This window comes from Enterococcus sp. DIV0240d, from assembly GCF_051711245.1.
Taxonomy (GTDB): domain Bacteria; phylum Bacillota; class Bacilli; order Lactobacillales; family Enterococcaceae; genus Enterococcus_D; species Enterococcus_D casseliflavus.
The window spans coordinates 408,015-465,685 of sequence record NZ_JBIOMG010000001.1 but is presented as its reverse complement, the minus strand read 5'-3'; the positions used below and the strand labels follow the sequence as shown (position 1 = coordinate 465,685).

At 43.8% G+C, this 57,671-nt stretch carries 53 protein-coding genes and 1 pseudogene (2 of these 54 cut by a window edge); 13 read left to right on the top strand and 41 right to left on the bottom strand.

The window, feature by feature from the left end; translation table 11 throughout:
* From IGJ25_RS02175 to IGJ25_RS02085, 19 genes are all read right to left on the bottom strand, one after another.
* Window positions 1–377 carry the 5' end (the start) of a DUF7402 domain-containing protein gene (locus IGJ25_RS02175; protein ID WP_010748599.1) on the bottom strand. It extends 451 nt beyond the left edge of the window, so 377 of the gene's 828 nt are visible here — the first part of the coding sequence; the start codon lies at window positions 375–377; its stop codon lies beyond the left edge, outside the window.
* The gene (locus tag IGJ25_RS02170; RefSeq protein WP_225000644.1) at window positions 352–2,118 is read right to left on the bottom strand and encodes a DUF2264 domain-containing protein; all 1,767 of its coding nucleotides are present in this window, start codon (window positions 2,116–2,118) and stop codon (window positions 352–354) included. The genes IGJ25_RS02175 and IGJ25_RS02170 overlap by 26 nt, the downstream gene beginning before the upstream one ends.
* Window positions 2,119–2,535: 417 nt before the next feature.
* A complete protein-coding gene (gene lacD / locus IGJ25_RS02165; RefSeq protein ID WP_318248576.1) occupies window positions 2,536–3,531 on the bottom strand; it encodes a tagatose-bisphosphate aldolase in 996 nt (331 codons plus the stop codon).
* 180 nt (window positions 3,532–3,711) lie between these two features.
* Window positions 3,712–4,881 (bottom strand): SIS domain-containing protein, encoded by a 1,170-nt coding sequence (locus IGJ25_RS02160; RefSeq protein ID WP_081116121.1) that lies wholly within the window; start codon window positions 4,879–4,881, stop codon window positions 3,712–3,714.
* Window positions 4,882–5,059: 178 nt separating this feature from the next.
* On the bottom strand, window positions 5,060–5,794 hold the full coding sequence (locus IGJ25_RS02155; RefSeq protein WP_081116122.1) for a GntR family transcriptional regulator: 735 nt from the start codon (window positions 5,792–5,794) through the stop codon (window positions 5,060–5,062).
* A gap of 214 nt (window positions 5,795–6,008) precedes the next feature.
* Complete coding sequence (locus tag IGJ25_RS02150) at window positions 6,009–7,037, bottom strand: PTS system mannose/fructose/sorbose family transporter subunit IID (RefSeq protein ID WP_008376454.1); 1,029 nt, start codon at window positions 7,035–7,037, stop codon at window positions 6,009–6,011.
* Window positions 7,027–7,833 (bottom strand): PTS mannose/fructose/sorbose/N-acetylgalactosamine transporter subunit IIC, encoded by an 807-nt coding sequence (locus tag IGJ25_RS02145; RefSeq protein WP_438779084.1) that lies wholly within the window; start codon window positions 7,831–7,833, stop codon window positions 7,027–7,029. The genes IGJ25_RS02150 and IGJ25_RS02145 overlap by 11 nt, the downstream gene beginning before the upstream one ends.
* Window positions 7,834–7,859: 26 nt before the next feature.
* Entirely contained in the window at window positions 7,860–8,342 is a 483-nt protein-coding gene (agaV, locus tag IGJ25_RS02140) for a PTS N-acetylgalactosamine transporter subunit IIB (protein ID WP_081116124.1), read from the bottom strand.
* A 19-nt stretch (window positions 8,343–8,361) separates the two neighbouring features.
* Entirely contained in the window at window positions 8,362–8,637 is a 276-nt protein-coding gene (yajC, locus tag IGJ25_RS02135) for a preprotein translocase subunit YajC (RefSeq protein WP_081116125.1), read from the bottom strand.
* A gap of 2 nt (window positions 8,638–8,639) precedes the next feature.
* On the bottom strand, window positions 8,640–9,071 hold the full coding sequence (locus tag IGJ25_RS02130) for a PTS sugar transporter subunit IIA (RefSeq protein ID WP_081116126.1): 432 nt from the start codon (window positions 9,069–9,071) through the stop codon (window positions 8,640–8,642).
* 647 nt (window positions 9,072–9,718) lie between these two features.
* The gene (locus IGJ25_RS02125; protein ID WP_010748596.1) at window positions 9,719–10,315 is read right to left on the bottom strand and encodes an alpha/beta hydrolase; all 597 of its coding nucleotides are present in this window, start codon (window positions 10,313–10,315) and stop codon (window positions 9,719–9,721) included.
* Between the two features lie 13 nt (window positions 10,316–10,328).
* On the bottom strand, window positions 10,329–10,937 hold the full coding sequence (locus IGJ25_RS02120; RefSeq protein ID WP_008376465.1) for a flavin reductase family protein: 609 nt from the start codon (window positions 10,935–10,937) through the stop codon (window positions 10,329–10,331).
* A 17-nt stretch (window positions 10,938–10,954) separates the two neighbouring features.
* Window positions 10,955–11,848, bottom strand: a complete 894-nt coding sequence (locus IGJ25_RS02115) for a VOC family protein (RefSeq protein WP_010748595.1) — start codon at window positions 11,846–11,848, stop codon at window positions 10,955–10,957.
* Between the two features lie 13 nt (window positions 11,849–11,861).
* Complete coding sequence (locus IGJ25_RS02110; protein WP_010748594.1) at window positions 11,862–12,824, bottom strand: ring-cleaving dioxygenase; 963 nt, start codon at window positions 12,822–12,824, stop codon at window positions 11,862–11,864.
* A 10-nt stretch (window positions 12,825–12,834) separates the two neighbouring features.
* Complete coding sequence (locus IGJ25_RS02105) at window positions 12,835–13,263, bottom strand: MarR family winged helix-turn-helix transcriptional regulator (RefSeq protein WP_010748593.1); 429 nt, start codon at window positions 13,261–13,263, stop codon at window positions 12,835–12,837.
* Window positions 13,264–13,563: 300 nt separating this feature from the next.
* Window positions 13,564–14,628 carry a bifunctional transcriptional activator/DNA repair enzyme AdaA gene (locus IGJ25_RS02100; RefSeq protein ID WP_010748592.1) on the bottom strand — a complete coding sequence of 355 codons (1,065 nt, stop codon included), beginning with the start codon at window positions 14,626–14,628 and terminating at the stop codon, window positions 13,564–13,566.
* A 295-nt stretch (window positions 14,629–14,923) separates the two neighbouring features.
* Window positions 14,924–15,436, bottom strand: coding sequence for a hypothetical protein (locus IGJ25_RS02095; RefSeq protein ID WP_010748591.1), 513 nt, complete (start codon window positions 15,434–15,436; stop codon window positions 14,924–14,926).
* A 12-nt stretch (window positions 15,437–15,448) separates the two neighbouring features.
* A complete protein-coding gene (locus tag IGJ25_RS02090) occupies window positions 15,449–16,555 on the bottom strand; it encodes a glycosyltransferase (protein WP_034695274.1) in 1,107 nt (368 codons plus the stop codon).
* A gap of 11 nt (window positions 16,556–16,566) precedes the next feature.
* On the bottom strand, window positions 16,567–18,054 hold the full coding sequence (locus IGJ25_RS02085; protein WP_010748589.1) for a phytoene desaturase family protein: 1,488 nt from the start codon (window positions 18,052–18,054) through the stop codon (window positions 16,567–16,569).
* Between the two features lie 746 nt (window positions 18,055–18,800).
* Here IGJ25_RS02085 and IGJ25_RS02080 point away from each other — a divergent pair.
* Entirely contained in the window at window positions 18,801–19,178 is a 378-nt protein-coding gene (locus IGJ25_RS02080) for a DUF7006 family protein (protein WP_010748588.1), read from the top strand.
* A gap of 201 nt (window positions 19,179–19,379) precedes the next feature.
* Here IGJ25_RS02080 and IGJ25_RS02075 read toward each other — a convergent pair whose 3' ends face one another.
* Complete coding sequence (locus IGJ25_RS02075) at window positions 19,380–20,879, bottom strand: helix-turn-helix domain-containing protein (protein ID WP_231472480.1); 1,500 nt, start codon at window positions 20,877–20,879, stop codon at window positions 19,380–19,382.
* A 748-nt stretch (window positions 20,880–21,627) separates the two neighbouring features.
* Between IGJ25_RS02075 and IGJ25_RS02070 the strand changes: the two are divergent.
* A pseudogene (locus IGJ25_RS02070) lies at window positions 21,628–23,114 on the top strand (helix-turn-helix domain-containing protein).
* 160 nt (window positions 23,115–23,274) lie between these two features.
* Here the strand turns inward: IGJ25_RS02070 and budA are convergent.
* The 3 genes from budA to IGJ25_RS02055 all read right to left on the bottom strand — a co-directional run bounded on the left by budA (window position 23,275) and on the right by IGJ25_RS02055 (window position 26,876).
* A complete protein-coding gene (budA, locus tag IGJ25_RS02065) occupies window positions 23,275–23,991 on the bottom strand; it encodes an acetolactate decarboxylase (RefSeq protein WP_438779083.1) in 717 nt (238 codons plus the stop codon).
* 18 nt (window positions 23,992–24,009) lie between these two features.
* Window positions 24,010–25,662, bottom strand: a complete 1,653-nt coding sequence (gene alsS, locus IGJ25_RS02060; protein ID WP_081116132.1) for an acetolactate synthase AlsS — start codon at window positions 25,660–25,662, stop codon at window positions 24,010–24,012.
* Window positions 25,663–25,916: 254 nt separating this feature from the next.
* Complete coding sequence (locus IGJ25_RS02055) at window positions 25,917–26,876, bottom strand: alpha/beta hydrolase (protein ID WP_015508776.1); 960 nt, start codon at window positions 26,874–26,876, stop codon at window positions 25,917–25,919.
* Window positions 26,877–27,094: 218 nt separating this feature from the next.
* Between IGJ25_RS02055 and IGJ25_RS02050 the strand changes: the two genes are divergently transcribed.
* Entirely contained in the window at window positions 27,095–28,021 is a 927-nt protein-coding gene (locus IGJ25_RS02050; RefSeq protein WP_081116133.1) for a methyl-accepting chemotaxis protein, read from the top strand.
* A 100-nt stretch (window positions 28,022–28,121) separates the two neighbouring features.
* Here IGJ25_RS02050 and IGJ25_RS02045 read toward each other — a convergent pair whose 3' ends face one another.
* From IGJ25_RS02045 to IGJ25_RS02035, 3 genes are read right to left on the bottom strand one after another with little or no spacing between them, the layout of a single operon-like run.
* Complete coding sequence (locus IGJ25_RS02045; protein WP_010748580.1) at window positions 28,122–28,895, bottom strand: hypothetical protein; 774 nt, start codon at window positions 28,893–28,895, stop codon at window positions 28,122–28,124.
* 4 nt (window positions 28,896–28,899) lie between these two features.
* Window positions 28,900–30,285: a hypothetical protein gene (locus IGJ25_RS02040; protein ID WP_225000649.1), complete on the bottom strand. Its 1,386-nt coding sequence runs from the start codon at window positions 30,283–30,285 to the stop codon at window positions 28,900–28,902.
* 45 nt (window positions 30,286–30,330) lie between these two features.
* Window positions 30,331–31,647 carry a hypothetical protein gene (locus tag IGJ25_RS02035; protein ID WP_010748578.1) on the bottom strand — a complete coding sequence of 439 codons (1,317 nt, stop codon included), beginning with the start codon at window positions 31,645–31,647 and terminating at the stop codon, window positions 30,331–30,333.
* Between the two features lie 426 nt (window positions 31,648–32,073).
* On the opposite strand from IGJ25_RS02035, the gene IGJ25_RS02030 reads away from it, so the two are divergent.
* Window positions 32,074–33,210 (top strand): serine protease, encoded by a 1,137-nt coding sequence (locus IGJ25_RS02030; RefSeq protein ID WP_081116135.1) that lies wholly within the window; start codon window positions 32,074–32,076, stop codon window positions 33,208–33,210.
* A 109-nt stretch (window positions 33,211–33,319) separates the two neighbouring features.
* Here IGJ25_RS02030 and IGJ25_RS02025 read toward each other — a convergent pair whose 3' ends face one another.
* The 4 genes from IGJ25_RS02025 to IGJ25_RS02010 form a co-directional block, all read right to left on the bottom strand.
* The gene (locus IGJ25_RS02025) at window positions 33,320–33,820 is read right to left on the bottom strand and encodes a hypothetical protein (RefSeq protein ID WP_010748576.1); all 501 of its coding nucleotides are present in this window, start codon (window positions 33,818–33,820) and stop codon (window positions 33,320–33,322) included.
* A gap of 241 nt (window positions 33,821–34,061) precedes the next feature.
* On the bottom strand, window positions 34,062–34,490 hold the full coding sequence (locus IGJ25_RS02020; protein ID WP_010748575.1) for a DUF1761 domain-containing protein: 429 nt from the start codon (window positions 34,488–34,490) through the stop codon (window positions 34,062–34,064).
* A 107-nt stretch (window positions 34,491–34,597) separates the two neighbouring features.
* Complete coding sequence (locus IGJ25_RS02015; RefSeq protein ID WP_081116136.1) at window positions 34,598–35,944, bottom strand: amino acid permease; 1,347 nt, start codon at window positions 35,942–35,944, stop codon at window positions 34,598–34,600.
* A 295-nt stretch (window positions 35,945–36,239) separates the two neighbouring features.
* Window positions 36,240–36,608, bottom strand: a complete 369-nt coding sequence (locus IGJ25_RS02010; protein WP_318248578.1) for a YxeA family protein — start codon at window positions 36,606–36,608, stop codon at window positions 36,240–36,242.
* Between the two features lie 320 nt (window positions 36,609–36,928).
* On the opposite strand from IGJ25_RS02010, the gene IGJ25_RS02005 reads away from it, so the two are divergent.
* The 6 genes from IGJ25_RS02005 to IGJ25_RS01980 all read left to right on the top strand — a co-directional run bounded on the left by IGJ25_RS02005 (window position 36,929) and on the right by IGJ25_RS01980 (window position 42,949).
* Entirely contained in the window at window positions 36,929–37,480 is a 552-nt protein-coding gene (locus IGJ25_RS02005) for a GNAT family N-acetyltransferase (protein WP_010748572.1), read from the top strand.
* A gap of 75 nt (window positions 37,481–37,555) precedes the next feature.
* Window positions 37,556–38,482, top strand: coding sequence for an ROK family protein (locus tag IGJ25_RS02000; RefSeq protein WP_010748571.1), 927 nt, complete (start codon window positions 37,556–37,558; stop codon window positions 38,480–38,482).
* Between the two features lie 57 nt (window positions 38,483–38,539).
* On the top strand, window positions 38,540–39,298 hold the full coding sequence (locus tag IGJ25_RS01995) for a MurR/RpiR family transcriptional regulator (protein ID WP_010748570.1): 759 nt from the start codon (window positions 38,540–38,542) through the stop codon (window positions 39,296–39,298).
* 159 nt (window positions 39,299–39,457) lie between these two features.
* Window positions 39,458–40,768 (top strand): PTS sugar transporter subunit IIC, encoded by a 1,311-nt coding sequence (locus tag IGJ25_RS01990; protein ID WP_010748569.1) that lies wholly within the window; start codon window positions 39,458–39,460, stop codon window positions 40,766–40,768.
* 32 nt (window positions 40,769–40,800) lie between these two features.
* Complete coding sequence (locus IGJ25_RS01985) at window positions 40,801–42,240, top strand: 6-phospho-beta-glucosidase (RefSeq protein WP_010748568.1); 1,440 nt, start codon at window positions 40,801–40,803, stop codon at window positions 42,238–42,240.
* Window positions 42,241–42,445: 205 nt separating this feature from the next.
* Window positions 42,446–42,949, top strand: a complete 504-nt coding sequence (locus IGJ25_RS01980; protein WP_010748567.1) for a GNAT family N-acetyltransferase — start codon at window positions 42,446–42,448, stop codon at window positions 42,947–42,949.
* Between the two features lie 43 nt (window positions 42,950–42,992).
* On the opposite strand, the gene araD is transcribed toward IGJ25_RS01980, so the two are convergent.
* The 7 genes from araD to ulaG are packed head-to-tail and all read right to left on the bottom strand — an operon-like array spanning window position 42,993 to window position 48,621.
* Window positions 42,993–43,679, bottom strand: coding sequence for an L-ribulose-5-phosphate 4-epimerase AraD (araD, locus tag IGJ25_RS01975; RefSeq protein ID WP_016609058.1), 687 nt, complete (start codon window positions 43,677–43,679; stop codon window positions 42,993–42,995).
* Window positions 43,651–44,550 carry an L-ribulose-5-phosphate 3-epimerase gene (locus IGJ25_RS01970; RefSeq protein WP_010748565.1) on the bottom strand — a complete coding sequence of 300 codons (900 nt, stop codon included), beginning with the start codon at window positions 44,548–44,550 and terminating at the stop codon, window positions 43,651–43,653. The genes araD and IGJ25_RS01970 overlap by 29 nt, the downstream gene beginning before the upstream one ends.
* A 6-nt stretch (window positions 44,551–44,556) precedes the next feature.
* Window positions 44,557–45,195 carry a 3-keto-L-gulonate-6-phosphate decarboxylase UlaD gene (locus IGJ25_RS01965; protein WP_225000652.1) on the bottom strand — a complete coding sequence of 213 codons (639 nt, stop codon included), beginning with the start codon at window positions 45,193–45,195 and terminating at the stop codon, window positions 44,557–44,559.
* Window positions 45,196–45,251: 56 nt separating this feature from the next.
* Window positions 45,252–45,545 (bottom strand): PTS sugar transporter subunit IIB, encoded by a 294-nt coding sequence (locus IGJ25_RS01960; protein ID WP_438779082.1) that lies wholly within the window; start codon window positions 45,543–45,545, stop codon window positions 45,252–45,254.
* Window positions 45,546–45,568: 23 nt separating this feature from the next.
* On the bottom strand, window positions 45,569–47,035 hold the full coding sequence (locus IGJ25_RS01955; protein WP_438779081.1) for a PTS ascorbate transporter subunit IIC: 1,467 nt from the start codon (window positions 47,033–47,035) through the stop codon (window positions 45,569–45,571).
* Entirely contained in the window at window positions 47,036–47,509 is a 474-nt protein-coding gene (locus IGJ25_RS01950) for a PTS sugar transporter subunit IIA (protein ID WP_010748562.1), read from the bottom strand.
* Between the two features lie 47 nt (window positions 47,510–47,556).
* Window positions 47,557–48,621, bottom strand: coding sequence for an L-ascorbate 6-phosphate lactonase (gene ulaG, locus IGJ25_RS01945; RefSeq protein WP_010748561.1), 1,065 nt, complete (start codon window positions 48,619–48,621; stop codon window positions 47,557–47,559).
* 329 nt (window positions 48,622–48,950) lie between these two features.
* Here ulaG and IGJ25_RS01940 point away from each other — a divergent pair, with 329 nt between their 5' ends.
* Window positions 48,951–49,718, top strand: a complete 768-nt coding sequence (locus IGJ25_RS01940; RefSeq protein ID WP_010748560.1) for a DeoR/GlpR family DNA-binding transcription regulator — start codon at window positions 48,951–48,953, stop codon at window positions 49,716–49,718.
* A gap of 165 nt (window positions 49,719–49,883) precedes the next feature.
* Here IGJ25_RS01940 and IGJ25_RS01935 read toward each other — a convergent pair whose 3' ends face one another.
* A complete protein-coding gene (locus IGJ25_RS01935) occupies window positions 49,884–50,906 on the bottom strand; it encodes a YeiH family protein (protein WP_081116141.1) in 1,023 nt (340 codons plus the stop codon).
* A gap of 65 nt (window positions 50,907–50,971) precedes the next feature.
* On the opposite strand from IGJ25_RS01935, the gene IGJ25_RS01930 reads away from it, so the two are divergent.
* Window positions 50,972–51,823, top strand: coding sequence for a LysR family transcriptional regulator (locus tag IGJ25_RS01930; RefSeq protein ID WP_081116142.1), 852 nt, complete (start codon window positions 50,972–50,974; stop codon window positions 51,821–51,823).
* Window positions 51,824–52,054: 231 nt separating this feature from the next.
* Window positions 52,055–53,845 (top strand): excinuclease ABC subunit UvrC, encoded by a 1,791-nt coding sequence (gene uvrC / locus IGJ25_RS01925; RefSeq protein WP_010748557.1) that lies wholly within the window; start codon window positions 52,055–52,057, stop codon window positions 53,843–53,845.
* Window positions 53,846–53,919: 74 nt separating this feature from the next.
* On the opposite strand, the gene IGJ25_RS01920 is transcribed toward uvrC, so the two are convergent.
* The 3 genes from IGJ25_RS01920 to IGJ25_RS01910 all read right to left on the bottom strand — a co-directional run.
* On the bottom strand, window positions 53,920–54,660 hold the full coding sequence (locus IGJ25_RS01920) for a GntR family transcriptional regulator (RefSeq protein ID WP_008376546.1): 741 nt from the start codon (window positions 54,658–54,660) through the stop codon (window positions 53,920–53,922).
* 191 nt (window positions 54,661–54,851) lie between these two features.
* Window positions 54,852–56,132 (bottom strand): PTS sugar transporter subunit IIC, encoded by a 1,281-nt coding sequence (locus tag IGJ25_RS01915; RefSeq protein WP_005232725.1) that lies wholly within the window; start codon window positions 56,130–56,132, stop codon window positions 54,852–54,854.
* 247 nt (window positions 56,133–56,379) lie between these two features.
* Window positions 56,380–57,671 carry the 3' portion of a glycoside hydrolase family 1 protein gene (locus IGJ25_RS01910; protein WP_010748556.1) on the bottom strand. 97 nt of this gene lie beyond the right edge of the window, so 1,292 of the gene's 1,389 nt are visible here — the last part of the coding sequence; its start codon lies beyond the right edge, outside the window; its stop codon occupies window positions 56,380–56,382.

Below are 57,671 nucleotides of genomic sequence, written 5' to 3'. Positions count from 1 at the left end.
TTGAAAGATAAATTTTGATAATTCGTGATCTCAAACGCCTGGGCTTTGCGCACCATCAGGTGATGGCGCTGCGAGGCAAAGGCCGTTTCCACCGAGGACTTTCGATGAGATTCCGTCCAAGGGATCTGATATTCCCAAGTGGATTGGGAAAGATAGATCAGTGATGGTGCTAAGGTTTCATCAAGCTGAAGGACATAATACGGATTTTCCCCCGTCACCTCAACGACGATCTTATCCCCTTCCTCATAGGGATAGTTTTTAATGGCTAATACGGCCAAATCATCACCAGAAACTTGAAACGGCGCGGGTTCTTTTTCATGGTCGATGCGACCGACGATCACCTGATCCTGCTTATTTTTTATTGCTAGCGTAATCATTTGGATCGCTCCTTTCTTTTTCTACGATACCACCGACTAAACAAATCAAACGGTGCTTCCCTGGTGGAATATGTTGTGCTAAGTATGGAAAACTAGTTCTTGGAAAAAAGACGGAGGTATTGGCTTCTGGCTGAACAATACTGGCTTGTTGATAGCCTTCGATGTTGATGATTTGAGAACAAAAGCCTCCTTCACTGACTCGACTCCAGGTCGGTCCTATTTGGGCCTGAGGCAACCGTCCAGTCAGCGGTACACTAAACCCGCCCTCACGAAGGTCCAACGAAATCGTCGTCGTCAACTCGTGCACGCGCACATGCCACTGACCAAATGGATAAATCTCAGTTTCAATCACTACCTCCTCAAAGAGCGCCCATTGGTAAAAGACGCCTTTTTCCGTCACTCGATAATCCCTGACTGCGCCCTTCGTGCGAAAATAGCTGCCATCTCGAGCAATAGCTAATGTGCTATCGAAGGCGCCTTCGGCATACGTGACGCCGGCTTTCGGCACACTGAAACCAAGTTTGCTCGAATAGACAAATTTGCTGTATTTTGCTTGAGCATGGGCTTGCTGTTCAAGCATCAAGCCTGCAGGATACCCCAACAGATGATGGCTTTTTTCATTGTGCACCAGCAACATATTGCCTTTTTCAATCCGTTTTTGCGGCTCTCTTTTGATTGGCTCAGGTTCAGCCCGCCAAAAAGGATGCGTTTCTGCGACCGCTAAAAGCAAAAAGGTCTTCAGCCCCCAATAAGGCGAGCCTGGTGCATTATACCCTTCTGCCATCACATGATTTTCATAGTGGTACCCGATGGACAAGCGACCATCGAAAGTGAAAATCTCCTGTGCCATCCAATTGCGCAAGTGCTTCGCTAGTAGTCCTCGCACCTGTCCCCATGGGATCGCTTCGACATCTGCAAAAACCAGTGCCGAGAAAAACGCCCCTTGTGCAAACCGATAAGTCAAGCTGCGGCCATAGGGCAAGGCTTCGCCGTCTTCATCAAAATAATAGACGAAGTCTTGCGCAAATAGCGTGGCTCGCTCTTTAAAACGCTGCGCCCATTCTGGATCTTCGTCTTGCATAAATGTAGCGGAAATCAAGCCGTAATAATGAAACGCAAAAGGAATGTAGTAATCTCGCTGCGTCGTTTTCCCGTCTACGTACCAACCATCGCCAACGTACATGGAATCGATCAATGCCAACTCTTGGGACAATTCTTCTTTTGCCAACGGTTCCCCACAGTGAAACAAGGCAACGCGTATCAACACTTTGAAGAATGTCCAGTTGTTCTTAGGAATCTTGCACTCAAGTGCTTGGGAAAGCCAAGCCACTAGCTTTCGCTGGTTCTTCTGCGGCAACGCTGTCCAAAAAGCATCCTTTTGCAACAATAGGGTCAATGACAATGCGGCTGTTTCCACGATGTATTGATCATAATCCGTGATCCTTCCCCAGTAAAATGCGTGTTCAGGATCTGTCCCCGCTATCACTTTTTCCACATAAGCTGCTCGTAACGGATCATCTGGGCAACCCCCCCAATAAGGCGCCAGCCCCCACAAAGGACGCACAAGCGCTTCCATCTCAGCCCGTGTTCGGTCATACACGGCCCCACTGCTACCTAGATTCAATCCTGAATAGTCATCTGCCAAGATCGCTGCTTGCAAAGGAGCGATCATGTCTTCCAATGCCCGCTGATAATCCAGACGCGTCAAAAACGGATTCTCTTTGATTGCCATTTGCTTCATACGCCATCTCCTTCTGTCAATTTACAGAACAGAATAGCAAGCCACGGCTTTTTTATCAAGCGATCTTCTACTGGCAATACTGCTGAAAAATGAGAAAAGATTTCGAGGGATTTTTGACTTAACCTGTTAACAAATCTTTTAGGATTGATTTTCTTCCCTTCTTTTTCTTTTAACTAGCAAAGTTAACTTAGTCTATATGAAAAAATTATGATAAATCATCCATAGTGCTCTGACTTTTTTTCATAATTTTTTGCTAACCCTTTTTTGTCTAGATGAGGGCAGCGTCCGTTATACTATCAACCTTTTTTCACTAGAAAAAGACACCCTAAAGCCTTAAGTCAGAAGCCTACCACTTCTTCTCAAAAGCCCTTAAGATGTCTGATTACTGGCCATTTCTCTTGTCAAACAGCGAAAAAACTATTCTTCGACCGTGACTTTGTCCCACCAAGAAGTGGCGGTCTTTTGGATCACTTCATTCAAGTCTTCGATGTGCTGTTTTCCAGTACTTGCTAGCCATTCTTTGGCTGCTTCTGTTCCTTGTTTTACAAAGGGTTCAACACCATCTTTCCACGTTGCCCGGCCGCACAAGACGCCATTGAAGGTGGAGCCAGCTTCTTTGGCAAAAACCAGCGTTTCTTGGAATAAGCTGGCCGATACCCCTGCACTGAGAAAAATAAACGGCAGATGCGTCGCGTCGCTTTGCGCTTTGAAATACGCGGCAGCTTCTTCCTTGGTATACACGGCTTCTTCCTTAGCAAAACCTGCCACATAATTCATGTTGACTGGTACTTCCACTTTTAACACATCGACTTTGTACTGCGGTTTTGAAAATTCCTTCATCAATCCGATGACTTTTTCTGGTTTGCGTTGCGCATATGCTTTTGAGTCGACTTCAGGCAGCTTAGCATCATAGGAAAGGACTTCTAAAAAGAAGGGCAGATCAGCCGCTTGGCATTCACTGCCGAGTCGTTCCACAAAGACATGTTTCAACTGATTGATCTGGGCATCTTCATCTACATCATAGTAAAGCAAAAATTTGATAGCATCTGCGCCAGCTGCTTTTAATCGCTCAACCGACCATTCCCCTAATAAATCAGGCAAACGTCCCGGCGTAGTCGCATCATAGCCGGTTTTTTCATACGCCAGCAAAAGCCCCGCCTCTGGATCACGGCTTTGCGCAGCTGCCAACCCATATTCTGGATCTAATAAAATAGAAGACGCGTAAGGGGTCAATTCTTGTGAGACTAGCGTTTTAAACTGGCTGATTTTTTCTGCGTCAGCCTCCACGCCAAGTGCTGCCATCATTTTTTTCAAGGCACCTCGTTGGTCGATTGCTAAAGCTGCGATCACTCCTTCTTTCGTTGACAGGCGATCCATCGCTGCTTTTTTGGCTTTCGTTACGGTTGCTTTCATTAAAATTCCTCCTTTTTTGTCCATGCCAAAGAATCAACCGCTTTCACTTTTTCAGCGTTGGCGAAACGGTTGTCAGCACGTATAAAAATGTCTATTGATGAAGCCGTTCGACTGATTGACCACCGCACGTATCGACTTCGTACAAGAAAAGATACGTGCGGTGGGTTTTCTCAGTCATCGTTAGTCGTTATACGGATGAATCGTCACGCCTTTGACCACCCGATTGACGGTACGTGTTGGCGAAGGGGTATCCGGTGTATTGCCGACTTTGATCGATGCCAGCAGTGCGATCGTTTGTGCAAAGACAATGTCTGCTAAGGCTAGATAACCGTCTGGCAATGATGTGTCATCTGGAAAGAAAAAGTTTGTTCCTGAAAAATTCACAGCGGTTGGCTGTCCGATAGCAGTCACTGCGGCGGCGATGCCGTCACTCTTTAATTCCTCCAACATATCAAGATCATACTTCCGCGTGTAGGACGTATCGCTGACAAAGACAAAGACGAGGGTTTGATCATCTACGAATGATTTCGGTCCATGACGGAAGCCCATCGAAGAATCGAACACGGTGGCGATTTTTCCCGCAGTCAGTTCCAATACTTTTAGCTGTGCTTCCCTGGTCAACCCCGACAACGTGCCTGAGCCCAGGTAAACGATCCGCTTAAAGGAACGGTCCGTCAGTACTTGGAGTTCTGTTTCTCTGTCGATCACTTCTTGCCCCAATCGGCTAAGGGTTTCAACATAATGCCCCTTTTCTGTCAGAGGCGTCTGGTCAAAAATCAGCAGTGCGGAAAGAGCCATGCAAGAAAAACTTCCCGTCATTGCAAAGCCAGCATCATTTGACCTCTTAGGCATCAATAACAGATAGCTCGTTTCATCAGCGGCAGCTTGTTGTGCCAAAGATCCGTCGGCTGCACAAGTGATCGCCAAATGATAGCTGTCGGCAACGAATTGATCGACGATTTTGACCGCCGCCAAACTTTCTGGTGAATTGCCGCTTCTAGCAAAAGAAACGAGCAGTGTTGGTTCATCCGCAAATAAAACTTGTTCTGGAGCAGCGACGATATCCGTCGTAGCAATACTTTCAAAAAGATAATCCGCAGTTGCGCCCGTCTTATTCAAGTAAGGAACGATCGTATCTCCAACATATTGCGACGTCCCCGCTCCCGTGAAGACCACCCGGATTCGTTTGTCCGTCTTTTGCTTGATGGTACGTAAGAAAGTCGCGATCGCCTCTTGCTTTTCTTGATAGATCGTCAAGGTTTCTTGCCACAGTTCTGGCTGTTGTTTGATTTCTCTTGTTGTAATCTCCGCACCTAATTCTGCTAATTCCTTTGTTGACAGTTGAAACATCTTTCTTCCTCCTAGCTACTGTTTTTCCAGTATGTATTCCCAGTGACGGTACGAGGAGCGTTGTCTTGGATGAATACTTAGCGATCACCCAAAGGGCAAACTTCCTCGACCTCACTGGTGTTGAATACACACCTTTTCTTTGCTCGAGTGGATCATTTCAGACTGTCTAGGAAATGCGCTACTCGTCGTTACGCAAGTGGCGGACTTTGTATCTAAATTGGTCTGCTCGAGCAACACTCAAGGTGTATTCGATCACTTCATTTTCAATATTGAACGTGCTGCGTACCAGGTTCAACACTGGCGCACCTTCGTGGATTTTTAGCAATGCCGCATCTTTTGCACTGGCAATGCTGGCAAAAAATTCTTCGTCCGCGAGGCGGATCACTTGATGAAAGTCTTCATGGAAGATGTCGTACAATGGTTTTTGCTCGATCATCTCACTCGTTAAATGCATGAAGCGTTTGACGGGCAGATAAGAACGCTCGATCATCATCGGTTGGCCATCTGCAAGACGCAATCGTTTTAACTTGTAGATCGGCTCGCCGATGGAAACTTGCAACTGAGTGGCAAAATATTTTGTCGCTTCCATTTTTTTGAATGCCAATACTCTAGTTTCTGGTTGTTTCCCTAGTGCTTTCATCTGTTCGGTAAAACTATACGAACCTGATAAATTGGTTGCCTGCTTGCGGATCTCCGAGACAAAGGTGCCTTTGCCATGTTGGCGATAAATATAGCCTAATTTTTCTAACTCCTGTAGAGCCAAGCGAACGGTGGTCCGACTTAATCCGTAGCGCTTTGACAGCTCTCTTTCTGAGGGAAGCATTGTGTCTGCTTCCATTTCATTTTCGATTTTTTCAATCAGTAAATTTAACAATTGATCGTATAATGGTTGTCGATTTTTATTGATATTCATAAGCCCCTCCAAACTGGTTACTACCACATAACGAGTGTACTATTTCCCGATAGGCGTGTCAAACAATCGTCTCCAGGGGCTCTGTTTCCTGAATTTGCGTCTCTTCACGCAGCAAAATGAACCAATTGCCAGCACGAACTAAGCTGAAAAGTCAGCTGTTGCTTGCTTAGCAAAACTCCTCCTACGTGTTGCGCCGTTTCTTCTGCTAGCTTGCTTATTGCGGCCAAATGGATGGATACAGGCCAAAGCCAGAACCGATCAAGCCGATCACTAGCAGCAAAGCGATACATTTCAACGGCGTCCAGCCGCGTTTTGATAAGAAGAAATACAGCATCAGTGTGATGGTCAATGGAATCACTTGCGGCAAGATCCCATCGAGGATTTTTTGAATATCGATCGTCACGGGCACTTCGTTGACTTTGTTAAACGTCAATTCATATTTGCCGTTAGCCAATTCGTTGACCGCCGCATTTTCTTGCAGTGTGTCGGTCAATTGTCCATTCTCATCCGTGGTATACAGCATGTCTTCGTAAGCGGCAATGGCTGCTTGATCATCCACGATCGTCGTCGCTTGTGTCACTTCATTGGTAGTACCGTTAGGGATCTGAATATCCAAAGACGTCGCCCCATACACGCAGGTCAAGGAACCGACAACAAAAATCCCTAAAATACTCGCTGCTCGGGTGAACTCTTTGGCATTTTCCGTTAAGATCCCAATCGCATCTGTCCCTAAACGATAGGACCAATGCATCAAGAAGAACCGTAAACCAAATTGGGCCGCATTGAATACCAGTAAGAAAATAAACGGTGCAGCGATGTTGCCGTTGATCGCCATATTGGCTGTGATACCAGCTGTTATCGGTACCAGAGTGAACCAGAATAACGCGTCACCGATCCCGCCTAGCGGTCCCATCGCGGCGACTCGCACTGCCCGAATCATGGGAATATCGGCTTTGTTTTGTTCCATCGATAAAATGATCCCCATCACAAAGTTCACCAAAAATGGATGGGTATTGAAAAACTCTAAGTTATGGCTCATTGAAGCAGCCAAGTCCTTTTCATTTTTATGGATCTTTTTCAATCCCGGTAAAATACTGAATAACCAGCCTCCTGCCTGCATTCGCTCATAGTTGAAAGAGGCTTGTAGAAATAAGGAACGCCAGACCATATTGTTCAAGGTCTTTTTATCCAGTTGTTCTGCGGGCGCTTGTTCGCTATAAGAATCGGGAATATTATATGCCATCTTCATCGCCTCCGAAATCATAGGTATTGGCTGCTGCTACTTTAAACTTGGACTGGATTTGATAATCCCAAAAGGCTAATGCAAAACCGATAAAGGCTAGAATGATCAAGGCTGGTCCTTGCAAGGAAGGTGCCGCCATTACGATCGTGGCTAAACCAAACCCCATAAAGAAGAAGCCCCACATTTCTTTGGAAACCATCACTTTTAGTAAAATCGCAAAACCGACATACCGCATCATGCCCCCAGCTGCGCCGAGCCCACCCATCAACCATTGAGGGATCGCTGCGACCGCCTGATTCCCGAAGGCAGCACCGCCGATAAAGAATAAGACCACGATCAAGCCGAAGATCGTTCCAAGACCCGCCATCGCTAAATAATTGATTCGATCAATACCCTTCGTATTGGCATCATGGGCGTAGCTGTCAGCTTTTGACATCACTGGCGACATTAGTGAGAAGATAGTCGTCACCCCATATTGCCCCAGCAAAGAAAACGGAATCGCCGTAGCAACCGCTACTGTTGGTTCTAGTTGCAGCGTGATTGCTAAGATTGCTGCCATAATTCTGCCAATCACCGCATTTGGCGGTTGCGCGCCGCCCACCGGCATATTGCCGATCGTCATTAACTGATACGTTCCGCCAACGATCAAGCCGGTTTGAAGATCTCCAAGAATAAGTCCGATAACCATCCCAGTAACAATGGGTTGGTACAATGATTCTAAAAAACTAAATTGATCGATCGCGGCAATGAATGTGACTATGAAGACTAAAATGATTTGAAAAATCGTGTAATCCATTTTCTTTCTCCTTCCTTACCTCTGCATTACTGAAACAATTTCTTTTCATCTTCAACAGGTGTCGTTGGAACCCGCTGAATCACTAATTGCACCCCCATTTCCTTCAGTTTTTTAAAGGCATCGACATCTGCTTCATCGACGGCAACTGTCGTAGCAACCTGTCTTTTCCCTTCTGACATATGCATATTCCCAATGTTGAGTTTCTTGATTGGCACCCCACCTTCAGCTAATTTAAACGCATCTTGAGGATTTTCAACCACCATGAAAATCTTTTGTTTTGGCGATGCTTTATGAATGATCTCGATGGTTTTTTGAATCGAGAAATACCTCGTTTGGACGCCAGCTGGCGCCGCCATATCCATCAACCCTTGTCTGACTTTGTCTTTGGCGACCTTATCATTTGCCACTAAAATTAGATTTGCCCCCAACGTACCGTTCCATTGGGTGGCAACTTGCCCATGAATCAACCGATTGTCGATTCGCGTCAACAAAATATTTGGTTCTCCCATAAATATGTCCTCCTTCTATTTACTGCATGATTTCTGTAACCGCACTACGTTCTACTTCAATCACCGTTCCCGATTTCACCCTTAGATCGACTGTCTCTTTCCCAAGTGCTTGAATCTCCCCAATAATGCCGCCGTATAATTTGATTTTCTGCCCCTTTTTCAAGGACTGCTGCAATTCAGCGAAATAGCCTTTTTGCTTTTTCAGATGTTTCCCATTCAAGAAAGACGAGACCGCCAAAAAGAGAAAGAGAAAAACAAGCACCACGATTGAGGCTGCTAAGATCATTTCCCACATCGTTAAATCCCTTCTTCCTCATTGATTTCCTCATGGCCTTTGATCTTTCCGTGAAAAATACCGCTCTTGCCAATCTCTGCCAGTTCTTGGCAAAAACCCTCTGGATCAGTTGCCGTATATCTAGTCAACGAACCTTCCACTAGCATCAGTAGATTGCTGCCGCCGATGACCTCGACTTGCGGGTCCTCATTGGCAGCGGTCATCGCAACATTAAAAGGGGTTCCGCCCACAAGGTCTGCACAAATCACGACCCCATCACAGGTTTCCTTTAATTGATCGATAGCTCCTTGCAACTCTTTTTCAAAGCCAACTAACGGATTTTCCTCTAAAAACGGCACTGCTAGAAACTGTTCTTGCGGCCCTGCAATCATCGCAAGCGCATTTTCCATCCCTTGCGCAAATCCTCCATGACCTGTTAAAACCAAACCAAGCATCTTATGTCCTCCCTTTACTCTCAACTGGTAGTAACCACATATCCAATATAAACGCTTTCATTTTGTCTGTCAACAAAATTTTTGTTTTTATATAAAAATGTCTTTGTTATCTTTAAATACGCAAAATGGCGCCAAAACACTGATTATCAAACAAAAAACTAACTGAAAAAAGTATTGAAATCCATCAACAGAATGTTCATAACGTTATTTTAAACAAATAAACAAATTCGTTTTCGATTTCTGGTATCTAAAGAACCACAAGTCACTCACCATTCATCGATACAACAATCAACGTTGTTAAATAAAGGAACTATCAGAAAATTTTCTGTCTTAATAAAAAAACCAGTTAGGTATAATCCCTAACTGGTTTTGATCATCGCCAAACTCATTTTCCATTATGCGTTTTATTAAATTTTATTGCCATTTTTTTTAAGAATAATTCATGTTATTAACTTAAACAGGTTAGAGATAACATGCTGCCTTATAATCCTGAAACTTTAAGAATATAAAAACCACCCATACTAACAGATCTCATGTAAAGCGTATCTTGGTGGAGCCGATTTACTCTAGATACACTGTTTTCACGTGAAACAAAAAAACCTAACCAACCAGCAGGATCGCTGTTTGATTAGGAAAGAGGCACTGCTTTATTGTTCGGTCAACCACGTGCGCGAGTGTTCGACTTCTTCATACGTTAACTGATGACTTGGGGTCCAAACGGTTGAAAGGGCTGCGCCCCGGGAGGTGAAGATCTCTTGGACGTAAGCACTGTCAGCTAGGGAAACGATCGGGTCGTTTCTGCCAAAACTCAGAAACACATGAGTGTCAGGCAAGGAATTCGTTGGTAAATTCTCGACTGGATACATGGCGTGGTAGAGGATCGCTTTTTTGAAGTGGTCACTATCATTTAGTAATAAGCGAATGGCAATGTTGGCGCCATTGGAATAACCCACCAGTACCACTTGGGCTAATGAAAAGTTGTATTCTTTGGCGGCTTGCCGAATGAAATCGGCTAATTCGTCGCCGCGAAGTGCTAAGTCGGTTTCATCATACACCCCTTCAGCTAGACGTTTGAAGTAACGAGGCATGCCGTTTTCTAAAACGTTCCCGCGAATACCTAATAGTGATGCTTGGGGATCAAGGGCTTTGCCTACTTCCAGCAACGACTGTTCGTCGCCACCGGTGCCGTGGAGCAGCACCAAAACTGGTGCGTCAGCTGCTCCTTGTTGATAGATTGCTTTCATCGAAGTTCCTCCTTTAACTTGGTCGTTTGATATCGAAAATCTCCCCAATCGTTGCGTAAGAATTTCCCGCTAGCCGGCTGACTGCTTGTAAGGCACGGGGATCGATCTTGCCATCTTGATAGACATCCTCTGCAATCTGGTAGCCGACGACTTCCAACAATAAGAGATCGGCAGTGGTCTGCTGGTCTTTTTTGATGGGTACGTGCTGATGCAGAATCGTTTCTAGGCGTACACTGGCTTCGTTCAAGCCAGGAACGGCAATCGTTTTCGATGTCGTTGTGGTAAACCCAGAAACCGTCAACTCGCTTTGGTCTGCGGGCAATAATGCCGCGGTTTTATTGGCCTCTTGGACATTTGTTTGATCCAAAATATGCACGACGGCTTCTTTCGTCGCCAACAGATTGCGGGCGGTGTCTTTCAGTTCCCCCTCTTTGCGCTGGATAGCCAACGAGAGGATCACGGGTTCTGAGCTGACGATGTTAAAAAAACTGAATGGGGCGATGTTGACGATACCATCGGCTGATTGCGTACTGACCACTGCCACTGGCCGTGGAATGATGGAGCCAATCAGTAGCTTATAATTTTCTCGTTGGGTCAAATCCTTGGGATCTAAATAGTGCATACAGCGTCTCCTTTTTTCTAAACCGATAAGTCTGGCAAGCGATCCTCGATCTCTACACGGCGGCTTTCAAATTGGGCTGGCAGCATCAACTGCTGTCCTAACGTTTCTAATGGTTCATCAACTAAAAAGCCTGGGGTTTCTGTTGCGATCTCAAAGACGATGTTGCCCCGCTCTTGGAAATAGACGGCTTTGAAATAATTGCGGTCTTTGATTTCAGTGACTCCGTATCTTTGATCGTACAAGTACTCTTGCCACTCTTTTTGCACTGCTTCCGTTGGCACAGACCACGCGATGTGATGGACGGTGCCGACACCCCAGCGCCCTGCTGGCAGTGCTTCATGGGGCACGACGATCTCATGAGCGAGGGTGCCTGCGGTATGAAGATGGGTGCTTTTCTCTGTTTTGTTAAAAATGTTCAGTCCTAGATCATCTGCCAGCGTTTGAATGGTCGCTTCTGGTTGTGCCGAAAGCAAGACGGCCCCATGAAAGCCTACAATCGCTGGTGTTTCCGCCGATTCTTCGGCTTCGACTAGCGCCAAAGACAGGTCATGCTGATCATGAAGTTCTAAAGTTGGTCGATCAAACAATGTACTTTCTTGAACAGTTACTTGATGTTTCGCCAAATGTTCTTGCCAATAGGCACTGCTGCCTTTAGGAATACGAAAGGCGATCGTGCCGACTTGTCCGCTTCCTACTCGTCCAGGATGGGCATTTGCCCAAGGGAAGAAAGTGATGATGGTCCCATTTTCTAACGCTTGATTGCTGTAATAAAGATGATACGTGTAGGGATCATCAAAATTGACGGTTTGTTTGACGAGGCGCAACCCCAACACGTCACGGTAAAAGGCAACGTTCGTTTGAGGATCGCCTACGATGGCTGAAATATGGTGGATCTGTTGAATGGGTTGCATACTATGTGCCTCCTTAGGCGCGTTTTGTATTGAAGGGTTTGATGACTCCTTCGATGTATTCACGGCGATTTTCTAAAAATGGTGCCAATGATAAGGATTCACCCAATGTTTCATATGGCTCATCCCCCATAAACCCAGGTTCATCTGTCGCTAGTTCAAAAAGAATATGGCCGATGCGCACATACAACGATTCAAAATAGTAACGATCGACATAGCCAGAGTTGGCCAATCCCAAGTTATCAAAGACTTCTTGCCAGACTGCTAACGAATCGTGATGGGCTAAGCGAAAAGCCACATGATGCACTTCGCCGTCCCCTTGTTGTGCTTGTGGGCTCGTGGTGTCTTCCACTAAAACGATTTGGGCGCCATTGCCGCCTTCACCGACTTCTAGCAAATAGCGATTGTCTACTTGATCAATGGTTTTGAAATCAAAAACGGATTCCAGCAGCCCTTTGAAATCTGCCAAGTAAGATACAGACATTTCGACAGGACCTAAGCCATAAATCGCAAACTCAGTAGGAACGGGTCCTTTTTTCCAAGGGATACCAGCTTTCACGCCAGTATTGTGTTCATCAGAGATCAGTTGATAGGCTTGCGTATCAAAATCCCAAAAGTGCAACACTTTTTTCCCAAATTCGGTGGTGATTGCCTCGTGTTTTACCTCAAATTCATCAAAGCGTGCGGCATAATAATCAAGGGCTGCATCACTGGGTACTCGAAAACTGGTGCGGGTGATCGAATTGGTTCCTTTGCTACCACGAGCGGTATTGGGAAAATCAAAGAACGTCATGGTTGTTCCCGGTGTCCCTAAATCATCCGCAAAGTAAGTATGGTACGTATAGATGTCATCTTGATTGACTGTTTTTTTCACTAAACGCATCCCTAACACATCTGTAAAGAAATGGTAATTCCGTTCCACATCACTTGTCATAGCCGTCACATGGTGTACCCCTAATAATTGGTCTTGTTTTCTCATTTTCTTTTCCTCATTTCTGATCGTAAGTTATTTTTCGTAAAATTGTTTTTAATTGTTGCAATTCTTCACTGCTAAGTTCGGAAAAACTCGCCGCAATCTTTTGTGCATGACTGGGAAAAATTTTCTCCATCAACGCCCTGCCTGCTTCCGTAATACTGACGTATGTTACCCGTTGATCTTCTTGGCTAGGTTCCCGTTGCACGCAGCCTTTTTTGACTAATTGATCGACCACGTAGGTTGTGGAGCTGCTGGCGATCAAGATTTTTTCCTTGATGGCTTGCGTCGTATGGGTGCCTTTATGGTAAAGCAATTCCAGTACGGAAAACTCTGTAATATTTAAGCCATAACAACGAACATCTTTTTTTGCCACTTGTTCCAAACGACTCGCCGTACGCAGCAAACCGATGTACGCTTTGAGCGCTTCTTCTTGATGCGCCATTTTCCTCACCTCTTTATTTCGAATTCGAGATAATCATAACTTACTTTTTGTAAGTTGTAAAAAGATATGCTTTGGTTGTTTAAGAAAATCATTCAATGCTTATTTTTGTAGAGATAAAGAACGCTTAGACACTAACGACGGTCCTCGCCTTTTCTCTATGAACCCGCCAAATCTAAGAAAAAAAGCGGAACTTATGAAAGGTTCCATAAGTTCCGCTAAATATATATTTCAATGAAAAGGATTCGATCCATTCCATGTACCGATCAATGAAGCGCTGATTCCGACGCATACTTGTCTTTTTTAGATCATTGTGGTCGGCTGCACCTGTTTTTCCAAAGCCAGCAGCCACTTTTTGCGTTCGACACCGCCGCCATAGCCGCCGATGCTGCCATCGCTATTGATGACGCGGTGGCATGGAACGATCAACGCCAATTGGTTTTTTCCGTTGGCATTGGCAACAGCTCGGGTAGCTTTTTCATTGCCGATTCGCTGTGCCAATTGTTTGTAGGAGTATGTTTCTCCGATCTTCATCGCCAACAGCTGCTGCCAGACGGCTTTCTGAAAATCGGAGCCGATCAATGCAATTGGAATCGTGAAAACAGTTCGATTTCCTGCAAAATATTCCGTCAGTTCTTGCTTGAGTTGCTGAATGATTGCTGTTTGCTGCGGAATGATCACTGCATTCAAGCGGCTTCTCAAAACAGCAATCTCCGTTTCTAGCCCTCTGCGATCCACGAATTCTAACAAGTAAAGCTGCTGCTGGTCGCTGATCGCCAACATCGATCCCAGCTTGGTCTCAAGCCAAGCAGAAGAAAGAATCGTTTTTTCGCGGCTGTTGGAAGGCAACTCCCCCATAATCCGAGAAAACGCATCTCGAAAGCCGTTGCCAGAATCGAAACCGGCTTCTAATTGCGCTTGGATCAGCGGTTCTCCTTCACGAATCTGCTTAAACGCTAATCCTAAGCGGCGTGCACGGGAGTATTCGATAAAGGTCATGCCAAAATATTTTTTGAATTGTCGGCGTGCGGTATTGGGATGGATCGCTAGTGCTTCAAAATCTTTGTCGGTCCACTTTTTCTCTGGGTTACTCTCCACGGCTTCCACCAGGCTTTTCACGTCAGGGGATAAGTGGCTAGGCGAGCTGAGCGGGCGACATCGTTTGCAGGGACGATACGCCGCCAGCAGCGCTTCTTGTGCCGTCTGAAAAAACTCGCAATTTTTTTTGAGCGGTTTTTTCGCTGGGCAGGTGGGACGGCAAAAGACGCCGGTGGTTTTTACCCCAACGTAAAAAATCCCTTCATATTGGGAATTTTTTTCAATCAACATGTCGTAATAGTGGTCCCGTTGTCGGCTATCTTCAATCATCTTGCGCATCCCTCCCTCTTTTCTACACTTACAAAAATACTTCGTGCCTGTCCAAACACACGATCAACCAATGTAGCAGTCTGCAATGGCAGTTCGAAAATTTGCCCACATCCTTCTGATGACATACGATCACCCTTTCCTCTGAATGACCTTAGTGTACAAAAAACGGTCTTGGCACATCCCATAAAAATTAACACCAATTTTTTAAAAAAGATCGAAGGCAGTTGCCCTCCGATCCTTTTGATTTCCAGTTTGCCTATTTTTCAGCGAATCTTAAAGCGGCACCTACAGGAACCTAGACCGGCGCCTTCTGCTTGACTTGCAGGGCACTTTTTTTCCGCAAGACTCGCTCTAAACGGGGGCGATTGTAGCGTTGGATCATGATAAATGGGCAGTTAGCCAATAACGCATAGACGATCATCACCCAGCCCGCCCACGCAGGATTCCAGAGGAAAAAGAACGGTGCTGGAACCATCAGCAGCCAATGGGTCAGCTCTGCTCGGCGTGTCTCGATGACGAATTTTTCCAGATAGTCCTTTTGCTGTTGAGCCAAGCGGGATTTGTCAAAGCCTTTTTTGGCAATCACAGTGCCGTCGGGCAATTTGTCTTTCCACTGACGAATACGAAACACGTCCGCCCAGATCCTACCGCCTTTTTCAAAGGCAAAAGAACGGAACCAGTTGGCATGACGTTCAAAAAAGGCATCACTGACTTTGCGCAAGCCAAAGGAGATGCCTAGATGAAACAGCAGCCAAGCCAAGCTGTCTGTAATGAGCAAGAGCAGTGGGGATAAGATGATCAGCGGCATGTGCATCGCCTCCTATAAATTGATTTTGCGTCCTTTCCAGGTCACGGATTTCAACAAATGGGTTTGGATCCACGACCAACCAAATAAGCCTAGGAAAAAAAGAAAGTAACATGGGAAAAAAAGCAGCAGGATTCGGTTGAAGTTGCCGACACGGCGGGCAAAGCACAGAGTTTGTCCAAAATAAGCAGCATAAAAAAGCAGTCCTAGCCAAAGCGGTTCCATCAGAAATGGTGCCGCCAGTACCCCAATGCCGCCGCTGATCCACAAGATGACGCCCGCCATAATCAAAGGGTGAGTGGATTGCGAAGCAGTGGCAAAGTCCTTCGTCCAGCCTTGAACAAGTTGACGAACACCAGCTGGATACATCCGAAAGGCCACCAAGTCTTTTCCACCATACAAGGCGATCGGCAAGCGTTTTTTCTTAAAGCGTCTCGCTAATGCTAGATCATCTAAGATTCCTTGTGGCATGTCCTGATGTCCATTGGCTTGAAGGTACGCAGTTTTGCTGCACAAAATACACGGACCAAAGGCGCCGCCAGCTGAGAGTTTTTCGCCTACGATAGAAAAGCGGTTCAACCCGACAGGTAAGACGACATTAAAGACGGCAGACAGTTGTTCATACAGGCGCTTCGTTTGATGATAGGGCTGCACCGAGAGCAGTCCTTGTCCCGATCGCTCCTCATACGCAGCGAAAAGACGCTCTAAGCCATCTTCTGCTAGAAAGAAGGTATCGGCATCCAAAAATAATAGATACTTGCCCACCGCTTGTGAGGCGCCTAACCAACAAGCCGCCGCTTTCCCAGCAGAATCAGCAGTGGTTTGCAAGACCGTCGCACCGAAGCCCTTAGCACAGGCGATCGTCTCGTCTTCCGATCCGTCATCAACCACCAAAATCTCCACAGGATGAAGGGTTTGCTGCTGCAAGGACGCCAACAATTGCGGCAAATTTTCTGCTTCATTGCGGGCGGGGATGATGATCGACAGTTCTCCCCTCTCCGTCAAGTCTTTGGATGCGGCTGTCTCCTTGCGGGTGGGTATCGTCGGCAGGCGGAAAAAAATCAGCCAGCCTGCTAGCCAAGCAGCGCAAATACCAGCGAGCAGCAGGTACACAGTCATCATCCTTTCTTGTCTTAGTGTTCTCTTTTGGTGATCATCTCACTGACTTGCTGGCCACTGAGGGTCACCATCGGCATGCCGGCACCTGGATTGACCGTACCGCCAACGAAGTATAGATTGTCGTAGCGTTCGCTGTGTTTCGGGTGTTTAAAGCCATGATTTTTCTTGCGGTTAGAGACCGTGCCGTAGATGGCGCCACGATGTGACAAATAATTCTTTTGGATGTCTTCGGGTGTCCAGCGGTCTTCATACACGATGTGCTTACGTAGATCTGTTAAACCCATGTTTTCCAGCTTGATCAAGATCCGTTCACGAAAGGCATCGTATTCCGCTTCCGTAAAGGGTTTATCCTGCAAATAAGGGATATGAGGCAAGATTTTGATGTTCTCATGCCCTGCCACTGTTTGCGAAGGATCGGTTTTGTTGGCATTGACCAAATAGATCGTTGGGTCTTCTGGCAGCTGATGCTGATGGAAATTTTGATCAAAGTTTTCTTTTGAGGCATTTGAAAAGAAAAAGTTGTGATGGGCCAATTGCGGATAGGAGGTTTTGACCCCTAAGTGCAAGACAAAACCAGAACTTGCTGGTTCAAATTTTTCTTCCAGTTTTTGAGTAAAGGTCGGCGCTTCTTCTAACAGCTCTTCATAGGCCGGGATCACTTCCATGTTGGAAACAAAATAGTCGGCTTCGATCAACGTGCCATCATCCAAACGAGCGGCACGGATCTGTTCCTGTTCAACGATCAATTTTTCCACTTTGTGTCCCGTGTGGAAGGTCACACCGATCTCTTTTGCTAAGCGAACGATGCCTTCGGCTAAACGATGCATCCCGCCTGGCACGTACCAGACACCTTGGGCATGCTGCATATAGATCATCATGTTCAAGACGGCTGGGGCGTCATAAGGAGATGAGCCGACATACTTGATAAAATAGCTCAGCATGTCTTGCAGCTGCGGATTGCTGACACGTTTTTGAATAGCATCATGCATCGAAGAGAAATAATCAAAGCCTTTCAGCGCTTTGATCACGCCATGATACTTCAAGATTTCTTTCGTGGTATCTAAGCCTTTCTCAAAATAGCCTTTTTCTGTGATTGCATAAATCTTTTGCGCATAGTCCAAAAAGTCTTGGTACTCGGCCATGTCTTTTTCCGACAAGTGCGGGTTTTCCTTTGCCATACGTGCAAGATCGCCATAGAGATCGATCTTGGTTCCATCAGGAAAAAAGGAGCGCCATTCCAATGGCAATCGGCGAATCGCAACATAATCTGCCATATTGCGATTGCTGCCAGTAAATAATTTTTCGAAAATCTGCGGCATCGTCAAAATCGAAGGACCTAAGTCAAAGCCGAAACCGTTTGTTTCCAGTCGGTTCAACTTGCCGCCTAAGTGTTGATTTTTTTCATATAATGATACATCAAAGCCATTTTGGGCTAATGAGACCGCCGCTGATAGACCACCAAGTCCGCCGCCGATCACTACAACTGTTTTTTTCTCTTTCATTGAATTGCTCCTCGTTTGCTTTAATGAACGTCCCTATTTAGCCAAACCTTCTCGTCAAAACAGACGGTTGCTTCTCACTGCAACTGCGTTTCTTGGCACTGTTTTGGCATTGGCAACTTGAATCAAAGGATCGTTTTTCTAGATAATTCTATAGTATCACACCTTTGAAAAAATGACGGGGATGAGCCTACCGGTCATGGGATGACAGGAAAGTCTCCCTTACATGTATCCCGACATACTGGAGGCTGACAGTGATGTACTGAATGAAGATCTGATTGCGAAAAGAGAAAAATCCAACTATATCAATGATTTTTTTCCAGCATTTCGAATCAGTTATTCGCCTAATATGTCGATCGTACCCCTAAACATACAAGCAAGGTGCCAAGCAGTTGTATCGAGTCCTCCAGTGAGATTAGAATCAATGATATTAGTGGTTATGATTTATAAGGTATAGAAAAAAATAATTTTGCTGAGCAACAAAAACTATTTATTTTAGCTGAACTAGAAAAAGCAGTATTATTCTTTTTTTATATTTATATATAAAAAAGTTCTTCTTATGGATACGAAAAAAAAAATTTGAGACAGTTGATTGAATCATGTAAATTGGAGATACAAACAAATGATGATCTCCGATTACTATTTGACAGGAGGCAAACCATTCTAATTTTACAATTCAACGGTCAATCATTTATATATATTGATCGAAAATTTCCAAAAAAGTTTACATATCACTAAGGAGAATCCATATGAAATTAAAAACAATCCGATCAGCTGAACAATACTTGAATTTCTTTGATGATGAATTTATTCATTCATTTTGTTCTTATGAATATCCTAAGATTCATGAATTTTATCTATCTTTACGAGAAAGATTCTTAGATATATATGAACAATCTGATGACAATTTTTTTGAAAAAATGTCATCATTACTAGATATTGATGCGCAATTACAAATTTTAAGAGAACTTTATGTTTTAAAAAACTCTTCTTTAAATGAATACACGGAAGAAGAGATTATCAAATTGACAATAAATGATAAAAAATGTTTTTATCGAGAGTTAACTGGTCTGAATCTAAGTCAAAAAGCTCCTTGGAGTCTAATCTATTTAAGTGAGCTACAATGACAACGACCTGCTCTCATTTCGAAATGATTGCTCTCTCCCAAAGGCTACTATCCATCTATAACTTCCCTACTTCCCCTATCCCCAAAGCAATGATGGATAAAATTATGCCTTGAAAAAAATAGAACATACCTTCTAGTACAAAAATCGTAAGCTAGGAGATATGTTCTATTTTATTTATCCAAAAATTTTTATCAACTAAATCTATAAAAGATCCTTTAAAGCAAATTGTCTAGTTACATTTGGATTAATTCGATCTATCAAGCGATTCCAATCAGCCGAAGTTGGAATCGTCTTGAAAAAAATACATTCTACGATATCACGAAAATCTGCCGCATGTTCAGCGTAATTTGTCACGAGCAAATCAATATTTTTTTGCATTATGTACTCTGCATTTACTTCGCCAGAATCTGGATAATACAGCTGATGTGCATGCCCAAAATACCTCTTAGACCATCCTTCAATATACTGGACAATATTATTATTTCCTTCAAAAATAAAAGCAATATTTTTTTTGGGAAACCAATAACGTTCACGCACAGCTTCAATATAGATGACTAGGTTTGCACAAAAATCCACTAAATATTCTTCCGAAAACATCAATTGATAAAATTTATTGTTTTCTAAAAAGCATTTATAGGTATAAAATTCCTTCGAAAACGTATCTTGAATAAATTCATTAACGTCATTTATATTTCTGTTAGCAGATGTCGAAAGACACTCTTTGAGTTTAGCCATCGTAAAAAAAGATTCTATTAAAATCAAATCATTTTTTTTTCTTTTTCCAGTAGATTTCATTTCCAGCAATTGATAAAAACTATTTGTCAATTCACCTATCTCCGGCCAATGATTATAGGAAAGACAAAATTTTTGTTCAACGATCACTTCTTGTAATTTCCTTTTTGTGATGATACTAACAAATAAAAATATAATTTCATCACTCGTAAAATAAAAGTGAAAATATCTACGTATAACTTCATTGATTCTTTGATAATGCATAAGTTGGATACTGTGTCTTAACGCATGGTGTAGTTCATCTTTAATTAAAACCGTCTCACCTCGTAGAAATCGCTCGATAGAGATATAAAGTATATAAGAATATTGCGAAAAAGAAGCGGTGTGGTAGCTGCTTTTATCAAATAGGCCACTAATCTCCTTCACCGCTTGTTGCACAGCAATAGAAGGAAAAACAGTATGAGGAGTGATGTCTGTTTCATAAAAAAACGTACAAAAAAAATTACGTATATCCGCTTCGTTTCCAATAATATTCACTGGATCATTAGCGAGTTCTAAATCAAAATGAATAAGTTGTTTGCGGACACGCTGTAAATATTTTAAAAGCGTTGCTTTAGATAAATAAAAGTGATCAGCCCACTCGTCAATGGACTTTAATTCTCCTATAAAAATATTCTCCAACAGAATAAATAAAGGTTCGTTTGCTAAAAATGAGGCTTTTTGTTGCTCGTAACATGCATAGTCAAATAATTCAAAACAGTATCCTAGATTTGTTGAAGATATACGAACTAACTCTCCAAAATATTCATTTAGATAGCCAATATCTTTTCCAATAGTTCTAGTCGTACTATTTGTTAGTTCAGAAAGATGACTTGCACTACAAATTTCATTTTTTTCAAATTCATTTAGAATCTGTAACCATCTTGCTACTGATTTATTTGTCACAAAACTTAATTGGAAATTTTTCAAATAAAAGCTCCTTGCTTGAAAAAAGTTAATTTTGGACGAGTGATTATATGAAATACCCAAATGATGTAATTATATAGATTTAGACAGAAAGAAGAAAATTGACATTTTCATAAAGTGGTGAAATAAGGATTTTCTATAAAGTAACTTTCCTATAATATTCATTTTATCTTTTAACGGAAAATGCGCAAGAATTTAGCATTTTATATGGTTTATTGAAAAATTTAGTGATTTTCCAACGATATATTTTCTTAATTTAAACATCTATAATCTATTTCCTTTTTATAGTAAGATAATATTGAATGATTAAAGAAAATACTCTTCGTGCTTTTTTTAATGCTGTCTCCTCTATCTAAACTACATTCATTTCTTTTTTCATTGTTTAAAAAATATTATCTGTTATTATATCAATATTGGATATTTTTAATGGTATTATCTTGACAATTTCCTTTAACTGAGCCTTTATTAGCGGGTCATCATCTATGCCCTACAACCAGCGTCTTTGTAGAATCCTTGGCAGAACTTAATTTAGATTTTTGCTATACTGATGTAGCCGATTTTTAGTATAGTATGCATTTGTATTTTGTAACTACTAATTTTAATAGAAATCTCGATTTTCTTTCTTATTGGGCTTTTTACATTGCACACTTTCACTATTCTATTTCATTTTGATGATCAAATTATATTTCCTAAAAGGGTTGTATTTTTTATAATAGAATAAATTCACACAAGTATTTCCTAGGAGGCTGAAATGAAAACATTTCAATTAAAATTTATGAAAAACAACTCACTTGTTCGTTGGTTAAAGCTTTTGGACAAGTTTGAAAAAAAACTACCTGCACGTTAGGTGAGTTGTCAAAAGTTACTAACAGTAGCTCTCGAACATTGATTTCTGATATAGCAAACATCCGAAATTATTTTCATGGTACGATAGAGATAAGCTCTTCTAAGGTCGGCTATTTTTTTGAAGAGATTGATGGGGAAGCTTATAGAAGAAAAAAACAAAATTTAGTGAAAGATGAACCTATTTTTTTAATATTGGAAAGTATCTTTTTCAACGAATTACAGTCTTTGATGGATTGGAGCTTAGCCCTTAACATTTCCGAGCAGGCATTAATTAGTTACTTTAAAAAGATCGAAGTATTTTTACAGCCTTTTAATCTTCATATCGAAACAAATCCAGTGAATTTTGTCGGTTCAGAAATTGATATTCGAAAATTTTTCTGCCTATTTTATTATGAATCTGACATTAATGTTAACACTATTTTTCCTTCAATTAATGTCCAAGAAGCGGTTATTGAGATCACTGATCTATTAAAAGCGAAGCAATTGCAGTCTTCATCGTTCTCTTATTTTGCCTATGTCCTTTACTTGTGCGTGGAACGAAGTAAACGTGGTTTTTTAGTAGAGCCTAACCCAGAGTTAGTGTCAATGATTCAACAAAATGATTTACTTCCTCATTATGAATCTTTAAATCAGATTATGCAGCGCCATTTCGAGTGTGAATTACCAAAATCTGAAGCAATTTATCTATTTACTTGTGTGATTTGTCGCCGCAAGTTAAATGATACTTCCAGTGAAAACTTTTGCCGCAACTACAACCACTGGCCAGAGCTGAAACAATTAGCCCATGATTTTTATGCAAAAAATAAAGGCAACAGCTTCGATGAACAAAAAGACTTACTTTGGTTAGAAGCTTTTTTTACAGTAATAAAACTGCAGGAATTATTATCTCCCTCAATGACCATTAATATCGATGACCTCAATTACTTCGTCCAAGAAAAATTTGCTCAAGAGTACCAAAAAAATTACTATTTTCTCCACAATCACCCACTAGTAGAGAAGGTTTATTCGTTACAAAATTTAGCTGATATCTGTGCTAGCTTGACGTTGCATATGGAAGCTATAAAGGAAGAAAATTGGGGATCTCATCGAACGATTGCAGTGATATTTGAAGGTAATGACTACGTATGCGAATATGCTGAAAGTATCGTTCGTCGTTACCTAGATGCCTATCATACAATGTACTATCCTGATTCAAATGAACTATCACATGAATACTTGAAAGAAAAAAAAATCGATCTTTTGATTACCAATTATTCAGAATATACAACGGAATATTTACTTAATGTCGAAAGTGTATTGCTAAAATCGATTCCAGATGCCTCTGATTGGAATCGGCTACTCAATCATATCAATCCACGGATTTTACATTTAGTAGTGCTTGACAATCAATAGACTATTCCATTTTATTCCTGTATTGTTACGTGAATAGAGCAACTAAAACTATTAAATAAAGCCAACGCTTCCTATCTTCCTAAGAGGACCAGCGTTGGCTTTTTATTGGGAAAGTAATTTATTCTTACGTCATAAATTGCCATTCAATTTTAAATCTCTTTTATTCGGCAGCTTCAATATCTTTGGCGATTTTTGCGACATCGATCTCCCGCTGCAAGTAGTCTTGGTTGTCGATAGGAAAATGCTGACGAAATTCGGCTAGTTCCATCAATTCGACTTCACCAGCTGCCACTTCAAAGTCTAAGACATGGCCAGCAAATGTCCGATCATCACTAATAAAATGCAGGTGGAAACCAGCAGCCGCAGCGCCGTGGAACAACAGCGGGGTAAAGAATCCGACGATCGTTCCGCTGATATTTTCTGTCTGAAATTCGGGCTGATGCTGGATGATCTCAATGAATTTTGGATATGGTTTTTCTTGCTTTGGGGCAACGCGGACGTGCATCTTGGTAAATTCCCCATGGATTTTGACAGCGGAAAACAAATTCGGGCTGACTTCGGTCAGGACGTGGTTTTTCACTTCTTCATCGGTCATTTCTTGGCTAACCTGCAGGTGCTTCGCCGCAGAAAAATCAACGACTGCCGCATAGGGGGTTCCTTCATTGCCTTGGAGCACTCGCACCTTGCCCGACTCGTCTACATGGTAGATTTCACCATCTAAAATAATCACTTCACCATTGGAACCAGCCAATGTACCGATCCCAAAATCGCCATATTCAAGCATTTTGCCGATTTGCTCCGTGCCATCCATTAAATCCTGCATCAACCCACCTAGGGTGCCATGCTGATATAAATAACTTTTGTTTTTCACTTTCATCTTGCTGCTCCTTTGGTCTTAATAAAATTGATCAGGTAGGATCGTTTTGCCAAGATCGGCATTATCTGAATAATCCACAGGGATATCAATGATCACTGGACCATCCGTTGCAAAGCCTTCTTCGATGGCTGCCATCAATTCTTGTTTAGTGGTTGCCCGTAAGCCTTTGGCACCAAACGCTTCGGCATATTTTACGAAATCAACGGGTCCAAAATCAACCCCAGAAGCACGATCATATTTCATTTCTTCTTGGAATTTCACCATATTGTAGGTACCGTCATTCCAAATCAAGTGAATGATGTTTTGTTTCAAACGGACAGCTGTTTCTAACTCTTGGGCAGAAAACAAGAAGCCGCCATCGCCAGATACAGAGATCACTTGAGTATTTGGTCGCACGAGCGCTGCAGCGATCGCCCATGGCAAAGCGACTCCTAAGGTCTGCATGCCATTACTAAAGAGCAGATGCCGTGGCTCATAACTACGGAAATGACGGGCCATCCAAATGTAATGGCTGCCGACATCCACTGTTACCGTCATGTCGTCGGTCACTTCTTGTTGCAAAGCATCGATGATTTCCAAAGGATGCAAGGTATTGTTGCTGCCTTCGACATCCGCTGGTTTTTCATTGAGTTTGGTTTGCAGCGTCGTTAAATAGTTTTGGGCGTCTTCGCTCAAGTGATACTGATCGATGGCTTTTGATAGTTGTTCAATAATTTTCGCGATACTGCCCATCAATTCAACTTCTGGCTGCATAAATGGATCGATCTCCATCGGTACTTCATCGATAACGATCACCCGGGCATCTTTTTCCGCATTCCAGTTGCGGGCTTCGTATTCGATCGGGTCGTACCCCACAGCGATCACTAAGTCGCTGCGTTTCAACAGCATATCACCAGGCTGATTGCGGAATAAGCCGACGCGGCCAAAGAAATGCTCTTCTAATTCACGAGAAATGATCCCAGCACCTTGGAAGGTCTCTACGACAGGCAACCCAGTTTTTGCAACTAACTGACGAATCGCTTGTGTTTCTTTCACGCCTGAAGCCCGCATCCCTAAGAGTAAGACAGGCAATTTGGCTTCTTTGATCCGATCGACGAGTGCCTGGATATCTTCTGCATCGGCACTGCCTAATTTAGGCGAAGATAGTGGTTTGATCGCTGCCCCTTGAACGGTTCCATCTGTCACATCTTGAGGAATGGATAAAAAGCTCGCCCCTTTTTTCGCTGTTTTTGCGATGCGAAAGGCGTTGGCAATACTTTCAGAAAGGGTTTCAGGATCTTGGACTTCACTGCTGAATTTCGTGATCGGCGCAAACAACGCCGCATTATTCATGCTTTGGTGGGTCAATTTTGAAAGGTCAGAACGCTTCACTTGGCCTGCTAGTGCCAAGACGGGATCACCTTCGGCAGTTGCCGTGACCAACCCAGTCGCTAAATTACTGGCTCCTGGTCCGCTTGTTGCAATGACGACTCCTGGCTCTCCTGTCAGGCGACCGATTGCTTGTGCCATAAAGGCCGCGTTTTGTTCATGTCGTGCCAAGATCAACTCTGGTCCCCGATCACTCAACACGTCAAACACGCCATCGATTTTTGCACCGGGAATCCCAAAGATATAAGGCACCCGATGATTTTCTAAACTTTCAACAATGATTTCTGATCCTCTTGCACTCACTGTATTACCTCTTTTCAAAAACTGTATTAATCACAATACATATAATAGCACTTTTTATTTATTTATCAACGAAAAACACTTATTAAAATCTGTATTATAAAGGCGTGATTTTTTAGAGAGCGTTTGCATCTGCTTCAGACTGCAGGTGTACGTCTTTCAATTTTTCCGACAAAAAAAGGAGTGGATCGCTCCCCTCCATACATCCTTTTCTGTATCAGAACACCGCAAAAAAAGAAGCTGCTTTCGTCGGTTTCTTATTCTGCAGGGACATTTTTTTCCGTCAGCCAACCGACAGCCAGTGTCATGGCCGCTCGTGCGGCTTGGGTCTGATCCATCGCATTGACCATCACAAAATCATGGATGATCCCTTGCATCCGTGCTTGGGTGACTTCCACGCCAGCTGCTCGTAAATGCTGCGCATAGGCTTCCCCTTCATCCCGCAAGACATCTGCTTCGCCTGTAATGATCAACGCTGGCGGCAGATCGGCTAACTCCTCTTTGGTCGCGCGTAGTGGAGAAGCGGTCATTTGATCCCGCTGTGTTTCATCCGTCGTGTATTGATCCCAGAACCATTGCATCCCTTCTTTGGTCAGAAAATAATTTTCACCGAATGCTTCATACGAAGGCGTATCAAAGCGGGCATCTGTCACAGGATAGAACAATAATTGCTGTGCGATCGGAATGCCGCCACGGGCTTTCGTTAACAAGGTCATAACCGTCGCCATGTTCCCACCTACGGAATCGCCAGCCACGGTCAAACGGCTAAGGTCTAAGCCTTTGACATCGACAAATCCCGGTAATTGCTGCAAGACCGCATAATTTTGTTCGATCGCCGTTGGGTATTTTGCTTCTGGTGAACGACTATATTCAGGAAAAATGACGATCGAGTTGGTTCGTACCGCCAATTCACGGATCAATTTATCATGAGTCGCGGCACTGCCGAAGACCCAGCCCGCACCATGGAGATAATAAATGACAGGGAGAATCGCATGATTTCCTTCAGGACGAACAAAACGAACATTGATGGTCCCCCATTCGCCTGTATCTACGGTCTGATCTTCTATCTCAACCGCCAATTTATTGACGGGTGACTCTTGGACTTGTTCCAATAGTGCGCGCCCTTCTTCTGGCGGTAATTCATAGATCCGTGGGTGCGGTGCATTTGCCTCACTAAATTCAACGGCTGCTTTTTCCAACGAAATTCTATCTGTCATACGATTCTCTCCTTTTGTTTGAAATCGTTCGTGTTGACCTTAAGGGTACCACCAAGTCATTCTGATGCAAAGAATCTTGCTTCCTTCTGCTTCCAGGCATTTCGCTCGACAAAAAAGGTGGTTTTTGCACTCTTAACTGCCTTGCCTTCATCACCGATAACTGTAAGACACTCGCTGTGTAAACTTCCCAAAAAACTGAAAGGCGTAGGTAAGTACGTATGAAATTCACATTAGATGAAACACAAAATAACCGTCTGCTCGCTGCTATTTTTCAAGAACTCGCTGTCATAGTCTTTGATCCGCAAAAAGAAGTTGTTTTCGCCAATGCCAACATGACGGATATCCTAGGTTATAGCCAAGAAGAAATCATTGGCTTGCCGCATCGGACCTTTTGTTTTGACCATTATGCTGCCAGTACGGATTACCAAACTTTCTGGAATCAACTGCTTTACTCAAAGCAACGGTTTCAAGACAAAATCATTCGGAAAAACAAACAAGGAGAAAAACTGATTTTAGAAGGGATCTACTTCCCCGTCCTCGATGAGCAGCAAGAAGTCGTTAACGTCGTCAAAATCGCTTTTGACATTACCCAAAGAGAACAAGCCTTAGCGGTCACTATCAAAAAAGTGCAAGAAAGTGCTGCTTCCCTGACACGACTTTCTGCCAACGGACACCAGCAAGTCGATCATTTGTCAGAGAACTTGGCGCAAGTCAAACAGCTGTCTGATCAAAATCAAGCAACGACCCATGCCTTAGAAATGGATAGCCAACAGGTGACAGCGGTGCTGCATGACATCGACCGCATTGCGCAACAAACCAAACTGCTGTCCTTCAATGCTTCCATCGAAACGGCACGGATCGGCGAACAGGCAGCTGGCTTTCGGGTGGTTGCGGATGAAATGCAAAAATTAGCTGAACAGACCAAGCAGTTGACCCAAACCATTGCCGCAACCATGCAAGCCATCAACCAACAAGCCTTAGTCGTGTTAGATAGTGCCGATTCGACGACCATGAAAATCAGTGATTCGCAAAAAAGCCTCGCTGCCGTTTTGCATTCTTACGACACGCTGCGAACGACGGCCAGTCTATTAAACGATGAAGCCGAGTATTTATCAGAAACCAACGACGCTGAGTTGGAAACCTAGAAATCAAATGAATAAAAAAAGAGCGCCGCTGTTTGCGACGCTCTCTTTGGTTTTCTAACTAATAAATTGATTCCCTATTTGATTTTATTGATACTCAGCACTAGCCAGCCTCCCACCCTTGCAACAACTGCTGTAATTCTTGCAAAAATGATTGGGTCGTAAAGCCCAATGCTTGAAGAGGAACACGATATTCCTGTTGAACCACCAAAAAACTGCCAAAGATTTTATGTTGGACCTCAAAGGCGAGGTTTTTCCAAATACTCCACGAAAAACTGGCTATTCGTTTTTCTTTCTTTTCGTAGGTGCACAAATACACTCGCTCGATACCAAAAAGCAGCCCCGCATTCGCTTTCTTGCCAGTCATCTGTGCCGTTAGCAGTGCCAGAGGCGTCTCCGTTTCAGGCACTTGAAAACTGGTAAGGACTTGTCTTTGCCATTGCCGTGGCAGCACTTGTCTTTCTCCAGAAAAATAGAACAAAAAATCTTGCTCTTGCAAAAAAGCATTCAAACGAGTTTGTCGCTCCTTGACTGGATCGCGTGGCGCCCGCTGAATCAAAGACGTCTGATTCATTGCCGATTGCTTTGACTGCTTGTGATCACTTGAACCCCCTGCCGCTGAGGAGTTTCCCATGGGAAGAGGATCCATCGTTTGGTTGGCAGCAGCTGACTGACTGATTTTCTTCAGCAACACAGCAAGGTGCGTCAACGAAAGCTGTTTTGCTGCCATAGAATTGGCATGCGGGCTTTTGGTAGGATCGAAAGATTGTTTGATCACCATTTTCCCACGACAATACAGACAAATCGCCGTGCCAGCGTCCCAATTGACTTCTAGTTCTCCTAAGCAGTGTGGGCATTGAATCGGAATAATATCCATTGAATCATCCTTTCGTTTCGATACAGGTATCGGAGCTATCCGTGGTAAAGATACGGATCGTATTCCAGCTGACAAACGCCAGCAGCACTAGAAGCGATAAGCCATAAAAACCGAAATACCAAGTCAGGATTGCTAAAAAAAGGATCAAGGCAAATTCATACGCCATGTTTTCCAGACCGCTGTAAAATACTGTCTTTCGGACGAGTTTCTTCCTACGGGCTTCAAAAGCTTTCTTCACAGCAGCCGTTGATCCATCCGACTGACTCAACGCCTGAGAAAGTTCTGCTTTGAATCTGCCGTACTCTGAGAAAAACTTAACCTCTGGTACGAGCAAGAAATACCACGTCGCAAGACAAGCAATCAGCAAGATGACCGCTGAAGCGAGCAGACTAAAGGCAACAGCAGGCATTAAAAAGCCACCAAAAAGAACATTTAAAAGGGTCCCTGAAATTATTCCGAATGAAAAAAAGGTATAGCAGAACTGCCATAGGACACTGCTGGTTTTGGAAAAACTTTTTTTCACTTGCACGAGCTGTTCACATTCAGGAAGCTGGGTTGGAAAAAGACGTTCAGCATCGGTGCCATCAGCCACGAAAGAATAGGTTTGGTTTCCGTACTTGAATTCGCCAATGTAATAAGGAAAATACAGTTTTTCCGTATCACATTGTTTCGGAAAAAGAGTCAGTTGAACCTCATTGGCAACCTCTGTTCCCACCAAATGGTCTTTGGCTTTTGCTTCAAAGACTTCCAATAGATGGGTATCAGCAAGTGCTGCTTCTCTGGAAATATCAAAGGGCAACACCTGAACGTCTTGGCTAAGTGCCGAAAACTGCTGCATATCCGTGCAATAGGCGGCACCTTTTTGAAGATGCAGCGGCAGCTTGCCATTGATACTGTAATCCGCTTCTTTTTGGGTATCCGTAGGGAAATATTCATTGAAAACCGTTGTGTTTCCGCTGTTATGTAAAGAAATGTCGGCAGTAATGCGCCCACTCTCCCTCTGCTGTTCCTCGTGGACATAGCTTCCTCTCACTTGCGCATCATAAGCAATTTGAAAATAATACATCGGGATGAATACACGTTTTAGATGAACCATCTCTAGCTCAAAAAAGATACTTTCCGAGATGGTCTCTTGCCAGGCTAGTTTATTTTTCAACGCCTCTTCACATGCCTTTTCATCATAGGCAAACGGATAAAATCCTTCTTTGACGGTCCCTTGAATGCGTGGCAACTCTTTCAGCGAGACGGCTTGGTTTGTTTGTTCCTGTTTTTTTTGTTCCGGTTTGATCAACAGCTCATTCAAGCAATACTGACAGACTGCTTTTCCTGAGTCCCAATCAACTTCTAGACGCCCTAAGCAACTGGGGCATTGGATTTGTGTGATTTTCATTTTTTCTCCTTTTTTATGAATCATTTTTTTCAACAAGATGGCTTATCAAAAAAACCGACGAATGTTCCAAATAATATTCCAAATAAGGGTAGCAACCACGACCACATAAGCGAGTGTATCAAGCCATTCAGAAAATTTCCTGATTCTTGCAAGGTGCTTCCCACGCTTCTCATAGTTTGCTAACAAAGCTGCCCCAGCCGTTTTCTTACCTAATAATTCTATTTTAAGCTCATCTCTAAATTTTTGGACTGTTTTGAGATACTGTTCTTTTAGAAAGTGCAACACTATCCCCGATACTACCCAATAGACGGCAGTTGGCAGGGAACTCATGACAATCCCCCCTATGACAACTCTGAACACTCTTCCTAGAGGGAGCCATTCAGAAATGAATAGTGCAAAGAACAGCAGGAGCACACCTAACGTAAAAAAGAGTACGGAGGACCAGCCAAAAACCTTGCGAGCTTTTGAAAAATTCGCAACCGTTTGTAAGGTTTCTTGGCATTGTGGGATAATCGGCAGCTTCATTCGGTCAGGATCTTTGCCGTCGATCGCAAATTCAAAGGATCGCTCTTGGTACTTGAAGGTGCCCATATACAGCGGAAAGTAGAGCTTTTCTGTTGCACAGCTGATCAGGGAAAGATCTAGGTGCAGCTCTTTTAGATGATCGGCAGATTCTTTCTTCTGGATCACCGCATTCGCCTGGGCTCTCAGTTCCGCTTGTTTTTCAGAACCAAAGAGCGCCTGCTCTTGCTCAATATCAAAGGGAAAAACATGAATAGCATGTGCTGAGACTAGCTGTTGAAATTCCTTTTGATCGGTACTAAAGTACGGTTTTCTTTTCATTTCATCATTGACCTCGAAGCTCTGAGGAATTTCTTGCTCGATCACCTCCGAACTGCCGCATTGATAGAGTATGACCGTCTCATCTGGATGGTCGCCGCGCTTCTTTTCCCACGTGGTCGTATGCGAGCCGTCCCAAGCAATGGAATGGGTATCGTAGCCAAAGGCCCCCTCCCATTGCATCGTATAGGTCACCTGAAATTCATAAATCGGAATAAAATATCGTTTTACCTCGCTGACTTCAAGATGAACGACAATGTCCTCAGGAACTGATTCCTGTTGGATCAGCCATTTTTTCAAGGCATTTGCTACCTCGTCTTCATTAAAGGTAAACGAATAAAACCCTTCTTTGACTTCTTGAAAAACTACGGGAGCTTGTTCATTCGAAGCTTCTTGCGTTTGTTTTGGCGGCGAATGTAGGACTGACTTCGTTAAGCAATACTGGCAGACTGCTTTTCCTGTCTCCCAGTCAACGGTTAACTGACCCAAGCAGCTGGGACATTGGATTTGTGTGATTTTCATTGCTTCTCCTTTTGCACATACTGATTTTCTTATCAATGAAGTGGCTTGGTTGCAAGTGAGGGGGAATATCTTTTTTATGGTGTTAGTTGGGGGAAGCAGCGAAGGAAAGCTGCTTGTTTGCAGGTAGTTGCTCGCTCTCATCCGTTTGTTCGAAACATTTTTTCCAGTGATGAAGCAAACAAGTGTATTTGTACCAAGAGCTGTTTATCCAAAAAAACAACCGCAAACGAAAAACAACTCTTTACATATGATTTTATAATAAAAAATACCTTAAATCTATTTAATATTGATAAAAAATAATTGCTGATTTGCTAGTTGAGCTTCTTCCGTACGCTCAGCAACCCTTACTAGTCGGTTATTGATGGCGGATACGTTAGTAAAAATGTTATAATTAAAATATTCACAAGAAAGGAATTGGAAAGAGTTATGGGGATGTTTATTTTTGTTATAGGTTTTTTGACAATGGTTGTAAGCGGAATCTTTTTTATTCTTGGATTGATCAAGAAAAAGCCGCTTCGCAACAAAATCGTTATTTTTATGGGTGGTTTTCTCTTATTGATTGGCGGGGCACTATTGACTCCTGCAGCAACACCGGAGCTTCACGTAGATGAAGCAGAACTGGTTACGAATGAGCAAGGCGAAGCGGCGATCACTGGGCGAACCAACCCAGAAGCGCAACTGACGATCAACGGGGTGGAGGTTTCGCTGGCGGACGAAACATTTTCTTATGCTGTCCAACTGGAAGATGAAGAGGAACAGGAATTTACTGTCCAAACCTCCATGGGTGGAATCACTAAAGAAGAGGTCGTCACCGTCAAACCTTCTCACGCATTTCTAGCGAGTTTGCAAGCTGAAAAACAAGAACAAGAAGCACTGGTAAAAGCCGAGACGGCACTGGCTCTTGCCGAAACCCAGCCAAACCAAAAGAATTACAACGAAGCCGTGACGCTGATTCATGCTTTAAGTAAAACCTACGAAGATCTCGCTACTCGGCTCGCGGTAGTTGAAGACCATCTTGCCATCGGCAAAGCCCTTGATACTGCTGAAGCTTCTCTTGAACGCAGTGATTTCGATCAGGCAAAAGAATTGGTCGCACAAGCGGTTTTGAATAAGGAAACGTTTGAAAGTCGGTTATCCACTGTAGAAACCAAGATTTCTGAGAAAGAAGCAGAAGCCCTCGTTACAGAAGCTGTCCAAGCGGTGGAAGCAGCAGAGGCGGAACCGACAAAAGACCGACTCGCTCAGGCAGAGGATGCCGTCGCTCGTCTCAAGACCCCCGATGAGGAATTAGCTGCTCGAACGAAAACAGTGGCGCAAACGATCATTGCCAACGAACAAGCAGCCGCCCAAGCCAAGGCGGAGGAAGAACGACAAGCAGCGGCAACTGTGCCAGAACAAAGCCAGCCAGCCGCTGCTAGCAACCAAGCCCAAACGTCGGTCCTCGTGACACCAACAGGTTCGAAATACCATACGAGAAAATGCGGCAACGGTACCTACACGCCTGCAACTTTAGCAGAAGCGCAAAGTCGCGGACTTACTCCTTGCGCAAAATGTTTTCCGTAATAGCCACTAAGTTTTGCAACGAAAAAAAGACAAACCTCATTTTTGTCTAAGGTTTGTCTACTGTCTGAAGCGGTTGTCTCGTCGGAGGCAGCCGTTTTTTTGTCACTTGCTAGTTTTCCTCATACGAAAACTCGTACTCGTTTTGTTCATCATCGATCAGACGCTTGTCATTGTTGTCCGCCATTTTGAATACTTTCTCAAAATCATCGCCAGTCATGCGCACTTCCTTTTTCTCTTGATCAATGATCACTTGGGCATTGGTCACTTCAAAGGTGTGCATAGGACCGATGTCTGCCGCAGTCAGTGCTTTGCTTTTGGGAAACTCTGCTTGTAGTGTTTCGTTGATTTGCGCTAATTGCGTCTCTTGTTCTTCTACCAAGTCCGCAGGTTCCTGATTCGGATTGGTAAAAAAAGTCAGCGTTTTATTGACAGTGATTCTTCCATCTTCAAATAGATACAAAGCATATTGTTGATGACTGTTGCTATTGGTCAATACTTGATTCGCAGCTGCAGAGTCAACCCCTGAGCTGCTGCAGCTTGTCAAGAAAAATAGTGTCCCTAAACAAACGACAGCAAATATTCCTCTACCTAACATGCTTTTCGTTTTCATTTTTTCCTCCTCTTTGCCCCTAATTTTGTTTCTTTGATGATTTTTCCGCAATCCGCGGATTTAGGTTTCCTACAGATTAAAGTGCTTTTAGTATAGCATAAATTATTTGCTTTTATAGCTATTTTTTATAGTAAGATTAATTTTACGCACAAAAAAACCAACCTTGTTGAAACAAGATCGGCTTTCTTTAGGATTGATTCGTTGAGACCTTTGAACGCTCTCGCTGGGGTATGATCGTTGCCTACTGTCCAATCAAGCCGACAACAAGTCCTAAAACGATCACTCCTAGAAACCCATTCACAAGGTGCAACCCGACTAATTTGCGGGACTGTCCCGAGTAAACAGCCATCACGAAGGTGGCGACCCCATAAACCCCTAACCACAATAAGCAAGCGACTTGCAAGGAGGTCATCAGCCAACCATCATGATCGAATTTTGCAAACCAATAGACGACTTGATAGGTCGCTTCTGATAAGAGGATCCCACCAACGATCGTGCCGCCAAAGGTAAAGAGCATGTCACCGGTCGTCATCTGCTGATCAGCCATCTTCTCTGTCATTCCTGATTCTTTCGCCCAAAACTTGCCCCACTTATGCATCGGGTTGTAAAGCAGACTTTCCACCACGACCCAGCTGAGGGTGCCGAAAATCAATGTCCAAAAATTAACCATTTTCGTTTTCTCCTACACTTTATTTTATCGTCACATTCCTGAGAAACGAAGAAACAACCGAACGCGGGGTTCCTTCCCCATCAGTTTATGTCTTAAGGGACGTTTCTTCAACTTTTTTCACTGGTTTCCTCAATTTTTCGATGGTTCCAATAAAAACTAAGAAAAATGATCGTATACAATAGTGCGGTGAAGCCAGTGACCGCCAATGGGTTAGTGATCAAAATACCGACAAACAGCAAAATCAGTGCAAGGATCGCCCCACTCAAGAAAATCGTATAGCCCATTTTCTTCTGCTTGCGTACCAAAACAAACGCAGCCGCACTGATCAACAACCAAATCAGCAATACAGTATAAGACAGGGAGCCTGCTAGATAATTGAAGAGTTTGTCGCCTAAAAAGTAAGAAAGAACGACCCCAAGATATAAAGTACCGCTGCAAAACATGATCGCTCGTTGGGGCACGCTGTTTTTATTCAGCATCGTAAAGCGGCTTTTTTTCTGGCCATTGTTGCTTAATCGGAAAAACAACGTTCTTGAAGAAGCATAGACTCCAGAATTGATTGACGAAAACAAAGCCAAAATAATCACTAAATTGACGATGTCGGAGGCAAACGGGACATGGATTTTTTGAAACACCATCACAAAAGGACTGACATTTGGATCGGCTAATTGATTCCACGGATAAATGATCAGTAAAAGAAACAAGGGAATGATGTAAAAAGCGGCAATCCGAGTCATCACTCCTTTGATTGCTTGCGGGATCGCTTTTTTGGGATTTTCCGCTTCACTGATCGTAATGGCTACTAACTCAGAACCGCCGTACGAATAGATTACGACCAGTAAAGAATTGATAAACCCTTTGATGCCATGGGGGGCAAAACCACCATAGTCTGTCATTTGTCTCATCGTCGGGAAAAAGCCCAAATCAAAGACTTGCGTGGCAACCAGATAGAGACCCACCAAGATCAACGCGATCACCACACTGATTTTGGCCCAGGAAAGCCAATATTCTGTTTCCGCAAACAAGCGAACCGAAAACAAATTGATGATGGTCGTGAGTAGTGCCAAAATCAACACAAAGATCCAAGCTGGAATATTGGGAAACCACAACTGCAAAAAGCTTGCGGCAGCGACTGCTTCGGCGATGATGTTGATCATCCACATTGACCAGTAGATCCAGTCGATGAAATCGGCTGTATGCACTCCGAGATATGGCTGGACTAAGCCCGAAAGGCCATGTTGTTTTTGGTCAGATAAGACCAACTGTCCCAGTCCTGTCATGACGACAAATAAGATCAGCCCGCAAAAAATAAACGCCAGCAAGACCGCAGGCCCCGCTAACTGGATCGCTTCACCGCTGCCTTTGAATAGGCCAGCACCGATGGCGCCACCTAGTGCCAACATAGTGATATGTCTGGTTTTCATCTGCTTTTTTAATTGATTTTTTTCTGTCATAGGTTCCTCCTTGAAAACCGTTGATCCTCCATACAAGGTGATTCTCTCACTGTTGCTATTTTTAATTATATGAATGATTTTTTTTAACTACCTCATAGAGAATACCAGACGCTTCTGCTATTGCAACGAAGAATTGAAAAAATTATCTATTTTTTCTGAAAATTCTATCATCCTCTAATCTTTTTCACCTAAATCAAATCTTGGCGAGCTTTAATCTAAGTGAACGCACGAAAAAAGCCATCTCCCAACTTGCGGGAAATGACTTCCTGTCCTTTTTTTCAAGCAGGCTTGATGATCAATGAGTCGTAACCAACTCGGCTTTGACGGCGTCAGGGAGATCTTGCTCGGTCACCTCTTGATACGACTCCACATGTTTGCCCTTTGCATCAAGCTCTAGGTAGGCATTTTCTTTTAGATTTTGTGGTGCCCAAAACGTGATTTTTATCTTTTGCCCATCTTCATTGACTCCTTCTTGTGTATATTCGTAGGAATCGTGTTCTTGCAACACGCCATACTCGTCGGATGTTTTGACATAGACTTTTTTCTCCGGTACGAACGGATTGAAACGATCCACCAGCTGAACCAGTTCGCTGGAATCATCTTTCGTAAAATAAGACCATGTAACCAATGTGACGGTCCCGATCGTTAACACGAGCAGGATCATACTAATTGCTTTCTTCAAGTGATTGTCCTCCGTTTTTTCTATCTACCTTCAGTATAAAAAAACAAGCGATAAATATAATCAAACTTAAGGCGTATTTTTCCGTCGGTCATTGTGACTAAGGTATCAATGAAATATTTCTGCTTTTTCCAACCTCAATGTATAGACAAACAACTAAGTTCTCCTACAAAAACGTCCCTTCTCACAGGAAGACCAGACTGTTTAATAAGTATCGTGATTTTTCATTCTTTGTAGTAAACTAAACTGCAACAACTTACTTTTAAATACTCATGATTGAAATCTATAGAAAATCGAGGTGCCCCATGCTAGAAATCAAACTGATCGATCAAAAACATCAAGCTGACATCCGCTTAAAAAACGAACCCTTCTCCTTATGGGGGAAAATGCTGCCGTCTTATAATGAGGGCAGCTGGCAGTACACGATCTGTAAATTTGCATCCGAAGACATTCAGACGATGCGTTTCCCCGATGAAAATTATTGCTATGACGAAATGAGCCGAAACAGTCTGTTTATCGGTGCTTATGATGATGGAAAATGCATCGGCTTAGCGATTGTTCAAGACGCTTTTTTCAAGTATCTGCACCTCTATGACTTAAAGGTCAACACAGACTACCGTAAGCAAGGAATCGGTCAACTACTGATCCACCAGGCACTGAAAGCGGCCCTTGCCAAAGGCTATCGCGGCATCTACACACAAGCGCAGGACAACAATCCTTCTGCCTGTCTGTTCTACTTGCGAGCAGGCTTTCGTATCGGAGGTCTGGATACGGAAGTGTACAAAGGAACCAATCAGGAAGGCAAAAGTGACATTTTGTTTTATTTGGATGCAGCGGAAACGGCAGGCAAAAAATAGCTGAAAAAAGAAAAAAATTCCTCCTGCCAGATGGTACACTTAAGGCAACAATGTTTTAGAAGGTGAGGAAGAAGAATGTACGTAGGATTTGATGTTGGCGGAACAAGTATTAAATATGGTGTTTTAGATGAAAGCGGAGTGATCCTTGAAAAATCAGCGATCCCTACTAGCTATGAGCCAGCCCAGTTTTATCAGGATCTACTCACGATCATCGAAGATGCCCAGAGCCGCCACACGATTGATGGCATTGGGATCAGCGCCCCGGGGATCGTTCAAAAAGACGGCTTTATGTTAACTGCGGGCGCCATCAAATCGTTATATGGCGAAAATTTCAAAGCAGTCTTGGAAGCGCGTACAGGTTTGCCTGTGGCGGTGGAAAATGATGCCAATGCAGCAGCGATCGCTGAAAAATGGATCGGCAATGCGCAAGAGGCTGCCAACTATTTGTGTCTTGTCCTAGGCACAGGTGTAGGCGGTGGGATCGTGATCAATAATCAAGTCTACCGAGGTGCTCATGGCATGGCTGGTGAATTTGGCTGGATGGTGATCGATCAGCTGCCAGAAGAAGGCAATATCGAGGAAAGTTCCATCAATAAAAAAACTGCCGTCGTGGGCGGCTTGATTCGCCTCTACAATTTAGCGGGGGCAGCAGATCCTGGCTTTGAACCCACCCAAGACGCCAAAGAGATTTTTGACCGCGCGCAGCAAGGCGAAGCGTTGGCGCTGAAGCTGACGGACCAATTTCTGACGGATCTGTCTGTAGGGCTGATCAATTTGATCAGCTGCTTTGACCCAGAATTGGTATTGATCGGCGGCGGCATCAGTGCCAATCCTTATTTCTGGGAACGCCTGCAGGCTCGCTTGACGATCACGGAAACACGGCATGAAGCGATCAATTATTTGCGCGGACAAACCATCGCACCTGTTCGTCCAGCGAAGCTGAAAAACGACGCCGGCTTGATCGGCGCAGTCTATCAGATCCACCAACAGCTGCACCGTTAAAAGTTCGGATATGCTATACTGGTGTAAATTGATTATCTAGGACAGCGAGGAACCAGCATGGCGCTTTTTGAACAATTAAACTTGAACAAGCTCTCTGCGGTAGAACAAGAAATCTACCGTTTTATCGTCAATCACTTAGAAAAGATCCCGTATATGCGTGTGCGCGACATTGCCGATGATGCTCATGTCTCTTCGACTTCGGTCTTTCGTTTTATTCAAAAAGTCGGCTTTCAGTCGTTTCCAGAATTTCGCTTCTATATCAAAAATCATTTAGAAAAAGCCCATTTTGATGCGCACCCTGAACACTTAGGTTTAGAAGCGCGCATCAAAGGCTTGAATATGCAGATCTTCCACCCTGATGCGGAATACCAAATACGAAAACTCGCCGAAGCGATGCGGGATGCCGATTTGATCTTATTTATGGGGATGGGGGCATCTGGTGCGATCGCGCAATACGTTGCCCGCAAACTAGCCAGCCTCGGTTACTTTAGCATCAGCATTGATGAGCTGACCTACCCGATCAAAAGCTTTTTGCGAAAAGATCAAAAGAATGTTTTGGTTTTTTTGAGTGTCTCTGGTGAAACCAAAGAACTGATCGAAGTCATTACCGGTTTAGACAATCAGGCGATCGTGCAGAAGTACTGCATTACCCCCAATCGGGAAAGTACGTTGGCACGCTTGTGCGATTATTCGATCGAGTATGCGATCAAAGAGGAACGCAAAGACATCTTTCTTGATTTGACTAGTCAACTGCCTTCAGTAGCGATTTTAGAAACACTGATCGGCTATTTGCAAGATTATCGTACCCATTCTTGATGGTTCAGTTTACTGAACCATCTTTTTTTGTAACACTGTGTTCCAGCTGCGGAATTTTTTTCATTTCTTGAGAGATATGTACGGAATCCGTATCCGCTTACTTTTAGTCGTTTACATTCGCTATAATGATGGCATCAATTAATGAAAGGTGTTATTATTATGCAAAAATTCAATGACCTGTTAGACCGCTCGTTGGTACCAATCGCAACAAAGTTGAACAATCAACGCCACGTAGCAGCGATTCGAGATGCGTTCATGCTGATTTTCCCACTGACCATCGCTTCTTCTCTCGTTATTTTGGTCAACAATATTTTATTTTCCAATGAGAGTTTCATCGTGCAATTATTTCAACTGAATCGACTTTTCCCAAATCTGGAAAGTGCCCAGCAAGTCCTAGCTTCCGTGGCGAACGGGACCATCAACATTATGAGTTTATTTATTGCGTTTCTTGTTGCCCAACTTTTAGCCAAGCATTTCCAAGCAGATGCTACGCTAGTTGGTTTGACAAGTGTCGCTGCCTTTATGATCTTGTACCCGACCTCGTTTGCAGTAGATGATGTCAATGTGATCTCTACACAATATTTAGGCGCCCAAGGGTTGTTCGTAGCTATGATCGTGGCTTGTTTGGTCGGTGAATTCTTACCGAAGCTTTTCAAGGTCAAACGATTGCAGATCAAAATGCCTGAAATGGTACCACCAGCTGTTTCCCGTTCCTTTTCTGGCATGATTCCGATCGTGATCATCGTGGCAGTCACTGCTTTGATCAATTTCTTAGTTTTGATGATCGCACCAGAAGGCATCAATGAACTGATTTACAACGGGATCCAAAGTCCATTGCGGGATCTGGGGGGCAATGTCGTCGGTGTCTTGATCTTGGCGTTCTTGCAAACTACGTTGTTTGCGATCGGGATCCATGGACCAAATACTTTGAATGCGGTTCGTTCAGCGATTTTTACCGAACAGGACCTAGCTAACCTAGACTTTATCAACCAAGGCGGCTCCTTGTGGGACGTTCCTTACAAAGAAACTTGGGGCGTTTTAAATGATATGTTCGCAAATATGGGCGGTACTGGTATGACATTGGGCTTGATCATTGCGATCTTCATCGCTTCAAAACGTCCAGAACAACGTGAGATTGCTAAGATGTCCTTAGTTCCAGGAATTTTCCAAATCAATGAGCCGATGATCTTCGGTCTACCGATCGTCTTGAATCCAATCTTGATCATTCCGTTTATTTTGACGCCAATGGTCAATATTTTAGTGGGTTATTTTGTCACTGTTGTCTGGCCGATCATGCCGACCCCAGCGATTGGGGTACCATGGACGACCCCCGGAATCATTAATCTCTTTTTAGGAACTGGAGGAAATGCGATCGCTGCGGTTGTCGGTGTCGTTTGTCTTGCGATTTCGGTCTTGATCTATTTGCCATTCGTGATCGCCTCTAACCGTTCCCAAAAAGTAGAATTATAAGCAAACGAATGAGTCGAGGAGGAATGAAATTTATGTCCGCAAAAATGCCAAAAGATTTTTTATGGGGCGGCGCGATCGCTGCCCATCAAGCAGAAGGCGCTTGGAATGTTGCTGGCCGTGGAATGAGTACCGCTGATGTTATGACGGCCGGCGGCAACGGTATTCCCCGTAAAATCACCAAAGGCGTCATTGAAGGAGAGTATTACCCGAACCATGAAGCCATTGACTTTTATCACCGTTACAAAGAAGATATCCAGTTATTCAAAGAGCTGGGCTTGAAATGTCTACGGACATCGATTTCTTGGAGTCGGATCTATCCAACTGGAACAGAAGAAGAACCAAATGAAGCCGGTCTCCAATACTACGATGATCTTTTCGACGAATTGCAGGCAAACGGCATCGAACCCGTGATCACTTTGTCCCACTTTGAAATGCCTTATGCCCTCTATGAAGAATTTGGTGGGTTTGCTAACAAAGAAGTGATTCCCCTCTTTGTCAAATTCGCCAAGACTGTTTTTCAACGGTATCGTGACAAAGTAACGTATTGGATGACCTTCAATGAGATCAATAATCAAGCAGATGGGCAAGAGCCGCTGCACGTTTGGACCAATTCTGCCATGATCATCGAGGATGACAGTCAAAAAGAAGCACTCGTCTTTCAAGCGGGCGTCAATGAGTTGATTGCCAGTGCGGCAGCGGTGATCGAAGGCAAAAAAATCAATCCAGATTTTCAAATTGGCTGTATGATGGCCTATGTCCCAGTCTACCCCTACTCTTGCGCACCCGCTGATTTGATGGCATCCGTCAAAGCCAATGAACGGCGCTATTTTTACAGCGACGTCCACGTACGAGGCAAGATCCCAACCTATGTGCAAAAATATTGGGCGAAAAAAGGCATCACGATTGAGATCACGCCCGAGGAACAAGCGCTATTAAAAGCGGGAACCGTTGATTATATTGGGTTCAGCTATTACATGTCAGGAACGATCTCAACCCTTAATGAAGTGGCTGGCACACCAACTGAGGATATCCCAGGAGCAAAAATCGTGAGTAATCCTTATATCAGTGCTTCTGATTGGGGCTGGCCTATCGATCCAGTCGGGTTGCGCTATGTGTTAAATACGATCTATCAACGCTATGACTTGCCGCTATTTATCGTAGAAAATGGCTTTGGTGCTTATGATCAATTAACCGATGAGCAGCAAGTCCATGATGACTACCGCATCACTTACCTGAAAGAGCATATCGAACAGATGGAAAAAGCGGTGGTTGAAGATGGTGTACCGCTATTAGGTTATACGCCTTGGGGGATCATTGATATCGTCAGCTTCGGCAGCGGCGAAATGGAGAAACGCTATGGCATGATCTATGTCGACAAAGACAATACTGGCAAAGGAACCTTGAATCGTTTGAAAAAAGATTCCTTTGCGTGGTACCAGCAAGTGATCGCCTCTAATGGTGAAACGCTCTAATTACTGCTTCCATAACTAACGTACAAAAACCGCCCCTCGTTGCGCCATACTCCTTTTCACATTAGGAGCCCGGCAACGAGGGGCGGTTTTTTTATTAAAGAGGGGCGCCATTGCGAGGATGGCTTTTCTTATCATCACTAAACACTACCTCAATGCTGTGGTACACTATAGCTATTCATTTACTTTCACTTTAAGGAGGAGCTGCATGAAGCCGATATTTCGTTCGATCCAATCTCAAGATGATGCGCCCTTAGCCGCTATCATTCGCAAAAGCTTGACCGACCACCAGTTGGCGGTTCCAGGGACTGCCTATTTTGATCCCGAGTTAGACCACTTAAGTGAATTTTATGCAGCAGATCCTGCTAGCCGCCATTATTTTGTCGTCACTAATGAATCGGGTACCCTTTTAGGCGGCGGTGGTCTTGCCGCTTATGATTCAGAAGGGAAAATCGCCGAGCTGCAAAAATTTTATCTCAGTGATGCTGCCAAAGGGCAGCGCCTCAGCTATCCCTTGCTGGCGAAGATCGAGGCCAAAGCTGTTGAACTAGGTTATCGGCAACTCTATTTAGAATCCCATCATTCTCTAGAAGCAGCCTTGCATGTCTATCAAAAAGCCGGCTATCGCGCATTGTGTCAGCCACTATTGGCAGCACAGCATACCACGATGGATCGCTTTTATGTGAAAACACTCGCTGAAGAAAACGAATAGAAAAGCAGCCGTTCCTTGATCGCTAGGAATGGCTGCTTTTCCGTTATCCTTGTCCATAATAAGCATGTTCGCCATGCTTGCGGAAATAATGTTTATCCAGCAAATAATCAGCGATCGGTGTTCGATCCAAGGTCAAAGCTTCGGTACCTAATGCCATTTCTGCGACCTCTTCTAAAACAATACTATTGCTGACCGCTTGTTCCGCAGATTGCCCCCAAGTAAAGGGACCGTGTCCCGCTGTGAGGACAGCTGGGCATGCAAGTGGATCTAATCCCCGCTTTTCAAACGTCTCGACAATGACTTTGCCAGTTTCTTTTTCATAGTCTGCCGTTACCTCAGAGGCCCGTAAAGGTCGTGTGCAAGGGACACTACCATAAAAAGTATCCGCATGCGTCGTTCCATATGCAGGAATGTCTCGCTGTGCTTGCGCCCATTTTACCGCATTTGTCGAATGCGTATGGACGATCGCCTTGACGCCTTCGAAGTGCTTATACAATAGCGCATGGGTTTTGATATCCGAGGAAGGCTTCAACGCCTTCGCCTCTTTCGGCGTTCCCGCTAAGTCGCAAACTACCATTGAATCAACCGTCATCGTCTGATAATCAACACCGCTGGGTTTAATGACGATGATCCCTAAATCTCGATCGATCTCACTGACATTTCCCCAAGTTAGCTTTACTAGTCCTTCCTCAGGCAGTCTCTTATTGGCTTGATAGACTCGCTCTTTCATCAATTGAAGCTGATTGATCAAGGTAACCGACCTCCTTTAGTTTTGGTAATAAAAATGCTTTGGCTTGTTCGATTTCCGCAATCGGGTCAGCGCTCGTCTCACTCCACATCTCGATGACAAAAGAACCGTTATAATTCAACCGCTTCAGCGTGCGTAAGCAGCCATCAAAATCAACACACCCAGTGCCAAACGGTACTTCTTTAAACTTTCCTCGAAACTTATCTGAAACCGCCAATGTATCTTTCAAATGAATCTGGGTTATCTCGCAAATGCCTTTTTCTAATTCATAACCGACATCATTTTCTGGCCAGGCCGATAGGTTCCCGACATCTGGATAGACTTGTAGATAGGGCGAAGGGATCTGCTCCTTGATCCGTAAATACTTTGAGATAGAATTTAGAAACGGATCATCCATGATCTCTAGTGACAAAACGACACCCTTTTCAGACGCCCTAGCGACCGCTTCTTTTAGATTGGCAATGAACCATTCTCGGCTACAAAGACTTTTTTCCTCATAGTACACATCGTATCCGGCTAATTGGATGCAGCGAATACCCAAATCTGAAGCCAGGTCAATGGCTTTTTCCATCAGATGCATCGCGTGCTTGCGCTTTTTTTCATCGATCGAACCAAAGGGAAACCGCCGATGTCCACTGAGACATAAAGACAAGATTTTGATCCCCGAGGCATAGATTGCCTCGACGATCTCTTTGCGTTGCTCTTGGTCCCACTCTAAGCGTGCCAAGCGTTCATCGGTTTCATCAATGGACATTTCAATGAAATCGAAGCCTCGGTCTTTGACAAACTGCAATCGTTCCGACCAAGAGAGGGTTTTGGGTGTTGCTTTTTCATATAGACCGATCAAACTCATGGAAAACTACCCCCAAATCCGTAAAATCTCTTGCTTGAAATCAACTGCTGCTTGTTGCGGATCGTCAGCTGCAGTGATGCCTCGTCCTGTGATAAAGGTATACACATCAATGCCAGCAAACAGAGCCAACGTCTCGACGCTCAATCCTCCCGTGACTGACACTCGAAACCCCATATCGATCAATTTACGGACTTTCGTTAAATCTTTTTCTCCCCATGTTTCACCAGCTAACAGTGCGTCACGACTTTGATGATAGATAGCTTGTGAGATGCCGGCATCTAGCCACTGCTGTGCTTGCTGGTAGGTCCAGTCACCATATAATTCTACTTGGATCTCAGCAATTTCTTTTGCCGCTGCCTTCATTGTTGGGATCGTTGCTGCACAAATCACGGTCATATAATCCGCGCCAGCTTGCTGGCAGTTTTTGGCGACCGTCCCACCGGCATCGGCACATTTTGTGTCTGCTACGATCAAATTTTCCGGATACATCGCTCGGAAGCAGCGTAGGACCTGTGCTCCTTCTTGCAACAGTAAAATAGTTCCTGCTTCAATGATATCCACCACATCGCCAACTTTTTTGATATCAGCCAGTGCACCAGCTAAATCGGAGTGATCGCAAGCGATCTGCAGTTTTGGTATACTCATGAAATTCCCCTCTCTTTTGTTCGATCATCTTTTTGTTCTTGTCACGTCCTGATGCACTACTCCTTCGAAAGACCCGCTTCTCTGACCCGCTCAATAATTTCTTTAGGGGACATCACATTTCTTACCCCGATCACTGTTACGCCCTTTTCTTTGGCTTTATCGAACATATTGACAAAGTTCATTGGCGTAAAGACCACATCGTAATTCTTGGCGGTGCTTTTGCCTTCAGAAATCGCGCAATGATGAATAGAGGTGATCGTGATCCCTTCTGACTTCAAAGCTTTTTCGACACTCCGCATCATCATCAAACTTGTTCCTGATCTATTTGCACAAGATACCAATACTCTCATCTTCTTTTCCTCCTAAGAATTCATTATTTTTGTTTTTCTACATACGCATCATAATCATCTACGATCAAGAAATACCCTTCTGGATCTCTGCGGTACTGCAACTGTGGAATCACTAATAAGATCACCACTACAAGAACCACACCAATGATGCCTAAGAATTTCATCAATACTGTAAAGAATGGCCAGACGGTCGCCCAGTCGAACATTCCAAGATAGCCGCCATATTGAGACAATCCTACCCAAGTAGCGATCAATGCCGAACCACCGATCTGAATAATGCCGGATAAGAATGGGAAGAGACAAGCCGCTTTGATGCCTCCGCGGTTGTTGGCAAAAACGGCGATCGCTGCGTTATCAAAGAACAGTGGGATAAACCCAGCAATGACGATCGTTGGTGAACGGAACAAAATCAGTAAAGCAATCATTAAGAATTGTCCTAATGCACCGAATAAAAAGCCCACCGTCACGGCATTTGGCGACCCAAAGGCAAAGGTTGCGGCGATATCGATCCCTGGAACAGCACCTGGTAAAATCGTATTCGAGATTCCTTGGAATGACTCGGTCAATTCAGAAACGAAGGTGCGGACACCTAATTGAAGAATTGCTAAATAGACGGCAAACATTAGTGATGTTTGTAAAATATAAAATAAGAAACTTTGTCCTTCTGCCATAAATCCTGCTGTTATTAAATAATCTTGTCCAAGCGTTACCAAAATGATACCGAAGAAAAAGAGCATCAAAATCGAAGTCGATACCATATTTTCATTGAAGACTGATAAAAAACCGGGTAGTTCGACATCTTCTAATTTGCGGTTGGATTTGTTCTTTTTGAAGCGTTCCGCAAGTCGTGCAAAGAAGTAAACACCAAACATCTGTTGATGGGCAATCGCAAAACCAGCACCTTCCGTCAAATCTTGACAGATGCCAACGGTCAAATTGGACCCCACCGCCCAATAGCAGCCTAAGATCAAGCCCATGACAAGTAAGACTTCGATTCGACCCAGGTCTGGGAAACAGAATAGCAGCAGCCAAAAGGCCGTTGCGGCTTGCTGTACTTGCACATTTCCAGTAGTGAAGACGGCCCGCAGCTTCGTATATTTTTTGAAGCGAACGAGTAAGATATTAAAAACAAAGGCAATCAATAATAAGAGCATCGTGTCACCAAAGGTGCGTCCAAATCGTTCTTCAATGCCGGCGGTGATCGCATTTTGACCAAAATACGGGTCAGTGACCATCGCATCTAATTCAAAACGCTCCTTAAGCCCCACCAGGATCGGACGGAAAGTATTGACCAATCCACCAGAGCCAATCGTCAAAATCAAGTAACCAACGGTGGCCTTGAAGAAACCTGCAACACATTCAACAAACGGCCGTTTCAATAGTAAGTAACCAATCAGTACAATAAAACCGATCAAAAAAGCTGGCTGCATCAAAATATTCTGAGCAAAGTAATCCCAGCATCTCAATAAGAAATCTCCTACCATTTCCATCTAATCCCTGCTTTCTTTTTGGTCATATTTCTCCATCACCGCTTCAAAATCTGCCATTGTTTTTACACCTAGTAAATCTTCCACCAGCCCTTCTTCCATCAGCATTTCGGATAAACTAGCGATATTGTTCATATGTGCTTCAGCGTTTTTGGCAGCGAGCATAAAGAACAACTGCGCCTCTTTGTCGGGGTCATCATCTTGAAATGAAACGGGGGCTGGAAAAATCGTCAATCCGATCCCCGTTCCTAAGACACCTTTGCTTTCTGCTGAAGAATGGGGCATGGCTACTTTGGGAATGATCACAATATAAGGACCGTATTGATGAACATCCCGAATGACATCTTCAATATACTGATCCGTGATCAACGCCTTTTGCTTTAATCCTTCGCCACTCGCCCAGATAGCGGCTTCCCAATCTTCGGGCTGTTCATGATTGATCGCAACCAACTCATTTTCATAAAAATAACGCAGCATTACCTTTGCTCCTTTCAAATTTGGCTTTTGCAGCATCCCCCCTTCTTTTATAAAAAAGAAGGGAATGGCGTATCATTATCGACCGAAAACACATCTTTGAAGCCGCGATAGAAATTAAATTCAAGATCGTCTTTATTCGTTGGGTAGGTAAATTTGCCGCCAACTTGCCAAATATACGGTTTAAACTCATAGTGCAAACGATCTTTTTTAAACTTCCAAATCTCAGTGATCTCCTTTGGATCAGCCATAAAATTGGACCAGATATCATAGTGTACAGGTATCACTACTTTGGCATTGAGGGATTCTGCCATCCGCAACATATCGACTGAAGTAACCTTGTCGGTGATGCCCCGCGGGTTTTCGCCATATGCACCTAAGCAAACATCGATCTTGTACTGATTCCCATGTTTAGCAAATACATTCGAATAATGAGAATCTCCAGCGTGATAAATCGCCCCACCGGAAGTCTCAAACAAGTAATTGACTGCGATACGATCCATGTCCTGTGGCATTTTTCCTTTCAAGCTGGTATCCGGATCTTCACAAGTAATTAGAGCGGTTCGATCGAATGCTTCTAAAGCGACGATTTTCACCTGCCCAATGGTCACTTCATCCCCTGGTTTGACCACGATGGTTTTTTCTTCTGGTATTCCCCATTTCAACCAAGTTGCAACGACTTCATGGGGACCGACGAATTTTGCTTCTGGACAATTTTGATGGACTGCAGCTGCGGTATTGATGTCTAAATGATCGGAATGAATATGGGTCACCACTAACGCATCCACTCCTTTGATTTCAAATGGATCGATCACAAAGGGCTGCGTCCGTAAGTTAGGCTGCATTTCCTGTACACCACTCATCCGCATCATTTGATGGCCTTTTTTCATTTGCCCATTCCCATGACTGCGTTTGCCAGTGCCGCACCAAAGGTCGCATAAAATGTTGGTTCCTTCCGCACTCTTTAACCAAATACCCGTACAGCCTAGCCACCACATGGAAACTGTGCCTTCTTTCACAAGTTCACTTTCGATCTCCTCGTTTAAATAGGTTCCCCATTCTGGAAACGTATTTAACAGCCAACTCTCTTTCGAAACATCATTTACGTGTACCATCTTTGTTCCTCCCTTGCTTATTTACACCTTGATTCTAACATATAGAAAAACGCTTTCAATCAAATTTTATGTTAATTTATCTTATTTTATGTTAATTTACCGAGAAATAAATGTGATTATTTAATATATATGGTAATGTTTCTGTGATATGTTAAAATGAGTTCGAAAGAAGAAACGATAAAAAAATGGCAGTTTCTAAACGACGGCTGTGCGATTATCCCGCGAATTCGTGAGAAAGAGACACGTGATTTTGCTGCACAGGATAATTGCAAGCTGGACAAATGATAGAAGACAATAATAGAAAAAAGTGCATGTGAGGAGGAAGTATCGTGAAACGTTCCAATGAAGAAGTGAGGCAAAGAAGAAAACAATTGATCGATTTGATAAAAGCATCTGGTCTTTCTGATGTGAGGACCCTCAGTCATCAGTTGGGAGTATCAGAGATGACGATCCGCAGAGACTGTACTGTCCTCAGTGAGATGGGTCAGATCAAACAAACCCACGGAAAAATCGAATACTGTGAAGCTTATGAAGATGAAGCACATCCCACCGACTCGATCGAGTACATCAAAGATCGACTGGCCAAAGAAGCGGCTCGCCAAGTAAAAGATGGCGATACCCTTTTCGTCAATACGAGTACCAGTGCAGCTCAAACGTTGCGCCATCTCACAGACAAACGAATCAGTTTGCTGACGAACAACACGAGTGTGATCCAAATGGAACACCATCCAAAATCAACGATTGTTTTAAGTGGTGGCGAAATACGTTACCCTAAAGCGGCATTGTCAGGAGACATCGCCGTGGAGTCATTTTCTCACGTTCGTTCTGATGTTACGATCATTGGCTGTAGTGGGTTAGATTTACAGACCGGCATTTCCACTTCAGTAATCCACGAAGCCAAAGTCAATGCGAAAATCATCGAAAATTCTGGCAAGTTGATCGTTATCGCGGATTATCGCAAAATCGGTAAGCAATCCAATTTTACGATTGGCGCAATTGCGGATATCGATCTGCTGATCACCGATCATTACTCTGATCCCAAAGTCATCGATTTGATTGAGCAACAAGGTGTTCAAGTCATCCAAGTACCCGTCTAACCTTCTTTACCGCTAAAAAAAGCCCGACAGTTGATCTGAAAAGCCACGCCTTGCTGCCTCTTCCAACAGAAACAGCAAAGCGTGCCCTTCGATCAACCATCGTGGCTTTTTTCGTTAAACAATCGTGCGCTTCAAACGTGCTTTATGGGTCGTGCCTCTTGTGAATTAGAGCCGCAGCAACCAAATCAATGCAACAGCACCCACGGTTTGGACGGCGCCAACGGAAAGACCATAGAATAAAAAGCGCGGGCCTTCTTTTAAAAACTTGCGGAAATCCAAGCGCAAACCGATGGCTGCCAACGCCGTCGTTTCAAACCACGTACTGATAAAATGAGCGCCCTCATTCAACCAGCTAGGCAGCGGCAAGAAGCTGTTCAAGATACAGATGGTCAAGAAGCCCAACACATACCAAGGGATCGGCAGCCGCAGCTTGCCTTTGGCTTTGGTTTTGGTGGGGGTCTTTGTCGTCATTCGTTCAAAAACAATGACGACGACTGCCAACATGATGATGCGCGCGATTTTAAAGAGCATCGCGTATTTGACGGTGTCGGCATCAATCAAACTAGCCCCCGCCACGACTTGTCCGACGGATTGCAGCGTGCCACCAAGTAAGGCGCTTTTTTGCAACAGATCATCGCCGTATAAGCCCAATGCTAAAAACGGCAGCGTCAGCATCATCACTGTTCCTAAAAGATTGACCAAGGTGATGATCTGCCCTTTTTCTTCATCATCGGCATCAATGGCTGGTGCGATCGCCGCAATCGCAGAGGATCCGCAGACAGCATTGCCGCCTGCCATCATCAGGCTCATCTTTTGATTAAAGGCCATTTTTTTCCCTATCAAATAAGCAGCGGTAATGACCAAACTCATCATCAGCAATATAAAGAGAAAGCCCCGAAGGCCCATTTCACTGATGGTCTGGAAAGTGACGGTAAAGCCCAGCAAAACCACCGAATATTCCAAGAGCCGACTTTCCGCAACCTTCGTTCCGACTTGATAGCGTTCTTGCTTGAACAGTGTATTTCCTAAAATGATTCCTAATAAAATAGCAAGGGTTGCTCCCCCTAATTTTGGTACAGCCAAAGCCATGATTCGGGCGATGACGGCTACCGAAAAGGATAGGAACAAACCGGGAAGTATCAAAGCTGTTTGTCGTTGCTTCATTGCTTTCATCCTTTCATATAACATCCATTATACACAGATTGACCGATCAGTAGGATTTATTGGTATAATAGTTATGATTGAATTTTCTAATGGAAGGGATTGCAATGTTAAAATTACTGGAGACCTTCAAGATGGTCTATGAAACGAAAAATTTTTCGAAAGCTGCCGAATTGCTGTTTATTTCGCAGCCCACGGTTTCTGCTCAGATCAAGCAGTTGGAACAAGACCTGGATACACCGCTTTTTTTACGCAATGGTCGCAAAAACGTGATCGCCACGCCCCAAGCAGAGTACCTTTACGAAAAGGCACTGAATTTATTGGATGAGTGGTCGACGATCACCAGCGAGATCCATACCAACACGCAGCATCAAAGCCACTGTGCCCTAGGCATCTCTCATACCTATGCGATGGCCTTGATGCCTGACTTGATGATTGCTTTATACAACGCCTTTCCCACGGTGCGTTTTCGGGTATCGATGATGAACTCCGCTGAAGTCTTAACAGCCCTTGAACAACATCAATTAGATTTAGGGATCATTGAAAAACCCTTATCTGCACCAAGTATTTTGCGTTTCCCGATTTTGAAAGATCAGCTCGTCTTAGCTGGTGATCCCCAAGTCGGTCCTTGGCTCGTTCGAGAAGCGAGTTCTGGTGTCTACTATTACACTAAGCGCTATCTAGAGGAACAAAATATTCAAGGACCGATCATTGAGATCGCCAGCAATGAATTGATCGTCGCTTTACTGAAACAAGGCTTCGGCTGTTCGATCCTTTCCAAGCGAGCCGCCTACGGCATTGGCTATCAACTGCTGGATAAAAATTTTGAGCGGCAATTTTACCTCATCCAGCGCAAAGCCGTCACAGAACCAGCCATCGAGGGTTTGCGGACCTTCATTCAGGAGTGGTCGCAAGAGGATTCCTTGCAAGCAGAAAGCAAATAAATTCACTTGTTTTTAAGGGAGGAAACCACCGCCTCGTGGGATTTCTTAACCTTTTCTTACGATTACGCTTCCTCGCTGCCGATCTGGCCCGTTTGATTGTTTCTTAAGAAATTTGTGCTAAAATGAAGAGTACTGGCTATGGGCTCTAATGTTCCCCTTTTCGGTGGATCTTAGACCGCCCTTTGACTACTTTTGCAGTTCGTGAGCAAACCAGTAAGAAAGGATCTTGAAATGAACGAACAAATCAAGAACAAATTAGCGCTGCTTCCTGACCAACCCGGTTGTTATTTAATGAAAGATAAAAATAACAAAATCATCTATGTTGGGAAAGCCAAAATTTTAAAAAATCGTGTCCGTTCGTACTTTACCGGCAGTCACGATACGAAAACCGAACGGCTCGTTCAAGAAATCAATGATTTTGAGTACGTCGTTACCGAATCAAATACGGAAGCCTTATTGCTGGAAATCAATTTGATTCAAAAAAACAAACCGAAATACAATATCATGCTAAAGGACGACAAGTCGTATCCTTTTATTAAAGTGACCAAAGAGCGCTATCCGCGTCTGATCATCACTCGTAAAGTTTTAAAAGACGGGGCTTTATATTTTGGCCCTTATCCTGATGCACGAGCAGCCAACGAAACCAAACGGGTGCTGGATCGCCTCTTTCCATTGCGAAAATGCGGTCCTTCTCAAAAGCGGCCTTGTCTTTATTATCATTTGGGTCAATGCGTCTGTCCTTATGTCAACAATGTAGATCCCAAGGATTATCAGAAGATCGTTGATCAAGTCAAACACTTTTTCCACGGCGGTCACGTCGATATTTTAAAAGACCTGAAAGAGAAGATGGGCGAAGCCATTGAAACGTTAGAGTTTGAACGAGCGGCTGAGCTGCGGGATCAGATCCAAGCAATCGATACCGTCATGACGCGACAAAAAATGACTCTGACAGATCTGATGGACCGTGATGTCTTTGGCTACAGTGTCGACAAAGGCTGGATGTGTGCCCAAGTCTTCTTTATCCGTCAAGGAAAGCTGATCGAACGAGAAGTCTCTTTGTTTCCTTTCTACAATGAAGCGGATGAGGATTTCTTGACCTTCGTCGGCCAGTTTTACCAAAAGAATGAGCACTTCATTCCCAAAGAAGTCTTTGTTCCGCAAAATGTCGATGCTGCCCCATTAGAAGCGCTGCTGGAAACCAAAGTCCTGCAGCCCCAACGAGGCGACAAAAAGAAATTGGTCGATTTGGCCAATAAAAATGCCCGCATTGCCTTGGCACAAAAATTTGCGTTGATCGAGCGTACTGAAGAACGGACGATCGGTGCAGTGGATCGTCTAGGCGAAGCCATGGGGATCGCAACACCTTATCGGATCGAAGCCTTCGATAACTCCCACATCATGGGGACCGACCCAGTGTCTGCAATGGTGGTTTTTGTCGACGGGAAGCCGTTTAAAGATGATTATCGGAAATATAAGATTCGTACCGCACAAGGCGGCGACGATTATGGCTCTATGCAAGAAGTCATCTACCGCCGATACTCTCGTGTCCTAAAAGAAAACCTGCCTTTTCCTGATCTGATCATCATCGATGGTGGGAAAGCCCAAGTCGGTGCCGCCCAAGAAGTGCTGTATAACCAGCTAGGTTTAGATATTCCCGTTGCGGGTTTAGTGAAGAACAACAAACACAAAACCAGCGAGTTGATTTTCGGGGAATTTTTAGATCCGATCCAGCTGGAACGCAATTCTGTGGAATTCTTTTTGCTGCAACGGATCCAAGATGAGGTCCATCGTTTTGCGATCACCTTCCATCGCCAACTGCGCAGTAAAAACAGCTTTTCTTCCAAACTGGATGAAATTCCTGGCTTAGGACCAAAACGCAAGCAACAGCTGATGAAAACCTTCAAGTCGTTAAAAAACATCCAAGCAGCTTCCGTGGAAGAGATCCAGCAAGCTGGCATCCCCAAAGCCGTTGCGGAAACTATCTTAGCCAAACTAGGTGATCAAAACCAACCCACTTCTTAAGTCAAAACAAAAACGCTCCATAGCCAACAGTAGCTATGAAGCGTTTTTTCGTTGAAGAAGCATTTTGTAAGCCGTTACTTTTTGCGGTGCTGTAACAGATCAGGCTTCATGTCTAACATGGAATATCCCCGAACATCATACCGATTGCGGCTGCAGGAATAGTCCACTGGACGTCCCGATTCTAAATAGATGATCTGTTCTAATTCCAATACTGGGTCATCTGCTTGGCACGCTAAATAGGTTTGATCGTATTCATCGCTTTTGGCAGCCTGAAAGGTCCGATAAGCGCCAGCAAATTTGTAGCCTAAATCTTGCAGTAGATAGTCATAGACGGATTCTTCCAAGATCTCTTTCGTCAAACCGCTGACCAGATCCAACGGCATATAGGAATGCTCGAGTATGTATGGATTGCCTTCTAAGATCCGCAAACGGATCACATGATAGATTGGTTGTTCGGCAGTGATCTGAAGCATCTCTTGAATTCTTGTTGTAGGAAAACAGACTTCAAAGGTGATGACTTGGCTAGTCAATGTCCGTTTTTCTTGTTTCATCTGATAGCTCAGGCCTTTGTATTCTGTCACCGATGAGGTATCTTTGCCCCAAAAGGAATGATTCAAAACTTTGGTCCCTAAGCCGCGCTTTGTCAGCAGCAAGCCTTCCATAATCAGGATATTCACCGCATTTTTAATCGTCATTCGGCTGACGCCAAACTCTTCCACTAACTCTGTTTGATAAGGTAAAAGACTGTCTTTCGGATAAGTTCCGTCCTTGATTCTTTTACGCAGAACATCTGCGATCTCCATATATTTGGGCATTTTGCCACCTCCAAAACGTGTGTTGTATTGTATTGATTGAAAAACGATAAAAGAACCGGCCAAACGAAAAGAGTGTCATCACACCACTGCACCTTCCAATGAAGCAGTGTGATAAGGGGTATTTCACTCTGATCGCGGCCGGATAAGGTCTATTACGTTTGGCGCTTGTTTCTAATCGACTCGATCAGACATTACGCATTTTTTAAACGGCGTGTTTCTTGAATTTGCGCCATTTTCACGAACGGCAAGTAGATAACGATTGACAAGATCAAGTTAACAGCTGCCAAGATTCCGCCAGCAATACTTTGTGTCGACAAAATACCGCCGATGATTGGTGGCGTCGTCCATGGTGCGATGACGGTACTTGCAGGAACTAAGCCAGTTGCGGTTGCAAAATAAGCAGTCGTTACTAAAACAAGTGGGGTCAACACATATGGGATGAACAAGATTGGGTTCAAGACAACTGGTAACCCAAACATCACTGGTTCATTGATCATAAACACACCTGGTGCAACAGATAGTTTTGCGACAGTCATATACGCTTTATGATGACGAGCAACTAAAAAGATCGCAATCAAAAGACCTAGTGTCGCACCTGTTCCGCCGATGTTCACGAAAGAATCAAAGAATGGTTTGTTCACGATATAAGGCAAATCTGTTCCTGCTTCTAATGCTCGTGCGTTTGCTTCGATCGCTGGCACATTGATCGTTTGCATGAACGGGTCGATGATGTTGGCACCATGTAAACCAAAGAACCATAAGAATGCAGAGATAAAACCTAATAGCAAAGCAGCTGGGTAAGAGTTTGCCAAGCCCATGAATGGTTGTTGCACCAATTCATAGAAGGACAATACGATACTTGTCACACCAAATGCTTGGAAAATTGCTGTAAACAAAGCAAAGATCGATACGGTGATCATTGCTGGGAATAATGCAGCAAATGAACGTGAAACTGCTGGTGGTACTCCATCAGGCATGTTGATGACTAAGCGTGGGTTGCCAGCTAGACGACGGAAGATCTCAGTAGAAATGATCGATACGATTAATGCTAAAAATAATCCTTGAGAACCAAGTCCGGCAGCTGTTAACAAACCATCTGGGCCTGTCGCCATTGCACCTAATGCGAAGAAACTTGCAACTGAGATCGCCCCAGCACCTAATGCGTCTTGATTGTAGCTTTTAGCTAAATTATACGCTACTGTGAAAGCGATTAACAGACCAAGTATTGAAAAAGTACCTGCTGACAAGTTGTTCCCAAAGGCTTGCCATGTGCCTTCACCAAAAATGCCATTCATAAAATCAATATAGGCAGGGATTGGTAAGTTGTTGATCAATACCCCAAAAGAGCCTAAGATCATCAACGGCATCGTTACGATAAATCCGTCACGAATGGCCACTAGATGTCTTTGAGAGCCTATTTTAGAAGCGATCGGAATAAAGTGCTTCTCCATAAATCCAATAAATTTATCCATTGTTTTTTCTCCTTTCAAACCCTAAACAAAATAATGAAACCGATTTCTACTAAAGAATACCACGAGAACGTTTCCATGTCTAGTCTTTTCTTTATCAGAACTGTGCTTTTATTTAACCCAGCTTATCATTTGCAAAAACAGGTGGTTTTTTAATAGAATCCCCCCTTTGAAATTAGCCAAAAAAAATCCGCGATTTTACACAAAAAAAGCAATGCTGATTCCTACAGCATTGCTTTTTTCATTGTTATTAAAAGCCGTTATTATCTGAAACTTCTTTAAACCAACGACCTGATTTTTTCACCGTTCGTTTAGCATCATTTGCTAAGTCAACGGAGATAAATCCGTAACGGTTCTTGTAAGCATTGGTCCATGACCAGTTGTCCATGCAAGTCCACATATGGTAGCCGACACAATTGGTTCCTTCTTGGATCGCTTGGTGGACGTACTTCAAGTGGTCAGAGACAAATTCGATGCGGTAATCATCTTCGATCACGCCATCAGCATTGACGAAACGTTCTTCTCCTTCGACACCCATGCCATTTTCAGAAATGTAGCACTTGATATTGCCATAATTTTCTCGCGTGTTCGTCAAAATATCATAGATCCCTTTTTCATAGATTTCCCATCCACGATACGGGTTCATTTTCTTGTTCGGCATATCATAGTTATCAAAGTAATCATCAGGCATTGGACTTTTCGCTTCATCGATTGGTGATTCTTTCTTCATGATACGACGAGGTTGGTAATAATTGATCCCCAACAAGTCGATCGTATTTTCGCGAATTGTTTGTAAATCATCAGCTTCCATCGCTGGTACCATATCCAATTCCTTGACGATGGTCACTAATTCTTCTGGGAACGTGCCTTTGACCGCAGGGTCTAAGAAAGAGCGATTAAAGAAGGCATCTGCGATTTGCGCTGCTTTGACATCCTCTGGATCGTTCTCATCTCTTGGATAGCTTGGCGTCAAGTTCAAGATGATGCCGATCTCCCCATCAAGGTTCATCTCATGATAGACTTTGATGGCTTTAGCACTCGCCAACGTTTCGTGGAACCCAACTTGGACTGCATGTTTCATGTTGATCTCATTCGGATAATGGAATTGGTAAAGATAGCCGCCTTCAACAGGGACGATCGGTTCATTATGAGTGAACCATTTCTTGACACGATCACCAAATAATGTAAAGCAGGTTTGCGCAAACGCGACATAGGCATCCACGGTCTCTCGGTTCAACCAGCCGCCTTTTTCTTGCAGCGCCATCGGCATATCGAAGTGGTATAAATTCATGAAAGGTTCGATCCCGTTGGCGATCAACTCATCAATGTAGGCATTGTAAAAATCAACGGCTTTTTGATTGACTTCTCCTTTGCCTTGCGGGAAGAGACGACTCCATTGGATCGACGTCCGAAACGTCGTATGGCCGGTTTCTTTCATTAGTTGAATATCTTCTTGATAGCGTGTATAGACTTGCGAGGTTTTTTCAGGACCTACCCCATTGAAAAATTTCTCTGGTTCTTGCTGATACCAGTAATCCCAGA

Bases quoted from the DNA above. Each gene is read 5' to 3' on its own strand.
- IGJ25_RS02040 (WP_225000649.1), bottom strand. From the start codon at position 30,285: ATGAAAATCACACAAATCCAATGCCCCAGTTGCTTAGGGCGTCTAGAA.
- IGJ25_RS01985 (WP_010748568.1), top strand. From the start codon at position 40,801: ATGTCCGCAAAAATGCCAAAAGATTTTTTATGGGGCGGCGCGATCGCT.
- araD (WP_016609058.1), bottom strand. From the start codon at position 43,679: ATGAAAGAGCGAGTCTATCAAGCCAATAAGAGACTGCCTGAGGAAGGA.
- IGJ25_RS01965 (WP_225000652.1), bottom strand. From the start codon at position 45,195: ATGAGTATACCAAAACTGCAGATCGCTTGCGATCACTCCGATTTAGCT.
- IGJ25_RS02055 (WP_015508776.1), bottom strand. From the start codon at position 26,876: ATGACAGATAGAATTTCGTTGGAAAAAGCAGCCGTTGAATTTAGTGAG.
- budA (WP_438779083.1), bottom strand. From the start codon at position 23,991: ATGAAAGTGAAAAACAAAAGTTATTTATATCAGCATGGCACCCTAGGT.
- IGJ25_RS02090 (WP_034695274.1), bottom strand. From the start codon at position 16,555: ATGATGACTGTGTACCTGCTGCTCGCTGGTATTTGCGCTGCTTGGCTA.
- IGJ25_RS02110 (WP_010748594.1), bottom strand. From the start codon at position 12,824: ATGAGAAAACAAGACCAATTATTAGGGGTACACCATGTGACGGCTATG.
- IGJ25_RS02085 (WP_010748589.1), bottom strand. From the start codon at position 18,054: ATGAAAGAGAAAAAAACAGTTGTAGTGATCGGCGGCGGACTTGGTGGT.
- IGJ25_RS02035 (WP_010748578.1), bottom strand. From the start codon at position 31,647: ATGAAAATCACACAAATCCAATGTCCCAGCTGCTTGGGTCAGTTAACC.
- IGJ25_RS02125 (WP_010748596.1), bottom strand. From the start codon at position 10,315: ATGAAAGCAATCTATCAACAAGGAGCAGCTGACGCACCAGTTTTGGTG.
- ulaG (WP_010748561.1), bottom strand. From the start codon at position 48,621: ATGGTACACGTAAATGATGTTTCGAAAGAGAGTTGGCTGTTAAATACG.
- IGJ25_RS02080 (WP_010748588.1), top strand. From the start codon at position 18,801: ATGAAATTAAAAACAATCCGATCAGCTGAACAATACTTGAATTTCTTT.
- IGJ25_RS01995 (WP_010748570.1), top strand. From the start codon at position 38,540: ATGGCGCTTTTTGAACAATTAAACTTGAACAAGCTCTCTGCGGTAGAA.
- IGJ25_RS01955 (WP_438779081.1), bottom strand. From the start codon at position 47,035: ATGGAAATGGTAGGAGATTTCTTATTGAGATGCTGGGATTACTTTGCT.
- IGJ25_RS01930 (WP_081116142.1), top strand. From the start codon at position 50,972: ATGGAAGGGATTGCAATGTTAAAATTACTGGAGACCTTCAAGATGGTC.
- agaV (WP_081116124.1), bottom strand. From the start codon at position 8,342: ATGGGAGAACCAAATATTTTGTTGACGCGAATCGACAATCGGTTGATT.
- IGJ25_RS02120 (WP_008376465.1), bottom strand. From the start codon at position 10,937: ATGCACTATTTAGATCCCAAGGATTTGACCCAACGAGAAAATTATAAG.
- yajC (WP_081116125.1), bottom strand. From the start codon at position 8,637: ATGTGGGAAATGATCTTAGCAGCCTCAATCGTGGTGCTTGTTTTTCTC.
- IGJ25_RS01920 (WP_008376546.1), bottom strand. From the start codon at position 54,660: ATGCCCAAATATATGGAGATCGCAGATGTTCTGCGTAAAAGAATCAAG.
- IGJ25_RS02000 (WP_010748571.1), top strand. From the start codon at position 37,556: ATGTACGTAGGATTTGATGTTGGCGGAACAAGTATTAAATATGGTGTT.
- IGJ25_RS02170 (WP_225000644.1), bottom strand. From the start codon at position 2,118: ATGAAGCAAATGGCAATCAAAGAGAATCCGTTTTTGACGCGTCTGGAT.
- IGJ25_RS01950 (WP_010748562.1), bottom strand. From the start codon at position 47,509: ATGCTGCGTTATTTTTATGAAAATGAGTTGGTTGCGATCAATCATGAA.
- IGJ25_RS01960 (WP_438779082.1), bottom strand. From the start codon at position 45,545: ATGAGAGTATTGGTATCTTGTGCAAATAGATCAGGAACAAGTTTGATG.
- IGJ25_RS02025 (WP_010748576.1), bottom strand. From the start codon at position 33,820: ATGAAAACGAAAAGCATGTTAGGTAGAGGAATATTTGCTGTCGTTTGT.
- IGJ25_RS01990 (WP_010748569.1), top strand. From the start codon at position 39,458: ATGCAAAAATTCAATGACCTGTTAGACCGCTCGTTGGTACCAATCGCA.
- IGJ25_RS01915 (WP_005232725.1), bottom strand. From the start codon at position 56,132: ATGGATAAATTTATTGGATTTATGGAGAAGCACTTTATTCCGATCGCT.
- IGJ25_RS02010 (WP_318248578.1), bottom strand. From the start codon at position 36,608: ATGATCCTGCTCGTGTTAACGATCGGGACCGTCACATTGGTTACATGG.
- IGJ25_RS02095 (WP_010748591.1), bottom strand. From the start codon at position 15,436: ATGCCGCTGATCATCTTATCCCCACTGCTCTTGCTCATTACAGACAGC.
- IGJ25_RS02160 (WP_081116121.1), bottom strand. From the start codon at position 4,881: ATGTTTCAACTGTCAACAAAGGAATTAGCAGAATTAGGTGCGGAGATT.
- IGJ25_RS02050 (WP_081116133.1), top strand. From the start codon at position 27,095: ATGAAATTCACATTAGATGAAACACAAAATAACCGTCTGCTCGCTGCT.
- IGJ25_RS01980 (WP_010748567.1), top strand. From the start codon at position 42,446: ATGAAGCCGATATTTCGTTCGATCCAATCTCAAGATGATGCGCCCTTA.
- IGJ25_RS02115 (WP_010748595.1), bottom strand. From the start codon at position 11,848: ATGCAACCCATTCAACAGATCCACCATATTTCAGCCATCGTAGGCGAT.
- IGJ25_RS02020 (WP_010748575.1), bottom strand. From the start codon at position 34,490: ATGGTTAATTTTTGGACATTGATTTTCGGCACCCTCAGCTGGGTCGTG.
- IGJ25_RS02030 (WP_081116135.1), top strand. From the start codon at position 32,074: ATGGGGATGTTTATTTTTGTTATAGGTTTTTTGACAATGGTTGTAAGC.
- IGJ25_RS02155 (WP_081116122.1), bottom strand. From the start codon at position 5,794: ATGAATATCAATAAAAATCGACAACCATTATACGATCAATTGTTAAAT.
- IGJ25_RS02150 (WP_008376454.1), bottom strand. From the start codon at position 7,037: ATGGCATATAATATTCCCGATTCTTATAGCGAACAAGCGCCCGCAGAA.
- IGJ25_RS02100 (WP_010748592.1), bottom strand. From the start codon at position 14,628: ATGATTGAAGATAGCCGACAACGGGACCACTATTACGACATGTTGATT.
- IGJ25_RS01935 (WP_081116141.1), bottom strand. From the start codon at position 50,906: ATGTTATATGAAAGGATGAAAGCAATGAAGCAACGACAAACAGCTTTG.
- IGJ25_RS02045 (WP_010748580.1), bottom strand. From the start codon at position 28,895: ATGGATATTATTCCGATTCAATGCCCACACTGCTTAGGAGAACTAGAA.
- IGJ25_RS02105 (WP_010748593.1), bottom strand. From the start codon at position 13,263: ATGGCGCATCAAGAAGAAGCGCTCAAAGCGTACATCGGTTTGCTGCGT.
- IGJ25_RS01970 (WP_010748565.1), bottom strand. From the start codon at position 44,550: ATGAGTTTGATCGGTCTATATGAAAAAGCAACACCCAAAACCCTCTCT.
- IGJ25_RS02015 (WP_081116136.1), bottom strand. From the start codon at position 35,944: ATGACAGAAAAAAATCAATTAAAAAAGCAGATGAAAACCAGACATATC.
- lacD (WP_318248576.1), bottom strand. From the start codon at position 3,531: ATGAAAGCAACCGTAACGAAAGCCAAAAAAGCAGCGATGGATCGCCTG.
- IGJ25_RS02005 (WP_010748572.1), top strand. From the start codon at position 36,929: ATGCTAGAAATCAAACTGATCGATCAAAAACATCAAGCTGACATCCGC.
- uvrC (WP_010748557.1), top strand. From the start codon at position 52,055: ATGAACGAACAAATCAAGAACAAATTAGCGCTGCTTCCTGACCAACCC.
- IGJ25_RS02145 (WP_438779084.1), bottom strand. From the start codon at position 7,833: ATGGATTACACGATTTTTCAAATCATTTTAGTCTTCATAGTCACATTC.
- IGJ25_RS02130 (WP_081116126.1), bottom strand. From the start codon at position 9,071: ATGCTTGGTTTGGTTTTAACAGGTCATGGAGGATTTGCGCAAGGGATG.